Origin of the sequence: Streptomyces sp. NPDC045431, from assembly GCF_040646655.1 — a bacterium.
Taxonomy (GTDB): Bacteria; Actinomycetota; Actinomycetes; order Streptomycetales; family Streptomycetaceae; genus Streptomyces.
On the sequence record NZ_JBEZAQ010000010.1, the window covers coordinates 1 to 56022 of the forward strand.

Annotated in this window: 53 protein-coding genes, 9 tRNA genes and 1 other RNA gene (1 of these 63 only partly in view); 37 read left to right on the forward strand and 26 right to left on the reverse strand. The window is 71.7% G+C overall.

Annotation, left to right across the window (positions count from 1 at the left end; translation table 11 throughout):
• Positions 1-76: 76 nt before the first annotated feature.
• Complete coding sequence (locus AB0A69_RS20840) at positions 77-481, reverse strand: hypothetical protein (protein WP_361423811.1); 405 nt, start codon at positions 479-481, stop codon at positions 77-79.
• Between the two features lie 118 nt (positions 482-599).
• Entirely contained in the window at positions 600-950 is a 351-nt protein-coding gene (locus tag AB0A69_RS20845) for a metallopeptidase family protein (RefSeq protein ID WP_064072095.1), read from the reverse strand.
• An 84-nt stretch (positions 951-1034) separates the two neighbouring features.
• On the opposite strand from AB0A69_RS20845, the gene AB0A69_RS20850 reads away from it, so the two are divergent.
• From AB0A69_RS20850 to AB0A69_RS20870, 5 genes are all read left to right on the forward strand, one after another.
• Positions 1035-2618 carry a metallophosphoesterase gene (locus tag AB0A69_RS20850; RefSeq protein ID WP_361423814.1) on the forward strand — a complete coding sequence of 528 codons (1584 nt, stop codon included), beginning with the start codon at positions 1035-1037 and terminating at the stop codon, positions 2616-2618.
• A gap of 81 nt (positions 2619-2699) precedes the next feature.
• Positions 2700-2772: transfer RNA gene (locus AB0A69_RS20855), tRNA-Glu, on the forward strand.
• 39 nt (positions 2773-2811) lie between these two features.
• A tRNA-Asp gene (locus AB0A69_RS20860) sits at positions 2812-2886 on the forward strand.
• Positions 2887-2908: 22 nt separating this feature from the next.
• Positions 2909-2982 (forward strand) — tRNA-Phe (locus tag AB0A69_RS20865).
• Positions 2983-3060: 78 nt separating this feature from the next.
• On the forward strand, positions 3061-3210 hold the full coding sequence (locus AB0A69_RS20870) for a hypothetical protein (protein ID WP_361423817.1): 150 nt from the start codon (positions 3061-3063) through the stop codon (positions 3208-3210).
• 99 nt (positions 3211-3309) lie between these two features.
• Here the strand turns inward: AB0A69_RS20870 and AB0A69_RS20875 are convergent, their stop codons facing one another.
• The 3 genes from AB0A69_RS20875 to AB0A69_RS20885 all read right to left on the reverse strand — a co-directional run bounded on the left by AB0A69_RS20875 (position 3310) and on the right by AB0A69_RS20885 (position 5267).
• Positions 3310-4134, reverse strand: a complete 825-nt coding sequence (locus AB0A69_RS20875; protein ID WP_361423820.1) for a cytochrome c biogenesis CcdA family protein — start codon at positions 4132-4134, stop codon at positions 3310-3312.
• Entirely contained in the window at positions 4131-4853 is a 723-nt protein-coding gene (locus AB0A69_RS20880) for a thioredoxin domain-containing protein (RefSeq protein WP_361423823.1), read from the reverse strand. Before AB0A69_RS20880 ends, AB0A69_RS20875 begins: the two co-directional genes overlap by 4 nt.
• A gap of 66 nt (positions 4854-4919) precedes the next feature.
• Positions 4920-5267 carry a hypothetical protein gene (locus AB0A69_RS20885; RefSeq protein WP_361423826.1) on the reverse strand — a complete coding sequence of 116 codons (348 nt, stop codon included), beginning with the start codon at positions 5265-5267 and terminating at the stop codon, positions 4920-4922.
• A 112-nt stretch (positions 5268-5379) separates the two neighbouring features.
• Here AB0A69_RS20885 and hrpA point away from each other — a divergent pair, with 112 nt between their 5' ends.
• The 3 genes from hrpA (at position 5380) to AB0A69_RS20900 (ending at position 9887) form a co-directional block, all read left to right on the forward strand.
• Positions 5380-9318, forward strand: a complete 3939-nt coding sequence (gene hrpA / locus AB0A69_RS20890) for an ATP-dependent RNA helicase HrpA (RefSeq protein WP_361423829.1) — start codon at positions 5380-5382, stop codon at positions 9316-9318.
• A 98-nt stretch (positions 9319-9416) separates the two neighbouring features.
• Positions 9417-9491, forward strand: a tRNA-Asp gene (locus AB0A69_RS20895).
• Between the two features lie 186 nt (positions 9492-9677).
• Positions 9678-9887, forward strand: coding sequence for a DUF6274 family protein (locus AB0A69_RS20900; protein ID WP_361424317.1), 210 nt, complete (start codon positions 9678-9680; stop codon positions 9885-9887).
• Positions 9888-10204: 317 nt separating this feature from the next.
• On the opposite strand, the gene bldC is transcribed toward AB0A69_RS20900, so the two are convergent.
• Positions 10205-10411: a developmental transcriptional regulator BldC gene (gene bldC / locus AB0A69_RS20905; protein WP_003949541.1), complete on the reverse strand. Its 207-nt coding sequence runs from the start codon at positions 10409-10411 to the stop codon at positions 10205-10207.
• Between the two features lie 480 nt (positions 10412-10891).
• Positions 10892-11746 carry a hypothetical protein gene (locus AB0A69_RS20910; RefSeq protein ID WP_361423832.1) on the reverse strand — a complete coding sequence of 285 codons (855 nt, stop codon included), beginning with the start codon at positions 11744-11746 and terminating at the stop codon, positions 10892-10894.
• Between the two features lie 154 nt (positions 11747-11900).
• Here AB0A69_RS20910 and AB0A69_RS20915 point away from each other — a divergent pair, with 154 nt between their 5' ends.
• Positions 11901-12983 carry a Glu/Leu/Phe/Val dehydrogenase dimerization domain-containing protein gene (locus AB0A69_RS20915; protein ID WP_361423835.1) on the forward strand — a complete coding sequence of 361 codons (1083 nt, stop codon included), beginning with the start codon at positions 11901-11903 and terminating at the stop codon, positions 12981-12983.
• Between the two features lie 330 nt (positions 12984-13313).
• Complete coding sequence (locus tag AB0A69_RS20920; RefSeq protein WP_361423838.1) at positions 13314-13562, forward strand: DUF3073 domain-containing protein; 249 nt, start codon at positions 13314-13316, stop codon at positions 13560-13562.
• Between the two features lie 142 nt (positions 13563-13704).
• Here AB0A69_RS20920 and purM read toward each other — a convergent pair whose 3' ends face one another.
• The 9 genes from purM to purS form a co-directional block, all read right to left on the reverse strand.
• Positions 13705-14781, reverse strand: a complete 1077-nt coding sequence (gene purM, locus AB0A69_RS20925; protein WP_361423841.1) for a phosphoribosylformylglycinamidine cyclo-ligase — start codon at positions 14779-14781, stop codon at positions 13705-13707.
• Between the two features lie 46 nt (positions 14782-14827).
• Positions 14828-16354 (reverse strand): amidophosphoribosyltransferase, encoded by a 1527-nt coding sequence (gene purF / locus AB0A69_RS20930; protein WP_361423844.1) that lies wholly within the window; start codon positions 16352-16354, stop codon positions 14828-14830.
• Positions 16355-16513: 159 nt separating this feature from the next.
• Entirely contained in the window at positions 16514-17380 is an 867-nt protein-coding gene (locus tag AB0A69_RS20935; protein ID WP_361423847.1) for an META domain-containing protein, read from the reverse strand.
• A 48-nt stretch (positions 17381-17428) separates the two neighbouring features.
• A complete protein-coding gene (locus tag AB0A69_RS20940; RefSeq protein ID WP_361423850.1) occupies positions 17429-18235 on the reverse strand; it encodes a sterol carrier family protein in 807 nt (268 codons plus the stop codon).
• Positions 18236-18290: 55 nt separating this feature from the next.
• Complete coding sequence (locus AB0A69_RS20945; protein WP_361423853.1) at positions 18291-19136, reverse strand: M23 family metallopeptidase; 846 nt, start codon at positions 19134-19136, stop codon at positions 18291-18293.
• A 34-nt stretch (positions 19137-19170) separates the two neighbouring features.
• Positions 19171-19686, reverse strand: a complete 516-nt coding sequence (locus AB0A69_RS20950; protein WP_361423856.1) for a winged helix-turn-helix domain-containing protein — start codon at positions 19684-19686, stop codon at positions 19171-19173.
• 175 nt (positions 19687-19861) lie between these two features.
• Positions 19862-22126 (reverse strand): phosphoribosylformylglycinamidine synthase subunit PurL, encoded by a 2265-nt coding sequence (gene purL / locus AB0A69_RS20955; protein WP_361423859.1) that lies wholly within the window; start codon positions 22124-22126, stop codon positions 19862-19864.
• Positions 22123-22806 carry a phosphoribosylformylglycinamidine synthase subunit PurQ gene (gene purQ / locus AB0A69_RS20960; protein ID WP_361423862.1) on the reverse strand — a complete coding sequence of 228 codons (684 nt, stop codon included), beginning with the start codon at positions 22804-22806 and terminating at the stop codon, positions 22123-22125. The genes purL and purQ overlap by 4 nt, the downstream gene beginning before the upstream one ends.
• Positions 22803-23048, reverse strand: a complete 246-nt coding sequence (gene purS, locus AB0A69_RS20965; RefSeq protein WP_215092426.1) for a phosphoribosylformylglycinamidine synthase subunit PurS — start codon at positions 23046-23048, stop codon at positions 22803-22805. The genes purQ and purS overlap by 4 nt, the downstream gene beginning before the upstream one ends.
• A 334-nt stretch (positions 23049-23382) precedes the next feature.
• Here purS and AB0A69_RS20970 point away from each other — a divergent pair, with 334 nt between their 5' ends.
• The 8 genes from AB0A69_RS20970 (at position 23383) to AB0A69_RS21005 (ending at position 27947) form a co-directional block, all read left to right on the forward strand.
• Positions 23383-23754, forward strand: a complete 372-nt coding sequence (locus AB0A69_RS20970) for an Lsr2 family protein (protein WP_361423866.1) — start codon at positions 23383-23385, stop codon at positions 23752-23754.
• 104 nt (positions 23755-23858) lie between these two features.
• Positions 23859-23930 (forward strand) — tRNA-Gly (locus AB0A69_RS20975).
• A gap of 79 nt (positions 23931-24009) precedes the next feature.
• Positions 24010-24082, forward strand: a tRNA-Gly gene (locus tag AB0A69_RS20980).
• A 139-nt stretch (positions 24083-24221) separates the two neighbouring features.
• Complete coding sequence (locus AB0A69_RS20985) at positions 24222-25172, forward strand: ABC transporter ATP-binding protein (RefSeq protein ID WP_361423869.1); 951 nt, start codon at positions 24222-24224, stop codon at positions 25170-25172.
• Position 25173: 1 nt separating this feature from the next.
• The gene (locus AB0A69_RS20990; RefSeq protein WP_361423872.1) at positions 25174-25938 is read left to right on the forward strand and encodes an ABC transporter permease; all 765 of its coding nucleotides are present in this window, start codon (positions 25174-25176) and stop codon (positions 25936-25938) included.
• 14 nt (positions 25939-25952) lie between these two features.
• Positions 25953-27236 carry a sensor histidine kinase gene (locus AB0A69_RS20995; RefSeq protein ID WP_361423875.1) on the forward strand — a complete coding sequence of 428 codons (1284 nt, stop codon included), beginning with the start codon at positions 25953-25955 and terminating at the stop codon, positions 27234-27236.
• A gap of 2 nt (positions 27237-27238) precedes the next feature.
• Positions 27239-27850, forward strand: a complete 612-nt coding sequence (locus AB0A69_RS21000; RefSeq protein ID WP_361424320.1) for a response regulator transcription factor — start codon at positions 27239-27241, stop codon at positions 27848-27850.
• A 21-nt stretch (positions 27851-27871) separates the two neighbouring features.
• Positions 27872-27947: transfer RNA gene (locus AB0A69_RS21005), tRNA-Gly, on the forward strand.
• A 57-nt stretch (positions 27948-28004) separates the two neighbouring features.
• Here AB0A69_RS21005 and AB0A69_RS21010 read toward each other — a convergent pair.
• The 6 genes from AB0A69_RS21010 to ffs form a co-directional block, all read right to left on the reverse strand.
• Entirely contained in the window at positions 28005-28907 is a 903-nt protein-coding gene (locus AB0A69_RS21010) for a phosphoribosylaminoimidazolesuccinocarboxamide synthase (protein ID WP_361423878.1), read from the reverse strand.
• A gap of 96 nt (positions 28908-29003) precedes the next feature.
• Positions 29004-30467 carry a N,N-dimethylformamidase beta subunit family domain-containing protein gene (locus tag AB0A69_RS21015; protein ID WP_361423881.1) on the reverse strand — a complete coding sequence of 488 codons (1464 nt, stop codon included), beginning with the start codon at positions 30465-30467 and terminating at the stop codon, positions 29004-29006.
• A 210-nt stretch (positions 30468-30677) separates the two neighbouring features.
• The gene (locus AB0A69_RS21020; RefSeq protein WP_361423884.1) at positions 30678-32786 is read right to left on the reverse strand and encodes a hypothetical protein; all 2109 of its coding nucleotides are present in this window, start codon (positions 32784-32786) and stop codon (positions 30678-30680) included.
• Between the two features lie 245 nt (positions 32787-33031).
• Complete coding sequence (purD, locus tag AB0A69_RS21025) at positions 33032-34294, reverse strand: phosphoribosylamine--glycine ligase (protein WP_361423887.1); 1263 nt, start codon at positions 34292-34294, stop codon at positions 33032-33034.
• A gap of 61 nt (positions 34295-34355) precedes the next feature.
• Positions 34356-36632 (reverse strand): DNA polymerase III subunit gamma and tau, encoded by a 2277-nt coding sequence (locus tag AB0A69_RS21030; RefSeq protein WP_361423890.1) that lies wholly within the window; start codon positions 36630-36632, stop codon positions 34356-34358.
• A 72-nt stretch (positions 36633-36704) separates the two neighbouring features.
• An RNA gene (gene ffs, locus AB0A69_RS21035) (signal recognition particle sRNA small type) lies at positions 36705-36803 on the reverse strand.
• A 119-nt stretch (positions 36804-36922) separates the two neighbouring features.
• Between ffs and AB0A69_RS21040 the strand changes: the two genes are divergently transcribed.
• From AB0A69_RS21040 to AB0A69_RS21050, 3 genes are all read left to right on the forward strand, one after another.
• Positions 36923-37010, forward strand: a tRNA-Ser gene (locus tag AB0A69_RS21040).
• A gap of 299 nt (positions 37011-37309) precedes the next feature.
• The gene (locus AB0A69_RS21045; RefSeq protein ID WP_361423893.1) at positions 37310-37948 is read left to right on the forward strand and encodes a hypothetical protein; all 639 of its coding nucleotides are present in this window, start codon (positions 37310-37312) and stop codon (positions 37946-37948) included.
• 211 nt (positions 37949-38159) lie between these two features.
• On the forward strand, positions 38160-40403 hold the full coding sequence (locus AB0A69_RS21050; protein ID WP_361423896.1) for a VCBS repeat-containing protein: 2244 nt from the start codon (positions 38160-38162) through the stop codon (positions 40401-40403).
• A 185-nt stretch (positions 40404-40588) separates the two neighbouring features.
• Here AB0A69_RS21050 and AB0A69_RS21055 read toward each other — a convergent pair whose 3' ends face one another.
• Positions 40589-41926 (reverse strand): LPXTG cell wall anchor domain-containing protein, encoded by a 1338-nt coding sequence (locus AB0A69_RS21055; protein ID WP_361423899.1) that lies wholly within the window; start codon positions 41924-41926, stop codon positions 40589-40591.
• 295 nt (positions 41927-42221) lie between these two features.
• Between AB0A69_RS21055 and AB0A69_RS21060 the strand changes: the two genes are divergently transcribed.
• Positions 42222-42635, forward strand: coding sequence for a YciI family protein (locus AB0A69_RS21060; protein WP_361423902.1), 414 nt, complete (start codon positions 42222-42224; stop codon positions 42633-42635).
• 18 nt (positions 42636-42653) lie between these two features.
• Here the strand turns inward: AB0A69_RS21060 and AB0A69_RS21065 are convergent, their stop codons facing one another.
• Positions 42654-44183 (reverse strand): MFS transporter, encoded by a 1530-nt coding sequence (locus tag AB0A69_RS21065; protein ID WP_361423905.1) that lies wholly within the window; start codon positions 44181-44183, stop codon positions 42654-42656.
• An 84-nt stretch (positions 44184-44267) separates the two neighbouring features.
• On the opposite strand from AB0A69_RS21065, the gene AB0A69_RS21070 reads away from it, so the two are divergent.
• The 5 genes from AB0A69_RS21070 (at position 44268) to AB0A69_RS21090 (ending at position 48557) form a co-directional block, all read left to right on the forward strand.
• Positions 44268-44912, forward strand: a complete 645-nt coding sequence (locus AB0A69_RS21070) for a TetR/AcrR family transcriptional regulator (RefSeq protein WP_361423908.1) — start codon at positions 44268-44270, stop codon at positions 44910-44912.
• A gap of 83 nt (positions 44913-44995) precedes the next feature.
• Positions 44996-45619 (forward strand): HhH-GPD-type base excision DNA repair protein, encoded by a 624-nt coding sequence (locus AB0A69_RS21075; RefSeq protein ID WP_361423911.1) that lies wholly within the window; start codon positions 44996-44998, stop codon positions 45617-45619.
• Positions 45620-45757: 138 nt separating this feature from the next.
• Complete coding sequence (locus AB0A69_RS21080; RefSeq protein WP_361424323.1) at positions 45758-47308, forward strand: M28 family metallopeptidase; 1551 nt, start codon at positions 45758-45760, stop codon at positions 47306-47308.
• A 201-nt stretch (positions 47309-47509) separates the two neighbouring features.
• Positions 47510-47806, forward strand: a complete 297-nt coding sequence (locus tag AB0A69_RS21085) for a type II toxin-antitoxin system VapB family antitoxin (RefSeq protein WP_289921192.1) — start codon at positions 47510-47512, stop codon at positions 47804-47806.
• A 109-nt stretch (positions 47807-47915) separates the two neighbouring features.
• Entirely contained in the window at positions 47916-48557 is a 642-nt protein-coding gene (locus AB0A69_RS21090) for a LytR C-terminal domain-containing protein (protein ID WP_361423914.1), read from the forward strand.
• A gap of 42 nt (positions 48558-48599) precedes the next feature.
• On the opposite strand, the gene upp is transcribed toward AB0A69_RS21090, so the two are convergent.
• Positions 48600-49235: a uracil phosphoribosyltransferase gene (gene upp / locus AB0A69_RS21095; protein ID WP_361423917.1), complete on the reverse strand. Its 636-nt coding sequence runs from the start codon at positions 49233-49235 to the stop codon at positions 48600-48602.
• A gap of 92 nt (positions 49236-49327) precedes the next feature.
• On the opposite strand from upp, the gene AB0A69_RS21100 reads away from it, so the two are divergent.
• The 8 genes from AB0A69_RS21100 (at position 49328) to AB0A69_RS21135 (ending at position 53808) form a co-directional block, all read left to right on the forward strand.
• The gene (locus tag AB0A69_RS21100) at positions 49328-49555 is read left to right on the forward strand and encodes a hypothetical protein (protein WP_361423920.1); all 228 of its coding nucleotides are present in this window, start codon (positions 49328-49330) and stop codon (positions 49553-49555) included.
• Between the two features lie 160 nt (positions 49556-49715).
• Positions 49716-50249 (forward strand): hypothetical protein, encoded by a 534-nt coding sequence (locus AB0A69_RS21105; protein ID WP_361423923.1) that lies wholly within the window; start codon positions 49716-49718, stop codon positions 50247-50249.
• A 29-nt stretch (positions 50250-50278) separates the two neighbouring features.
• The gene (tadA, locus tag AB0A69_RS21110; RefSeq protein ID WP_361423926.1) at positions 50279-50800 is read left to right on the forward strand and encodes a tRNA adenosine(34) deaminase TadA; all 522 of its coding nucleotides are present in this window, start codon (positions 50279-50281) and stop codon (positions 50798-50800) included.
• Between the two features lie 79 nt (positions 50801-50879).
• A tRNA-Ser gene (locus AB0A69_RS21115) sits at positions 50880-50964 on the forward strand.
• Between the two features lie 114 nt (positions 50965-51078).
• Positions 51079-51243, forward strand: a complete 165-nt coding sequence (locus AB0A69_RS21120; protein ID WP_356644878.1) for a hypothetical protein — start codon at positions 51079-51081, stop codon at positions 51241-51243.
• A gap of 9 nt (positions 51244-51252) precedes the next feature.
• Entirely contained in the window at positions 51253-51546 is a 294-nt protein-coding gene (locus AB0A69_RS21125; protein ID WP_361423929.1) for a Dabb family protein, read from the forward strand.
• A gap of 234 nt (positions 51547-51780) precedes the next feature.
• Positions 51781-52596: an RNA polymerase sigma factor SigF gene (locus AB0A69_RS21130; RefSeq protein WP_361424326.1), complete on the forward strand. Its 816-nt coding sequence runs from the start codon at positions 51781-51783 to the stop codon at positions 52594-52596.
• Between the two features lie 234 nt (positions 52597-52830).
• Positions 52831-53808 (forward strand): RNA polymerase sigma factor SigF, encoded by a 978-nt coding sequence (locus AB0A69_RS21135; RefSeq protein ID WP_361423932.1) that lies wholly within the window; start codon positions 52831-52833, stop codon positions 53806-53808.
• Between the two features lie 86 nt (positions 53809-53894).
• Here AB0A69_RS21135 and AB0A69_RS21140 read toward each other — a convergent pair whose 3' ends face one another.
• Positions 53895-54107 carry a hypothetical protein gene (locus AB0A69_RS21140; RefSeq protein WP_361423935.1) on the reverse strand — a complete coding sequence of 71 codons (213 nt, stop codon included), beginning with the start codon at positions 54105-54107 and terminating at the stop codon, positions 53895-53897.
• A 207-nt stretch (positions 54108-54314) separates the two neighbouring features.
• Between AB0A69_RS21140 and AB0A69_RS21145 the strand changes: the two genes are divergently transcribed.
• Both AB0A69_RS21145 and AB0A69_RS21150 read left to right on the forward strand, forming a co-directional pair.
• Complete coding sequence (locus tag AB0A69_RS21145; protein ID WP_361423938.1) at positions 54315-54770, forward strand: MarR family transcriptional regulator; 456 nt, start codon at positions 54315-54317, stop codon at positions 54768-54770.
• 8 nt (positions 54771-54778) lie between these two features.
• Positions 54779-56022 carry the 5' portion of an MFS transporter gene (locus AB0A69_RS21150; RefSeq protein ID WP_361423941.1) on the forward strand. The gene runs 1237 nt beyond the window's last position, so 1244 of the gene's 2481 nt are visible here — the first part of the coding sequence; its start codon is at positions 54779-54781; the stop codon falls past the right edge of the window.

Consider the following 56022-nt stretch of genomic DNA (forward strand, 5'->3'; position numbering starts at 1 on the left):
GACGGGTGCCGTCGGCAGATCCAGCACCGCGCGGGCGAACTCCCGCGCGTGCGCCGCGTCGTCGAAGGCCAGCAGTTCACTGCCCGCCGCCCTGGCCGCCACCGGGACCGCCGGCCGGGGGCGTGGGGTCCTGCGGCCGTCCCGGCCTGCCGCCGTCGCCGGCGCCGCCCGCGGACGGCTTGGCCGACGGCGCCGCCGAAGCGCTCGGCTCCGCGGAGGCGCCGGCCTCGCCGGCCTCCTCCGCCGCGCCGGGCCTCCCGTCCACGCCGAGGCCCTCGGCGCGCGCCCCCGGCCGGACTCCCGGCCCGGCGGCGCCACCGTCCACGTCGGCCGCCGCCGCGCCGGAGGGGCCGACCGAACCGGACGGCACGGGCTTGGCGCTCTCGTCGGACACGCTCATGCAGCCGCTGAGCGAGCCTGCGGACGCCGCGACCGCCAGTGCGGTCACGGCCCATCGGACGGGGGCGGGCAACTGGCGCACGCGGGCACCTCCACAGGCACGGGTCAGGATTTCCCTGCCCAACTCCCCACGCCCGTCAAGGACACGCCCGAAAGCGGGGGCCGTGGCCACCGGCGCCGCCCGTACGGGCCGCCACCCGTCAGCCGTAGCCCAGCTCGTGCAGCCGCTCGTCGTCGATCCCGAAGTGATGGGCGATCTCGTGCACCACCGTGACCTCGGTCTCCGCGACCACGTCCTCGCGCGAGTCACACATCCGCAGCGTCGGCCCCCGGTAGATCGTGATCCGGTCCGGCAGCACGCCCGCGTACCACTCGCCCCGGTCGGTCAGCGGCGTCCCCTCGTACAGCCCCAGCAGATCGGGGTCGTCCGGGGACGGCTCGTCCTCCACGAACACCGCGACGTTGTCCATCAGCCGCGTCAGCTCCGGCGGGATCCTGTCCAGCGCCTCGGCGACCAGTTCCTCGAACTCCTCGCGCGTCATCTCCAGCACCCGGCCATTGTCCCGGATGACCCGGACGTACGGGCACCGCCGCCCGCGCGCATAGCGGCCCGCGCGCCCGGGCATACGGCGGCCATGGTCGCCCCAGCCGTTCTCCGCACCGCGTACGACCGCCTCCGCCGCCACTACCGCTCGCGCCGCACCGGCCCCACGCCCGCCCTCGTCCACGCCCCGCACCCGTACGCACGCGCCCTCGGGCTGATCACCGTCGTCCTGTTCGGCGCCTGGCTGGGCCTCCTGGCCGTCGGCAGCATCCGTACGCCGGTCGGCCCGATGGACACGAGCATGACCCTGCGCCCGTCCCTCTCCGGCGGCACGAAGATCAACGTCTCACCGCTCGGCGCGCTCACGCTCGACTCGCACCACGCGCCCATCCGCCTCGACGTGGACGTCGAGCAGCTCGACCCCGTACGCGCCCAGGCCCTGGTCAAGCACCCCGAGCGGCTCTCCGGGCTCCAGGACGAGATCACCCGGGACGTCGCGGACGGCACCCGCGAGCTGGCGCTGCGCTCGTGCGTCGCCGTCGTCACCGGCGCCACCGCCCTCGGCCTCGCCGTCTACCGCCGCCCGCGCCGCGCGCTCGCCGCCGGCGGCCTGGCGCTGGCCCTGCTCGCCGCCTCGGGCACCTCCGCCTTCGCCACCTGGAACCCGAAGTCCGTCCTCGAGCCCAAGTTCTCCGGACTCCTCTCCTCCGCGCCCTCCGTGGTCGGAAACGCCCGCTCGATCGTCAGCGAATTCGACGTCTACCAGAAGGAGTTGGCGCGGCTCGTCACCAACGTGACCAAGCTGTACGAGGCGACCTCCACGCTCCCGACGTACCAGCCCGACCCGGCGACCATGCGGGTGCTGCACGTCTCGGACATCCACCTCAACCCGGCGGCGTGGGAGATCATCCGCTCGCTCGTCGAGCAGTACAAGATCGACGTGATCATCGACTCCGGCGACACCATGGACCACGGCACCGCCGCCGAGAACGGCTTCCTCGACCCCATCAGCGACCTCGGCGCGCCGTACGTCTGGGTACGCGGCAACCACGACTCCGCGGCCACCCAGCGCTACCTGGAGAACCTCGACAACGTCCACGTCCTCGACCAGGGGCGCGCCGTCACGGTCGCGGGCCTGCGGGTGGCCGGCACGGGAGACCCCCAGTTCACGCCCGACCGCTCCGTCGCCCCGGCGGGCGACGACGCCGAGCGCGTGGCGGGGGCACGGCTGGCGGACGCGCTGCGGCAGCAGCGGCTCGCGGGCACGCCCGTCGACATCGCGGTCGCCCACAACCCCGTGGCCGCGCAGGAGACCGACGGCGAGGTCCCCCTCGTCCTGGCGGGCCACGTCCACCGCCGCGTGACCAAGGTCCTCCCGGACGGCACCCGCCTCAAGATCGAGGGCTCCACGGGCGGCGGCGGCCTGCGCGCCCTGGAGCGGGACGAGCCCGAGAAGGTCCATGCCTCCGTGCTCTACCTCGACCGGGACACCCGCCACCTCCAGGCCTGGGACGAGATCACCCTGGGCGGCCTGGGCCTGACGACAGCCGAGGTCAGCCGCCACCTGCCGGACGAGAACCGCCCCGGCGCCCCCTCCCCCAGCCCGTCCCCCAGCCCGTCCCCCAGCCGGCCCTCCACCGCGGCCACCAGCCCCTCGCCGACCGCCTCCCGATAAAGCGTTTTGGCGAACCGTCCCCGCATCCCATATGCTTCTCACGTCCCCGACGCGCTGACGAAGCGCCCAGGCGGGCCATCAGCCCTCATCGTCTAGTGGCCCAGGACGCCGCCCTTTCAAGGCGGTAGCACGGGTTCGAATCCCGTTGGGGGCACGCATTACCGTGTGCGAGACTGGTTCTCGCACAGTGCTTGGTCCTGTGGAGCAGTTTGGAGTGCTCGCCACCCTGTCAAGGTGGAGGCCGCGGGTTCAAATCCCGTCAGGACCGCTGCGGCTCGCAAGAGCCGCGTGGCTGGGTAGCTCAGTTGGTACGAGCGTCCGCCTGAAAAGCGGAAGGTCGCCGGTTCGACCCCGGCCCCAGCCACCGCAGCCCTATCAGGGCACACACCCCCTCCGGGATCTTCTGGAGGGGGTGTTCTCGTGTCGGGCTATCGTCGCGGCCATGGGGGAAGGGCAGACGCGGGTGAAGCAGTGCAAGCAGTGCCACCGGCCGCTCGACGAGCGGCGGTGGGGGCGTCCGAAGCGGTTCTGCAACCGGCGGCACCGGGTGCGGTACTGGCTGGAGGAGCTGGCGGAGCTCCTGTTCGGCTAGCCGGTCGCGCCGCTCTCCCCCACCCCGCCCCTTCCGGGATCCGAAGGCTGACGCCCCGGACCCCGGACCCCGGACGGCGGGGGCAGCCCGGGCCGGACCTCACGTCCCCCGCCGGTGGCGCCACCCCCGCGCCCCCAGGACCACCGCCGCCACCGCCACCGCGCCCAGCAGCAGCGCCCAGTCGGGTACCGCGCGGCCCAGCGCGGCGACGCGGGTTTCGAGCGCGTACGAGTCGTCCACGGGCAGCAGGCCCGGCAGGGCGGTCGTGCCGTCGAAGGCGAGGAACAGCACGCCCAGGGCGACGAAGAAGAGGCCCGACAGCACCGACGTGCTGTGCAGGGTGAAGCGGCCCACCCGCAGCGCCCGGCCCCGGAGCCAGGTGCGGCGCCCCAGGTCCCAGCGCTCCCAGAACACGGCCAGGAGGAACAGCGGTACGGCCATCCCGAGCGCGTACACCGCCAGCAGCAGGCCCCCGTAGACCGGGTTGCCGCCGAGGGCCGCGACCGTCAGGACGCTGCCCAGGATCGGCCCCGCGCAGAAACCCGCCAGGCCGTACACCAGGCCCAGCGCGTACACCGACACCGCCGAGACCGGCCGGATCCGGCCACTGGCCTCGGCGAGGCGTCGGGAGGCGAAGCCCAGGCCCACCACCTGGGCCACGCCCAGCGCGATGATCAGCCAACCGCCCACCGCCACCAGCAGGTCCCGGTGGCCGTAGAAGAGCCGGCCCGCGACGGAGCCGGCGGCGCCCAGCGGGACGAGGGTGGTGGCGAGGCCCGCGTAGAAGATCCCGGTACGGGCCAGCAGCCGGCCCGGGCTGTCGACCGAGTACGCGAAGAACGCCGGGAGCAGCAGCGCGCTGCACGGGCTGAGCAGCGCGAGCAGGCCGCCCAGCAGGGCCGCGAGGTAGCCGATACCCGTCACTTCGCCGCCCCGCGGCGAGCGGACGCGTGCGCGGATTCGATTGCGCTCGCGAACGTCTCCATCGGCTGTGCACCCGCGATCGGCCGCCCGTTCACCAGGAAGGACGGCGTCGAGGTCGCCCCCAGCGACCAGCCCTGCTCCTGGTCGGCCGTCACGGCGGCCCGCGCCCCCGCGCTGTCGAGGTCCCGCCCGAACCGGTCCAGGTCCGGCACGCCCGCCTCCCGCGCCAGCGCGAGCAGCCGGTCCTTCGCGAAGCCCCGCTCCTTCGCGCCCTCGGCGTACGCGGCCTTGTGGAACTGCCAGAACCGGCTCTGCCGCCCGGCCGCCCACGAGGCCCGCGCCGCGCGTTCCGACTCCTCGCCGAAGATCGGGAAGTTGCGCCACTCGATGCGCAGCACCCCGGCCTCGACGTACTTCTCGATCAGCGCGGGCTCGATGTCGCGGGCGAACTTCCCGCAGTACCCGCACGCGAAGTCGGCGTACTCGAGCATGACGACGGGTGCGTCGGCGCGTCCCACGGCGAGCGGGTCGGCGGCGTCGCGCCGGGCGTACTTCTCCAGCTCCGGGTAGGCGGCGACCTGCTGCTCGACGACCGCGGGCGGGCCGGGCTTGGTCGCGGCGTAGGAGGCGAGGCCGGCCAGCGTGGCGACGACGGCGACCCCCGCGCCGATCAGGTACGGCGCGGTCTTGGACTTCATGGACTTCTTGGACACGGACATGGGGGAGCGACTCCTGGGCGAACACGGGGAAGGGGGAGACCAGCGGTACGACGTACGCACCGGCGGCTATACGCGCAGGATCGACAGCTCCACGGGCGACGGCCCCGACGACCACGGCGGCGCCCGCTCCGGCCGGACGCCCGACACCACCGGCTCGGCCTGCCACAGGGGCACCCGCGTGTCGGTGTGCGGAGCGGACGGCAGACAGTCCGCCGTCAGGGCGCGCGGCGGAACGCCCGGCTCCAGTCCGCCCTCCCCGTCGAACGGATCGCAGGAGGAGCCCTGGCCGGCCGCGGCCACCACGTCGTGCGGGACACCGGTCCCGGACCCGTGGACCAGCAGCGCGCCGACCACCAGCACCAGTACGGCGGCCACCACACGGCACCACCGCCACCGGCCGCCGGTGCACCGCATGCGGACCGCCCCTCCATGACGCAAGATCGTCGACGGCTCGTCGACTCGCCGGAAATGGTACGGGGAAATCGGTTCGCCACTCCGTTGCCGCGAGTGAGATCCTGGAGCAGGTATGTCTACTTCCCTCGCCGACCTCCAGACCCTGCTGGCCGAGGTATCGCTGCGCGACGCGCACCGGCTCGGCCGCCGTCTCGAAGGCACCCGCCGCATCCGCAAGCCCGAGGCCCGTCAGGCCGTACTGGACGAGATCGCCGCCGAGGCCACGAAGGCCGCCGCCCGCACGGCCGAGCGGGCGGCGCGCAGGCCGGAGGTCACGTACCCCGAGCAACTGCCGGTCAGCCAGAAGAAGGACCAGATCCTGGAGGCGATACGCGACCACCAGGTCGTGATCGTCGCCGGTGAGACGGGTTCCGGCAAGACGACCCAGATCCCCAAGATCTGCCTGGAGCTGGGGCGCGGCGTACGCGGCATGATCGGCCATACGCAGCCGAGGAGGATCGCCGCCCGCACGGTCGCCGAGCGCGTCGCGGACGAGCTGAAGACCCCGCTGGGCGAGGCGGTCGGCTGGAAGGTCCGCTTCACCGACCAGGTCAACCCGGACGCGACCTTCGTCAAGCTGATGACGGACGGCATCCTGCTCGCCGAGATCCAGACGGACCGCGAGCTGCGCGCGTACGACACGATCATCATCGACGAGGCCCACGAGCGCAGCCTCAACATCGACTTCCTGCTCGGGTACCTCGCCCAGCTGCTCCCCAAGCGCCCCGACCTCAAGGTCGTGATCACCTCCGCGACCATCGACCCGGAGCGCTTCTCCCGCCACTTCGGCGACGCGCCGATCGTCGAGGTCTCCGGCCGTACGTACCCGGTCGAGGTCCGCTACCGCCCCCTCCTCGAAGAGGACTCCGAGGACTCCGACCGCGACCAGATCACCGCGATCTGCGACGCGGTCGACGAACTCCAGGCGGAAGGCCCGGGCGACATCCTGGTCTTCCTCTCCGGCGAGCGCGAGATCCGCGACACGGCGGACGCGCTGGAGAAGAAGAGGCTGCGCAACACCGAGGTCCTCCCCCTCTACGCGCGCCTCTCGCACGCCGAGCAGCACCGCGTCTTCCAGGCGCACCCGGGCCGCCGGATCGTCCTCGCCACGAACGTCGCCGAGACGTCGCTGACCGTCCCCGGCATCAAGTACGTCATCGACCCCGGCACCGCCCGCATCTCCCGCTACAGCCACCGCACGAAGGTGCAGCGCCTGCCGATCGAGCCGGTCAGCCAGGCCAGCGCCAACCAGCGCAAGGGCCGCTGCGGCCGTACGTCCGACGGCATCTGCATCCGGCTGTACTCGGAGGACGACTTCCTCGCCCGCCCCGAGTTCACGGACGCCGAGATCCTCCGTACGAACCTGGCGTCGGTCATCCTCCAGATGACGGCGGCGGGCCTCGGCGACATCGAGAAGTTCCCGTTCATCGACCCGCCGGACCACCGCAACATCCGCGACGGCGTGCAGCTCCTGCAGGAGCTCGGCGCGATCGACCCGACGCAGAAGGACCCGAAGAAGCGCCTCACGGAGCAGGGCCGCAAGCTGGCCCAGCTGCCGGTGGACCCGCGCCTGGCCCGCATGGTCCTGGAGGCGGACAAGAACGGCTGCGTGCGCGAGGTCATGGTCATCGCGGCGGCCCTCTCCATCCAGGACCCGCGCGAGCGGCCGGCGGAGAAGCAGGCGCAGGCCGACCAGCAGCACGCCCGCTTCAAGGACGAGACCTCCGACTTCCTCGCCTTCCTCAACCTCTGGCGCTACATCCGCGAGCAGCAGAAGGCGCTGTCGTCGTCGGCGTTCCGCCGGATGTGCAAGTCCGAGTACCTGAACTACCTGCGCATTCGCGAATGGCAGGACATCTATACGCAGTTGCGTACGGTCGCGAAGCAGATGGGCATCCACCTCAACGACGAGGACGCCCCCGACGACCGCGTCCACGTCTCGCTGCTCGCCGGCCTGCTCTCCCACATCGGGATGAAGGACATCAAGGAGGGCGCGAAGAACGAGTACCTGGGCGCCCGCAGCGCCAAGTTCGCGATCTTCCCCGGCTCGGCGCTCTTCAAGAAGCCGCCGCGCTTCGTGATGTCCGCCGAGCTGGTGGAGACCTCCCGCCTGTGGGCGCGGGTCAACGCGAAGATCGAGCCCGAGTGGATCGAGCCGCTCGCGGAGCACCTGCTCAAGCGCACGTACTCCGAGCCGCACTGGGAGAAGGACCAGGCGGCGGTCGTGGCGTACGAGAAGGTCACGCTGTACGGCGTGCCGATCGTGGCCCAGCGAAAGGTCAACTACGGCCGCATCGACCCGGAGACCAGCCGCGAGCTGTTCATCCGGCACGCGCTGGTGGAGGGCGACTGGCGCACCCACCACAAGTTCTTCGCGGACAACCGCAAGCTGCTGACCGAGGTCGAGGAGCTGGAGCACCGCGCCCGGCGCCGCGACATCCTCGTGGACGACGAGACGCTCTTCGACTTCTACGACCAGCGGGTCCCCGAGCACGTGGTGTCGGGCGCGCACTTCGACTCGTGGTGGAAGCACAAGCGGCGCGAGGCGCCGGACCTGCTCGACTTCGAGCGCGAGATGCTCATCAACGAGAAGGCGGGCGCGGTCACCAAGGCCGACTACCCCGACTCGTGGCGGCAGGGCGCGCTGAAGTTCCGCGTGACGTACCAGTTCGAGCCGGGCGCGGACGCCGACGGCGTGACCGTGCACATCCCGCTCCAGGTGCTGAACCAGGTGACGGACGACGGCTTCGACTGGCAGATCCCGGGATTGCGCGAGGAGGTCGTCACGGAGCTGATCCGCTCCCTGCCGAAGCCGATCCGCCGCAACTACGTGCCCGCGCCGAACTTCGCGAAGCGGTTCCTGGACACGGCGGTCCCGCTGCAGGAGCCGCTGGACGTGACGCTCGCCCGTGAGCTCCAGCGGATGGTCGGCGTCCCGGTCGCCGCCGACGACTTCGACTGGTCGCGGGTACCGGACCACCTGAAGATCACCTTCCGGATCGTCGACGAGCGGCGCCGCAAGCTCGCCGAGGACAAGGACCTGGAGACCCTGAAGCTCCAGCTGCGCCCGAAGGCCCGCCAGGCCCTCTCCCAGGCCGCCGCGGCCGCCACGGCCGGCCCCTCGGGCTCCGGGCAGTCCCTGGAGCGCACGGGCCTGACGGACTGGACGATCGGCACGCTGGTGAAGGTCTTCGAGACCCGCCGCGCCGGCCAGCCGGTCAAGGCGTACCCGGCCCTGGTCGACGCGGGCGACACCGTCTCCGTACGGCTCTTCGACACGGAGGCCGAGCAGGAGCAGGCGATGTGGCGCGGCACGCGCAAGCTCATCATGCTGAACATCCCGGTGAACCCGGCGAAGTTCGCGGCCGACAAGCTGACGAACCAGCAGAAGCTGGCGCTGTCGCGCAATCCGCACGGCTCGGTGCAGGCGCTCTTCGAGGACTGCGCCACCGCGGCGGCCGACCGGCTGATCGCCGAGCACGGCGGACCGGCGTGGGACGAGGAGTCCTTCCGCAAGCTGTACGACAAAGTCCGTGCCGACCTCGTCGAGCTGACCATCCGCACGGTCGGCCAGGTGCAGCAGATCCTGGCCGCCTGGCAGTCCTGCGAGCGGCGCCTGAAGGCCACGAACAGCCTGGTCCTGGTGCGCAACGTCCAGGACGTACGGGAGCAGCTGGCGGCCCTCGTGCCGGCCGGCTTCGTGACGAAGACGGGCCTGCGGCGCCTGCCGGACCTGATGCGCTACCTGGTGGCGGTGGACCGCCGGCTCCAGCAGATGCCGACGTCCGTCCAGCGCGACACCACGCGCATGGAGAAGGTCCACGAGATGCAGGACGAGTACGCCTGGCTGCTGGAGCAGCTGCCCAAGGGCCGCCCGGTGCCGCAGGAGGTCCTGGACATCCGCTGGATGATCGAGGAGCTGCGGGTCAGCTACTTCGCCCACGCCCTGGGCACCGCCCACCCGGTCTCCGACAAGCGCATCCTGAAGGCGATCGACGCGGCCGCGCCGTAGTCCGCGCCGCTCGCCACGGCGCGAGTTCGACCGGACCCTCCGACCTGCTGTACAGTCTCTCTCGCAGCCAAACGCAGAACTCACCGGCTGCGAAACCTGGTCCTGTGGAGCAGTTTGGAGTGCTCGCCACCCTGTCAAGGTGGAGGCCGCGGGTTCAAATCCCGTCAGGACCGCAGTAAGCAGTGACGAAAAGGCCCGGATCTCAGATCCGGGCCTTTTCGTCGTATTGACGTCGGCATCCGCCAGGGGTACCCAAGCAACAAGGGGTACGGGGTCCTTCGGCGGAGGTGACGCGGATGCCCAGCACACCGGTCCGGTCGGCCTCAGCGGCCCAGCCGGTCGCAGCGGCCCGGCCGGACGTGTCCGTAAGGTCGGAGCGGCCGGTCAGGCACGCGACCCGCGCGCTGCTCCGTGCCCATCTGTCGGCCGCTTCCGGCTATCGCCACGCCACACCCCGCTGCGTCGTCTGCCGGCACCTCCAGCGGCTCGCCATGGAGGCCCAGGACGACAGCGGAAACGACCCTGCCGAAGGCGCCGAAGACCCCCGCCCGGAGCCCTCCGCCGTGTGACGCGAGTCACGAAATCGGTTTTGAAAACTGCTCAACTTACGACCCGCCTACAACGGCCCCATTTAATATGTGCAATTGCACCAGCCGACAGGGGTCCGGGAGCCGGTTCCCACCGCCCCTCCGCGCGGGCGGACGCGGGCGAAGACCGGCAGCCAGGCGCTCGCCGCGGGCACAAAAAGATCGCGCTGGACCCGGCGGAGTCCAGCGCGATCGATGACGAAGACCCGTTGGGGCGGGCACCCGTCGGTGGAGCTATGGGTGGGCGGACCGGGTTGGGGGATCCGGATGTGCCCGGTTCAGCGGGGTGTTCAGGGTGTTCAGGCCTCGCTGCGCTGCTGCGGAATGCCCGCCAGCAGTGCGCGGACCTCTGCCTCGCGGTACCGACGGTGTCCACCCAGGGTGCGGATGGACGTGAGCTTGCCCGCCTTAGCCCAGCGGGTCACCGTCTTCGGGTCCACGCGGAACATCGTGGCAACCTCAGCGGGGGTCAGCAGCGGCTCGGCATCAGGGGTGCGAGCGGTCATGAGCGGCCTCCTCGGGAGAACCGAACCTTCTCGGTTCTTTCCTCTAAATTCTGCACCTTGACCCGCGTTGCCCGAAATGGCGGACGCGAGCCGAGTCGGTTATAGGACGAACGGCTTGTCCTCGGCACTACAACTACACCATCTGTCCAGCCACGTTCGGCCAAACCGACGGAATTGCCCTCTCAGGTGTTCATCAGCGACGGAAGCCGATGGACCATGCCATAGCGGACAGTCACGTCACAGTGACGATCAGTCACAGAGCGATCAGGAGCCACCAGACCCCCCATAGCGTGCAATGCTTAGCCTTCCGCCCACACTTGGACGGAAGGAGCCCCTCCCGGACTCCTTGTCCTATTTTGGCATGAGGTTGGGCGATGGGCGCAAGAGCCCGGTTAGTGCTGTCCGTCACGCTTGACACAAAGGCCCGGATCGGGACCTAGGGCCCGGCCCTCCCGCGCGGACCGCGAGAGCGAGATCATCTCAGTTGGCGAACTGCCGGTCCCGCACGGACCGCCACCTCTCCATCAGCCGCTCGTACGCCGCACCCGCGCCCGCGGCGTCCCCCGCCCGCAGCGCCGCGATCCCCTCGGCCACATCAGCCGCCGACCGGTCCGCGGCGAGCTGCTCGGCGGAGAGGGCGTACACCAGCCCGCCGTAGTCGAGCTCCACCAGCGCACGCGGGTGGAACTCCTCCAGCCACCGCCCCACGTCCACCAGGCCCTCGATCAGCGGGCCCTCGTCGGTCGACTCCCGCAGGGTCTTCAGCGCCCGCGCCACCCGCCGCCGCGCCTGCACCATCGGTGTCCGGTAGCGCAGCACCGGCGCCTTGTCGGGGTCGGCGGCCTCCACGTACTCCCGCTCCTCGTCGGAGAAGAGCGCGAACCAGCGCACCGGCACCTGCCACACCGAGGTGCGGATCCACGGGCGCGCGTCCGGGTTCTCCTCGCGCCACCGCTCGTGGTCCGCCTCCGCCTGCCCGCGCACCACCGGCGGCAGCGCCGCGTCCAGGACCACCGCCGGCAGCAGACCCGGCAGCTCCTCCAGCGCCAGCCACCCGCGCATCCGCGTGCGCCACGGGCAGACGCACACCACGCCGTCCACCTCCACCACGAAGGCGTCGGCGCTCTCGTGCACCGGGACCGGGACCGGCGGCGTCCCCACGAGCCCGGCCAGCGAGCGGCGCAGCTCGTCCTGCGCCGTCGGGGCGGCCCCGTCGGCGACACGGCGCGCGTAGCGGGCCCAGTGGCCCCGCTCGGGCTCCGGGAAGGCCGCCAACGGCTCGTACACGCGCAGGTAGGAGGCGTACGGGACGAGGACCGAAGTGACCGCTGGCATGCCGCAAATCCTTCCACGCCGGTACTCCGAGAGGGGGTGATCCTCGGCACTGGGTCCCCTCTACGCGCAGGTAGGACTTACTCTCTTGCCGTCAAGGCCCTCCCCCACCCGCCGGGGGGCCTCCTTCGCCGCTTCGTACTTGGGAGTCACCACCGTGACCGATGTGACCGACGGCGTCCTGCACACCCTGTTCCACTCGGAGCAGGGGGGCCACGAACAAGTCGTGCTCTGCCAGGACCGTGCCACCGGCCTCAAGGCCGTCATCGCCCTCCACTCGACCGCCCTGGGCCCGGCCCTCGGCGGTACCCGTTTCTACCCGTACGCCTCCGAGGCCGAGGCCGTCGCCGACGCGCTAAACCTCTCCCGGGGGATGTCGTACAAGAACGCCATGGCCGGTCTGGAGCACGGCGGCGGCAAGGCCGTGATCATCGGCGACCCGGACAAGATCAAGACCGAGGAGCTGCTGCTGGCCTACGGCCGGTTCGTCGCCTCGCTCGGCGGCCGGTACGTCACGGCCTGCGACGTCGGCACCTACGTGGCCGACATGGACGTCGTCGCCCGGGAGTGCCGCTGGACCACCGGCCGCTCCCCCGAGAACGGCGGCGCCGGCGACTCCTCCGTCCTCACCGCCTTCGGTGTCTTCCAGGGCATGCGCGCCTCCGCCCAGCACCTGTGGGGCGACCCGACCCTGCGCGGCCGCAAGGTCGGCGTCGCGGGCGTCGGCAAGGTCGGCCACTACCTGGTCGAGCACCTGCTGGAGGACGGCGCCGAGGTCGTCATCACGGACGTGCGCGAGGAGTCGCTGCGGCGCGTGACCGACAAGTTCCCGCAGGTCGCCGTGGTCGCGGACACGGACGCGCTGATCCGTACCGAGGGCCTGGACATCTACGCGCCCTGTGCGCTCGGCGGTGCGCTCAACGACGACACCGTGCCCGTCCTGACGGCGAAGGTGGTGTGCGGCGCGGCCAACAACCAGCTGGCGCACCCGGGTGTCGAGAAGGACCTCGCCGACCGCGGGATCCTCTACGCGCCCGACTACGTCGTCAACGCCGGCGGCGTGATCCAGGTCGCCGACGAGCTGCACGGCTTCGACTTCGACCGGTGCAAGGCGAAGGCCACGAAGATCTTCGACACCACGCTGGCAATATTCGCACGTGCGAAGGAAGACGGGATTCCGCCGGCCGCGGCGGCCGACCGGATCGCCGAGCAGCGGATGGCCGAGGCTCGACGCCGGTAATCCCGGAATCCGGGCGTTCAGGTGAGTTGACAGGGATGCCCGCCGACGGGGCGTGAGCCTCTCCTCCAGAGATCCGGAGAGAGACAAGACTCACGCCGGTCGGCGGGTCGCCCGCCGGGAAGAGGTTAAAATCGCAGCTGACCAGCGAGGACAGGGCACCTCGTCGGTCCGGCTCCGAGGCGCCTCGTGCGGGCGACGTACCGTATGGCGGCGGAAGCAGGTACCGTTGAAGCCCTACGGGCCGGTCTCTCCACGGAGAGCCCGTTCCGAATCATGAACGCGTGTCAAGACTCTGGGGCCGTCGAGCCCCGTCACCGAGGGGGTCGAGCCATGGGGCGCGGCCGGGCCAAGGCCAAGCAGACGAAGGTCGCCCGCCAGCTGAAGTACAACAGCGGTGGGACGGACCTCGCACGCCTGGCCAGCGAGCTGGGCGCATCTTCGAGTCAGCCACCGAACGGCGAGCCGTTCGAGGACGACGACGAGGAAGACGACCCGTACGCCCGCTACGCGGAGTTGTACAACGACGACGAGGACGAGGACGAGGAGTCCGGTCCGTCGTCCCAGCGTCGCGGCGCTTGACGCCTGCACTCTTTTCACCCGGTCCGGGGCCCTGCCCCGGACCGGGTTCTGTGCTGTCCGCGGTCTGAGACGCCTTGGCTGACCGGCGGCTCCGGGCACGGGGTGCGGGAGCCGCCGTTCGCGTCCGCCGGGGCGGCGGCCGCTAGGCCGTGGCGTACTCCCCGACCAGCTCGGCACCGGTCGTGTGGTCACCGCGCTCGGTGATCTCGCCGGCGACCCAGGCGTCGACGCCCCGGTCCGCCAGGGTGGTCAGCGCCACATCGACGGAGTCGGCGGGGACGACGGCCATCATGCCGACGCCCATGTTCAGGGTCTTCTCCAGCTCCAGCCGCTCCACCTGCCCGGCCTTGCCGACCAGGTCGAAGATCGCGTCCGGCGTCCAGGTCGAACGGTCGACCGTGGCGCGCAGCGCGTCCGGGATCACCCGGGCCAGGTTGGCGGCGAGACCGCCACCGGTGATGTGGCTGAAGGCGTGCACCTCGGTCGTCCGGGTGAGCGCCAGACAGTCCAGCGAGTAGATCTTGGTGGGCTCCAGCAGCTCCTCGCCGAGCGTCCGGCCGATCTCCTCGACCCGCTGGTCCAGGCTCATGCCCGCGCGGTCGAAGAGCACATGGCGCACGAGCGAGTACCCGTTGGAGTGAAGGCCGGAGGACGCCATGGCGATGACGGCGTCACCCGTACGGATGCGATCGGGGCCGAGCAGCCGGTCCGCCTCGACCACGCCCGTACCGGCGCCGGCGACGTCGAAGTCGTCCGGGCCCAGCAGGCCGGGGTGCTCGGCGGTCTCGCCGCCGACCAGGGCGCAGCCGGCGAGGACGCAGCCTTCGGCGATGCCCTTGACGATGGCGGCGACCCGCTCGGGGTGGACCTTGCCGACGCAGATGTAGTCGGTCATGAACAGCGGCTCGGCGCCGCAGACGACGATGTCGTCCATGACCATCGCGACCAGGTCGTGGCCGATCGTGTCGTACACGCCCATCTGGCGGGCGATGTCGACCTTGGTACCGACGCCGTCGGTGGCGGAGGCGAGGAGCGGACGCTCGTAGCGCTTGAGGGCGGATGCGTCGAAGAGGCCGGCGAAGCCGCCGAGGCCGCCGAGTACCTCGGGGCGCTGCGTCTTCTTCACCCACTCCTTCATCAGCTCGACGGCGCGGTCGCCCGCTTCGATGTCGACGCCCGCGGCTGCGTAGCTGGCACCGGTGGTCTCAGTCTCAGACATGACTGTGAGAGCTTTCGTGTCGTACTGCAGGGATTGCGGGGTGCTGTTACGGGCGGCGGAGCGCATCGGCCGCGGCCGTGGCGGCGGGGCCGGCGGCCAGCTCGGTCTCCAGCAGCTGCTTGCCGAGCAGCTCGGGATCGGGCAGCTCCATCGGGTACTCACCGTCGAAGCAGGCGCGGCAGAGCTTCTGCTTCGGGATGGTGGTGGCCTCGATCATGGCGTCGATGGAGATGTACGAGAGGGAGTCGGCCCCCAGCGACGTGCCGATCTCCTCGACCGACATGCCGTTGGCGATCAGCTCCGCGCGGGTGGCGAAGTCGATGCCGAAGAAGCAGGGCCACTTCACCGGCGGCGACGAGATCCGGATGTGGACCTCGGCGGCGCCCGCCTCGCGGAGCATCCGGACGAGTGCGCGCTGGGTGTTGCCGCGGACGATCGAGTCGTCGACGACCACGAGGCGCTTGCCCTTGATGACTTCCTTCAGGGGGTTCAGCTTCAGGCGGATGCCCAGCTGGCGGATGGTCTGGGAGGGCTGGATGAAGGTCCGGCCGACGTACGCGTTCTTGACCAGGCCCGCGCCGAAGGGAATGCCGCTGGCCTCCGCGTACCCGATGGCGGCGGGGGTGCCGGACTCCGGGGTCGCTATGACCAGGTCGGCGTCGACCGGGGCTTCCTTGGCGAGACGCCGGCCCATCTCCACGCGGGAGAGGTAGACGTTCCGGCCGGCGATGTCGGTGTCGGGGCGCGCCAGGTAGACGTACTCGAAGACACAGCCCTTGGGCTTCGCTTCTGCGAATCGCGAGGTGCGGATGCCGTTCTCGTCGATGGCGATCATCTCGCCCGGCTCGACCTCGCGGACGTACGCGGCGCCGCAGATGTCGAGGGCGGCGGACTCGGAGGCGACGACCCAGCCGCGCTCCAGGCGGCCGAGGACCAGCGGACGGATGCCCTGCGGGTCACGGGCGGCGTAGAGGGTGCCCTCGTCCATGAAGACGAGCGAGAAGGCTCCCCGGACCTGGGGAAGCACCTTGGCGGCGGCTTCCTCGACGGTCAGCGGCTTGCCGTCGTCGTCGACCTGGCCCGCGAGGAGCGCGGTGACGAGGTCGGTGTCGTTGGTGGCGGCCACCTGCGTGGCGCGGCCGTCCATCTTGGGGAGGTCGGCGACCATCTCGGCGAGCTGCGCCGTGTTCACCAGGTTGCCGTTGTGGCCGAGCGCGATGGAGCCGTGGGCGGTGGCCCGGAAGGTCGGCTGCGCGTTCTCCCACACGGAGGCGCCGGTGGTCGAGTAGCGGGCGTGTCCGACCGCGATGTGGCCCTGGAGGGAGCCGAGGGAGGTCTCGTCGAAGACCTGGGAGACCAGGCCCATGTCCTTGAAGACGAGGATCTGGGAGCCGTTGCTGACCGCGATTCCCGCGGATTCCTGGCCCCGATGCTGGAGGGCGTAGAGCCCGAAGTACGTGAGCTTTGCGACCTCTTCACCCGGAGCCCAGACACCGAAGACGCCACAAGCGTCCTGGGGGCCTTTTTCGCCGGGAAGCAGATCGTGATTGAGTCGACCGTCACCACGTGGCACGCCACCGAGTGTAGGCGAGATCGACCACTGGTCCGAATTGGGGAACGGGCCGCCGAGCCGAAGCGGAGCCCGTGCTTTCACCGGCCACCGCGCTGACCAGCGGGCTTTGCCGGATGGCGCGGTGCAGGGGGTGTGACGGACCTCGCAGTGGCCTCGGAGCTACTTCTCGCTCGCCCGGGCGGCGAAGCCGGTGCCGTCGGGGCCGGTGAGGGTCAGGGTGCGGTGGTCGATCGTGTAGGTGGCCGTCCCCTCCAGCACCTTGAGCAGGGCGCGCTCAACGTCCATCGCGGGTCCGGGGCACAGCTTCCGGGTGGAGGTCACGCGGCCGAAAGTGATCGCCGAGCCCTCGGTGGTGACGGTGGCGCTGAAGCTGTTGCAGCCCAGGTTGCCCCGGATGGAACCCTCCTTGCCGCGCACCTTGCCCTGGCTCGCGCCGCCGTCCTTCCCGCCGTCCTCGGCGAGCACGAAACGGGCCTTGCCCTCGGCGCCGGCGGGCAGCGAGGTGGCCGTCCCGTCCGAGGTGAGCGACTCGACGGTCCAGGTGGTGCCGGTGAGCGGCGCCGGGCGCTGTTCGCTGAGCAGGACGGAGTCGCCCTGGGCGGTGGTGAGGGTCAGCCGGCCGCCGTCCAGCGTGGCCTTGAGCCTGCCGTCGAGCGCGGCCCGCAGGGCGTCCTCGAAGCGCTGGACGTCGCCGGAGCAGGCCATCTCCGTCATGCCCGCATCGCTGATGGTGATGTGGTCGCCGTCGATGTCGGCCTTGGCGTTGAAGTGGTTGCAGCCGTAGTTGCCCGTGACCTTGCCCTTGGCGTCGACCTGGACGTGCGCCCGGGCCGGGGCGGTGTGCTTGCGGCCGTCGACGGTGACGCTGTCGACGGCCCAGGTCACGCCGGTGACCGGCACGTCCGGACGCTTGGAGCCGCCGCCGTCGCCCGCGCCGGACCCCGGTTCGGTGCCGCAGGCGGTGAGGGCGAGGAGCGCGACGAGCGCGGCTGTCGCGGTGAGGTGGTGCTTGTGCGTGGTCGGCATGCCTCTGGGACGGTCCAGGCCGCCGACCGGTTCCGCCGCGGCTCCCGATCAGCCGAGGATCGGCAGCAGGGCCGCCAGGTCCGCGCGCTCGCCGCTGGCCCGCACCTGGGCGGCGGAGAGGGCCTCCTGCCAGCTCGTACGGCCCGTGGCCAGGCGGATCCAGGTCAGCGGGTCGGTCTCCACGACGTTCGGCGGGGTGCCCCGCGTGTGCCGGGGGCCCTCGACGCACTGCACCACCGCGTACGGGGGCACCCGCACCTCCACCGAACCGCCCGGGGCCTTCACCGCGAGCGCGTCGGCGAGCAGCCGGGTGCAGGCGGCCAGGGCCTGGCGGTCGAACGGGACGGTGAGTCCGGTGGCGTCGTTGAGGTCGTCGGTGTGGACCACCAGCTCGACGGTGCGGGTCACCAGGAAGTCCCCGAGGCGCACCCCGCCGAACCGCGTCTCGATCAGCCGCTCGTCCGAGGCCGCCGCCAGCGCGTCCGCGAACTGCCGCCCGGCCTCGTCGTACAGCGCGGCGAGCCCGGCCGGGTCGACCGCCGCCGTGCCGGCGATCTCGCGCGCGGCCGCGTCGACGTCCTCGGCGTACTTCCGGGTGGCCGGCGCCCACTCCATCAGCTCCAGGTCCCGGCTCGCCGGCTCCGGCGCCGCCACGCCCCGGATGATGGAGCCGAGCCCCATGCTGATGTGCGCGGCGAGCTCCCGCACCGTCCACTCCCCGAGCCGGGTCGGCTGGGCGAGCTGCTCGGGCGTGAGGGTGAGGACCGCGTCCCGTACGTGACCGAACTGCGCGAGTACGGCCGCGCGGGTCTTGGCGGAGTCGTAACCACGGGTGCGCTTCTTGGCAGTTGGCATGGGCCGAGGTTAGTTCAGGGCGTGTGTTCGGGGGTGGGTGTTCACGGGTGGGTGTTCAGGGCTGTGACCGCAGGGCCGGGACGTCGGCGGTGACGGTGAAGACCTCGCCGTTCTTCGGCACGCCCACGCCCCGCCAGGTGAACGGCACACCGCGCGCGGTGTGCGCGACGGGACCGTCCGTGAGCTGGAAGTGGAGGTGCGGCTCGGTGGAGTTGCCGGAGTTCCCGCACTGGGCGATGACCTGCCCCGCGGTGACCCGGTCGCCCGCGCGGACCGCGAGTGAGCCGCGCCGCAGGTGTGCGTAGGTCGCGTACGTACCGTCACCGAGGTCCAGCAGCAGGTGGTTGCCCAGGATCCGGCGGGGTCCGCCCAGCCAGCGGAACAGGCCCTCGATCACCATGAAGTAGAGGAACCCGGGCAGGGAGTTGCGGCTCAGGTGGTCGCGCTGGCCGTCCTCCGCGTACACCACCGTCCCGTCGGCCACCGCGAGGAGCGGCGCCCCGAAGGCCGGGAAGTCACCGCTGGGCCGGGCTATCGGCCACAGCCAGGCGAACCCCGGGCGGGGGCGCTGCTCCGACTCGGCGACGATGTCGATGGCGTGCGACTGGCCGAGGTGGTGGGTGCCGTGGCTGGGAACCCGGTCGGCGGGGCTGTTCAGTGCCCTCCAGGTGCCGGTCACGGGCGGCTCGACGGCGACCGCCTCCCGGCCCTCGGTCGCGATACGGCGGCTCTCCGCGCGGTGCAGCGCGACCTGGAGGGCGATGGCCGCGACGGCCGGCAGCCAGCCCAGCCGGGCGTCGTACGGAGGCTGCACCCAGACCGAGACGACGGCCTGGACGATGAAGACGAACCACAGCAGGCGCGCGAGCAGCACACCCCGCCTGCGGGTGGGTGCGGACATTGGTTGTTCCCCCGATGGTCGATGGGTCGGTCGCTTACGGTCGCGCCGCGGCGAGCGCCACCAGCAGCGGCACCACGCGGCCCGCCGGGACCTCGTAACGGCCGCGTCCGGCGGTGTGCAGCCAGCCGGCGCCCGTGAGTTGGCGCAGGTGGTGGTAGATCTGGCCGGTCGTGCCGATCTCCTCCAAAAGGGCCAGCTCGGCGGCGGTGCGCCGGCCCCCGACGATCTCGCGCAGCAGCCGGAGCCGTATCGGATGGCCGAGCGCCGCGAAGGACTCCGCCACCTCCGTCCAGTCCTCCTCCATCTGGCGCTCGGTCAGGGCGCCGTCCTGCCACTCGTACTGCTCCCCCGTCGGCAGCCGTATGGCACCGGTGAACAGCACCCCGCCATCGGGCGCGTCCGCCTCCGCGAGCTGCGCCTTGAGCCCCTCCAGGGCCCAGAAGTCGCTCTCGTGCGGCGGTCGTGGTGACGGCGGGTCGATGTGCGGGTCGATCTGCTCGAGGGCGGCGAGCCGCCGTTCGAGCGCGGTGAGGCGTTCCTCCAGCTCCATGCCGTCCATTCTTACGTAATTACGTAATGCCGTGCAAGTGTGTTGGCGAGTGAACGCCACCGGCGGCCCGCGGAAGCCCGCGGCAGTCCCCGGAAGCCCGCGGAACCCGGGTGAACGACGAAGCCCCCGCCGAACCCTTCTCGGGTCCGGCGGGGGCTCCCGTCGCAGACGAACGTCAGGCCAGCAGGCCCGGGATCGTCGCCTCGTGCGCCGTGCGCAGCTCGCTCAGCGGGATGCTGAACTCGCCCTGGACGTCGACCTCGTCGCCGTCCACCACACCGATGCGGGTCGCGGGCAGGCCACGCGCGCCGCACATGTCGGTGAAGCGGAGCTCCTCGCTGCGCGGGACGGCCACAACCGCACGGCCGGCCGACTCGCTGAAGAGAAATGTGAACGCGTCCAGGCCGTCCGGGACGATCAGCCGCGCCCCGGTGCCACCCCGCAGGCAGGACTCGACGACCGCCTGGATCAGACCGCCGTCGGAGAGGTCGTGCGCCGCGTCGATCATGCCGTCGCGGGAGGCCGAGATCAGGATCTCGCCCAGCAGCTTCTCCCGGTCCAGGTCCACGGCCGGCGGCAGACCGCCCAGGTGCCCGTGCACGACCTCGGACCACGCCGAGCCGCCGAACTCCTCACGCGTGTCGCCCAGCAGGTAGAGGAGCTGGCCCTCCTCCGCGAAGGCGATCGGCGTGCGCCGCGTGACGTCGTCGATCACGCCGAGCACCGCGACCACGGGGGTCGGGTGGATGGCCACGTCACCGGTCTGGTTGTAGAGGGAGACGTTGCCGCCGGTCACCGGCGTACCGAGCTGCAGGCAGCCGTCCGCCAGACCGCGCGTGGCCTCGGCGAACTGCCACATGACGCCCGGGTCCTCCGGCGAACCGAAGTTCAGGCAGTCGGAGATGGCGAGCGGCTTGGCACCGGAGGCCGCGACGTTCCGGTACGCCTCCGCCAGCGCCAGCTGGGCGCCCGTGTACGGGTCGAGCTTGGCGTACCGGCCGTTGCCGTCCGTGGCGATCGCGACGCCGAGGTTGGTCTCCTCGTCGATGCGGATCATGCCGGAGTCCTCCGGCTGCGCGAGGACGGTGTTGCCCTGCACGAAGCGGTCGTACTGGTCGGTGACCCACGCCTTGGAGGCCTGGTTCGGGTGCGCGACCAGCTTGAGGACCTGCTCGCGCAGTTCCTCGGCGGAGGACGGCCGGGGCAGCTTGTTCGCGTCGTCGGCCTGGAGCGCGTCCTGCCACTCCGGGCGGGCGTACGGCCGGTGGTAGACCGGGCCCTCGTGCGCGACCGTGCGCGGCGGCACGTCGACGATCTGCTCGCCGTGCCAGAAGATCTCCAGCCGCTCGCCGTCCGTCACCTCACCGATGACGGTGGCGATGACGTCCCACTTCTCGCAGATCTCCATGAACCGGTCGACGTGCTGCGGCTCGACGATCGCGCACATCCGCTCCTGCGACTCGCTCATCAGGATCTCCTCGGGGGAGAGCGAGGAGTCGCGCAGCGGCACGGTGTCCAGCTCGACGCGCATGCCGCCGGTGCCGGCGGAGGCGAGCTCGCTGGTCGCACAGGACAGACCCGCGCCACCGAGGTCCTGGATGCCCGCGACGAGCTTCTCCTTGAAGATCTCAAGGGTGCACTCGATCAGGAGCTTCTCCTGGAACGGGTCGCCGACCTGGACCGCCGGCCGCTTCGTCGGCTTCGTGTCGTCGAAGGTCTCCGAGGCCAGCACGGACACGCCGCCGATGCCGTCGCCGCCGGTCCGGGCGCCGTACAGGATGACCTTGTTGCCCGGGCCGGACGCCTTCGCGAGGTGGATGTCCTCGTGCTTCATCACGCCGATGCAGCCGGCGTTGACCAGCGGGTTGCCCTGGTAGCAGGAGTCGAAGACGACCTCGCCGCCGATGTTCGGCAGGCCCAGGCAGTTGCCGTAGCCGCCGATGCCCGCGACGACGCCCGGCAGGACGCGCTTGGTGTCGGGGTGGTCGGCCGCGCCGAACCGCAGCGGGTCGACGACCGCGACCGGGCGGGCGCCCATGGCGAGGATGTCGCGGACGATGCCGCCGACGCCGGTGGCCGCGCCCTGGTAGGGCTCGATGTACGAGGGGTGGTTGTGCGACTCGACCTTGAAGGTCACGGCGTAGCCCTGGCCGACGTCCACGACGCCGGCGTTCTCGCCGATGCCGACGAGCAGGGCGCCCCCTCCCGGTGTATCAGCCTCGGGGGCCTTCTCGCCGAACTGCTTCAGGTGCACCTTGCTGCTCTTGTACGAGCAGTGCTCGGACCACATGACGGAGTACATGGCGAGCTCGGCGCCGGTCGGCCGCCGCCCGAGGATCTCGCGGATGCGCTCGTACTCGTCCTGCTTCAGGCCGAGCTCGGCCCACGGCTGCTCGACGTCCGGGGTCTCACCGGCGTGCTTGACGGTGTCGAGGGTCATGAGGCGCTGACCAACTTCTTGAGGATCGAGGTGAAGAAACCGAGGCCGTCGGTACGGCCCGTACCGACCAGCGGCTCGACGGCGTGCTCGGGGTGCGGCATGAGGCCCACGACGTTCCCGGCGGCGTTGGTGATGCCGGCGATGTCGCGCAGCGAGCCGTTGGGGTTGCCGTCCAGGTAGCGGAAGGCGACCCGGCCCTCCGCCTCCAGCTCGTCCAGCACACGCTCGTCGGCGACGTACCGGCCGTCGATGTTCTTGAGGGGTACGGAGATCTCCTGGCCCTCGGTGTAGTCGCTGGTCCAGGCCGTCCCGGCGTTCTCCACCCGCAGCTTCTGGTCGCGGCAGATGAAGTGCAGGTGGTTGTTGCGCAGCATCGCGCCCGGCAGCAGATGCGACTCGGTGAGGATCTGGAAGCCGTTGCAGATTCCCAGGACCGGCATACCGGCCTTCGCCTGCTCGATGATCGTCTCCATCACCGGCGAGAACCGCGAGATGGCACCGGCGCGCAGATAGTCGCCGTAACTGAAGCCGCCCGCGAGAACGACCGCGTCGACCTGCTTGAGGTCCTTGTCGCGGTGCCAGAGCGAAACGGGCTCGGCGCCCGCGAGCCGGGCGGCGCGCAGCGCGTCCCGGTCGTCGAGCGTGCCGGGGAACGTGACGACTCCAATACGAGTGGTCACGACTCCACCTTTACGACGAAGTCCTCGATGACGGTGTTGGCGAGGAAGGTTTCGGCCATCTCGTGGATGCGGGCGAGGGCGGCGTCGTCGACCGGCCCCTCCACTTCGAGCTCGAAGCGCTTTCCCTGGCGGACGTCGGCGATCCCGTCGAATCCGAGGCGGGGCAGTGCACGCTGCACCGCCTGTCCCTGCGGGTCGAGGATCTCCGGCTTGAGCATGACGTCGACTACGACGCGTGCCACTGGCACTCCCGGTGGTGTGTTGCGTGGGCGGTTCCCTCAGCGTACCTGTCTCCAAATTCTACGCGGGTAGAAGTCTGGAGGACCCTACAAGCGCGCCACTCCGGCACACCCCGCACCACCCTCACAACGCCGACACATCAGCGCGGAAAAATCCCGGAAAAGAAACGCCCACGGCATTGCGGCCAACACGCTGATGCAATTGGCTGGGCTTCACAATGTGACGACTTTCGCTGTACAAAGGAAACCAGAGGAAAGCGGCATTGCCTCTCAACAGCCGTAAAGTCGGTATCTCCGCACGTCAGGGCGGCGATACCGCAGGAAAGGACCGATATCCGTGGCTCAACGCGTAGTGGTCACGCTCTTCGACGACATCGACGGAGGCGAAGCGGCGGAAACGGTCATGTTCGGCCTCGACGGTAAGACGTACGAGATCGACCTCAATGCAGCCAACGCAAAGAAACTGCGCAAGGCACTCGCCCCGTACGTGGCGGCCGGCCGCAAGCGCTCGGGCGGAGGCGGGGCCGGTGCGGGCGGGGGCTCGGGCGCGGGCAAGGCGCGGACCGCACGCGCGGCCTCGTACACGCACACCTCCCTCGAGCCCGACCCGGCGGCGGTACGCGCCTGGGCGCAGGCCCACAAGATGGACGTGCCGGCCCGGGGCCGCATCCCCAAGCGGGTGTACGAGGCCTTCCGCGAGGCGAGCTGAGACCGCCCGACGATCTTCGACTTGCGCGACACCCCGGGTGATCCGCTAGAGTCTGGATCACGCCGAGGGGCGAGGCCGGAAAAAGGCCCCACCTCACGGAGCGTGCGGGTGTAGTTCAGTAGTAGAACATCCCCCTTCCAGGGGGAAGGCGCAGTGTGCGATTCCTGTCACCCGCTCTACATCGCTTACCAACCACTTCGGTGGATCAGGTACAGTGGTGTTCGCACCGCCCGGTGAAAGCCGGTCGGGAGCACTGCGGACGTGGCTCAGTTGGTAGAGCATCACCTTGCCAAGGTGAGGGTCGCGAGTTCGAATCTCGTCGTCCGCTCAGAGTACGAAGGCCCCGGTCATCACGACCGGGGCCTTCGGCGTGTATCGGCCCAAGGGGCGGCCCGATGACATTTGTCATCGAGGACCGGTGACAGCGCGGCCTGACCGCGCGCGCTTGGCGGCGACAGCCTTGAGGCATGACCACCCACGTGATTGAGGCGGCGGACCTCCAACGCCGGTACGCCGGCGGCTTCGAGGCGGTGAAGGGGATCACCTTCTCCGTGGCGCGCGGCGAGATCTTCGCCCTGCTCGGAACGAACGGCGCCGGCAAGACCTCCACCGTCGAGCTGCTGGAGGGCCTCGCCGCCCCGAGCGGCGGCCGGGTGCGGGTCCTCGGCCACGACCCGTACCGCGAACGGCCCGCCGTACGGCCCCGGATCGGCATGATGCTCCAGGAAGGCGGCTTCCCCTCCGACCTGACGGTCGCCGAGACCGTACGGATGTGGTCGGGCTGCACCAGTGGGGCCCGGCCGGCCGGGGAGGCGCTGGAGATGGTGGGCCTGTCCGCCCGCTCCCGCGTACGCGTCAAGCAGCTGTCGGGCGGTGAGCGGCGGCGGCTCGACCTGGCGCTGGCGCTGCTCGGGCGGCCCGAGGTGCTGTTCCTGGACGAGCCGACGACCGGGCTCGACGCCGAAGGGCGCCGCGACACCTGGGAGTTGGTGCGGGCGCTGCGCGAGGACGGCACGACCGTGCTGCTGACCACGCACTACCTGGAGGAGGCGGAGACGCTGGCGGACCGGCTGGCGATCCTGCACCAGGGGCGGATCGTGACGGCCGGCACCCCGGCGGAGGTCACCGCCTCCCGCCCGGCCCGCATCCGCTTCGTCCTGCCCCACGGCGTGCCCGCCGGGCGGCTGCCGCTGTCCCTGCTCGCGGCCGCCGACGGGCGCCGCGTCGAGATCCGGACGCATGCCTTGCAGGACGCGCTCGGCGAACTGCTGCTGTGGGCGCGGGAGCACGACGTACGGCTGGAGGGATTGGACGCCCGGTCGGCCTCGCTCGAAGAGGCCTTCCTCGAGATCGCTTCCCAGAACGCCACGCAGGACGCCTCCCACGGCGTCGCTTCCGCGGAAAAGGTAGGTGCGTGACATGACCACGATGACCGATCGCATGGGCGCGCTGGGCCGCGCCGAGCTGACCCTCCTCGTACGCAACCGGTACGCCCTCTTCGTCGCGCTCGGCATGCCGCTGCTCATGGTCGGCTTCATGCGCAGCTCGCTCGACCAGGTCGGCCTGGAGAAGACCGGCATGAGCGCGCTCGAAGCCTCGCTGAGCGGTGGCATCGTGATGGCGCTGCTGCTCGTCGTGTATCTGAACCTCGTCTCGGCGTACGTGGCGCGGCGCGAGGAACTGGTGCTCAAGCGGCTGCGTACGGGCGAGGCGTCGGACCGGGAGATCCTGGCCGGGACCGCGCTGCCGGCGGCGGTGCTCGCGGTGGCGCAGTGCGCGCTGATGGTGGCGGCCGGGGCGGCGTTCCTCGACGTACGGGCCCCGCAGCGGCCCGATCTGCTGGTGCTCGGCACGGTGTTGGGGGTGGTGCTGCTGACGGGGCTGGCGGCGGCGACGGCCGGGTTCACCAGGACCGTGGAGAGCGCGCAGATCACGACGATGCCGCTGTTCGTGGTGACGTCGATCGGGTCCGGGCTCTTCCTGCCGCTGGAGGTCTTCCCGGAGAACGTGGCCTCGGTGTGCGAACTGCTGCCGCTGACCGGCGTGATGACGCTCGTACGCGCCGGGTGGCTGGGCGGCGGCGACGCGGGCGAGCTGACCGGTGCGGCCGCCACCGCGCTGGTCTGGATCGCCGTCTCGGTGTTTGCTGTGCGGCGGTGGTTCCGCTGGGAGCCGCGTCGCTGAGGGGGCGAGAAGACATGAAGCTGACGGGGTGGTGGAGTCGGCGCAGCAATCCGGAGAAGGTCGAGCTCTACACCCGTTGGTCGTACCACACCTTCGCGGTGATCGAGGTGTTCTCGATCGGGCTGGGGGTGCTGGGCGGGGCGCCGCAGCCGCTGGGCGGGTGGCTGTTCCTGCTGGTGTGCGGGCATTCCGCACTGGGCGGGGTGCTCGCCTCGCGGGCCTTCGACTGGACCGTGGGGCGGCGGGCGCGCCCGTACCGGCTGATGGTGGCGCACGGGGTGGCGTCGTGCCTGCTCGCCGCGGGTGGGTTGGCGCTGCGGCGGTTCGGCGCGCTGGACGACATGGGGGCCGCCGCCTATCTGGTGGTGGGGATGCTGGGCTTCGGCATCGGCGGCGTGGTGCTGGGGCTGACGAAGGTCCGGAACATGCTGTACCTGGTGCTGGCGGCCGCCGTCGGCGCCGGACTCGTCGCGTACGCGCTCGGGATGCCGCTCCCGGACGTCGTCGGCTTCTCGGTCGGGAGCGCGATCGGGGGGCTGCTGCTGGCCTTCACCAGCGGCTTCTCGGGGTGGCTGCTGCGCGCGGTGTGGGAGCTCGACGCGGCGCGTGAGCTCCAGGCCCGGCTGGCGGTGGCGGAGGAGCGGGTGCGCTTCGGGCGGGACCTGCACGACGTGATGGGGCGCAACCTGGCGGTGATCGCGCTCAAGAGCGAGCTGGCGGTGCAGTTGGCGCGGCGGGGCGTGACCGAGCACGCGGTGGAGCAGATGGCGGAGGTCCAGCGGATCGCGCAGGACTCCCAGCGCGAGGTGCGGGACGTGGTGCGCGGTTACCGCGAGGCGGACCTGCACACCGAACTGGACGGCGCGCGGAGCGTGTTGGTGGCGGCCGGCATCGTGTGCCGGGTCGAAGCGGCGGAGACGGCGCTTCCGGTACTTCCGGCGCGGGCGCAGTCGGCGCTGGCGTGGGTCGTACGGGAGGCCACGACGAACGTGCTGCGGCACGGGGACGCGCGCCACTGCACGGTGGTGGTGCGCGCGGAGGAGGGGTGCGCGGTGCTGGTGGTCGAGAACGACGGGGCGGGGACGGGGCCGGGGGCCATTCCGGGTGCCGGCCCGGCGGCCGGCTCGGGCCTGGCGGGGCTCCGGGAGCGGCTCGCGGCACTGGACGGCACGCTGGACGCCGGCTGGGTGCGGGACGGCCGGTTCCGGGTGACGGCCCGGGTGCCTGCGGTCGCGGACGCGGGGGACGCGGGCGCCGGTGCGGCGGCGGGGGTCGCCGCCGGGAAGGAGGGACGGTGACCGTGACGCCCGTGCGCGTGCTGCTCGCCGATGACGAGCACCTGATACGCGGCGCGCTGGCCGCGCTGCTCGGCCTGGAGGACGATCTCGTGGTGGTCGCCGAGGCGGCGTCCGGCCCCGAGGCGCTCGCCATGGCGCTGGCCCACCGGCCCGACGTGGCGGTGCTGGACCTCCAGATGCCGGGCGCCGACGGTGTGAAGGTCGCCACATCGCTGCGCACCGAGCTCCCGGCCTGCCGGACCATGATCGTGACGAGCCACGGCCGCCCGGGGCACCTGAAGCGGGCGCTCGCGGCGGGCGTACGCGGCTTCGTGCCGAAGACCGTCAGCGCCCAGCGGCTCGCCGAGATCATCCGTACCGTCCACGCCGGGAACCGGTACGTGGACCCGGAGTTGGCGGCCGACGCGATCTCCGCCGGGGACTCGCCGCTGACCGCGCGCGAGGCCGAGGTACTGGAGCTCGCGGCGGACGGGGCGCCGGTCGCGGAGATCGCGGAGCGGGCGTCGCTGTCACCGGGGACCGTACGGAACTACCTCTCCTCCGCCGCCTCGAAGCTGGGGGCCGAGAACCGTCATACGGCGGTGCGTCTCGCACGCGAGCGAGGTTGGGTATAGTGGTTCCGCGCGACAGCGCATGCGGACGTAGCTCAGTTGGTAGAGCGCAACCTTGCCAAGGTTGAGGTCGCGAGTTCGAGCCTCGTCGTCCGCTCCAGAACGAAAGCCCCCGGCCGGTCGGCCGGGGGCTTTCGCGTACGCACGCCCGGCGCGCTCACGCCCAGGTGGTGCCGGTCAGCCGCTCGTACGCCTCGATGTACTTGCCGCGCGTCGCCGCCACGACCTCTCCCGGGAGGGCGGGGGGCGGGCGCTCGCTCGTGCGGTCCCAGCCGGAGGCCGGGGAGGTCAGCCAGTCCCGTACGTACTGCTTGTCGTACGAGGGCTGGGCGTGACCCGGCTCCCAGGAGTCGGCGGGCCAGAAGCGGGAGGAGTCCGGGGTCAGGACCTCGTCGGCGAGGACCAGGCCGCCGTTCCCGTCGTGGCCGAACTCGAACTTGGTGTCGGCGAGGATGATGCCCCGGTCGCGGGCGATGTCGCGGGCGCGGGAGTAGACGGCGAGCGTCGTCTGGCGCAGCTGGGCGGCCGTCTCCGCGCCGACCTGCCGGGCGACCTCCTCGTACGACACGTTCTCGTCGTGGTCGCCGACGGCCGCCTTGGTGGCGGGCGTGAAGATCGGCGCGGGGAGTTCGGAGCCGTCGGTGAGGCCCTCGGGGAGCGCGAGGCCGCAGACCGTGCGGCTCTCGACGTACTCGGTGAGGCCCGAGCCGGTGAGGTAGCCGCGGGCCACGCACTCGACGGGGATCATGCGCAGGGACGTGCAGACGAGGGTGCGGCCCGCCCAGTCGGCGGGGGCGCCGGCCGGGAGCTCGGTCGACAGCACATGGTTCGGGATCAGGTCGGCGAGCTGGTCGAACCACCACAGCGACAGCTGGGTGAGGACGCGGCCCTTGTCCGGGATCTCGGTGGGGAGTACCCAGTCGTACGCGGAGATGCGGTCGCTGGCGACCATGACGAGGTCGCCCGCCTCGTTCTGGTACAGGTCGCGCACCTTGCCGGTGTGCAGATGTACCAGGCCCGGGACCTCGACTGGTTCGGGCTTTTCGACGAATCCGGACACGGTTCCTCCCCGTGGTTCTGTCCCAACGCTCCGATTGTCCCGCATGCGGAGGCGCCGGCCTCGGCCAGGGGGTTCAAGGGGCTTTCAGGGGGCTGTTTAGTCCCGTTTGCAGATCCGGTCCAGGAGGTTGGCCGTGGCGCGCTGGATGCGGAGGTCGACATGACCCGGGCGGTCCAGGGCCGGTGACCAGGCGAAGGTGCCCGAGGCGAAGACGAGGGCGCCGGAGGGGGCGCGGTAGAGGGAGGTCTCCTGGTGGCGCAGGGAGCCCTCGCGGTCCCGGTACGGGGAGTGGGCGAGCAGGATGCGGCGCTGGTGCTCGGGGAGGGCGGTGCGCGGGAAGTAGCGGTCGGCCTCGCCGGCGACCAGGCCCGGCAGCTCGTCGCCCTCGCCCGCGCCGGTGGCCTCCCAGAGCCAGTGGTCGGCGTTGCGCACGACCATGGGGTGGGGCTCGGGCACGTGGCCCGCGTACTGGATGCCGAGGAGCTGCTGCTCGGGGCGGTCCACCTCGCGCCAGAGGGCCGGTTTGCCCGGGCCGCGGCGTTTTCGGCAGGCGAGGAGGCGGTCGGGGACGCCTGAGGGCGAGGGGCCGAGCTCGACCTGCCAGTACATGGTGTTGGCGGAGAGGAAGACGAGCGAGGTGCCGTGGTCGCGCGCGGACTCGACGGTACGGCGCATGGGGACCGACCAGTACTCGTCGTGGCCCGGGAAGACCAGGCCCCGGTAGCGGGTCGGGTCGACGCGGCCGGCGTGCAGGTCGCGGGCGTCGGCGTAGGCGAGGTCGTAGCCGTACCGCTCGGCCCAGCGGATGAAGTCGTAGGCGTGGCCGACGTGGAGCGGGAGGCCGGCCCCGGCGTACGGGCGGTCGAAGGAGACGGTCGTCGCCGCGTCCTCCTCGCCGAGCAGGCGGCCGTCCTCGTCCCAGGCGTGGTAGAGGCTGGCGCCCGTGCGGCCGTCCTCGGGGTAGAGGTTGTACGCCTGCCAGGTGATGTCGGGGAGGAGCAGGAGCAGGTCGGCGGGGTGCTGGTCGCGGACCGTGAAGGGGATGTGGGAGCGGTAGCGGCCGTCGACGGTGGTCAGGACGGCGACGTACGCGCCGATCGACCAGTACGACGGCACCTGGAGGCGCCAGGAGAGCCACCAGTGGTGGCAGGAGACCGTGCGGTCGGCGGTGAGCGGATCGGGCTGGACGATGCCGGGCAGGCGCGGGCTGGTGGCGATCTTCGAGGCGCCGTCCCCGGCGTAGTGACCGATGCGATAGATGTCGACCGAGAACGGCTGGGGCGGATCCACGGTGATGTGGAAGTCGATCGCCTCGCCGGGTGCGACGGCGCCGGTGGAGGCGAAGCCCTTGATCTGGCGGTGTACGTCGTCGGCGGAGCGCGGTCCGCCGTGGCCGCCGCGCGCGAGGGCGGGGTCGGCGTACCAGGGGACGACCTGGCCGGTGTCTCCGATGTACTGCTCGCTGCCGCGGAGCCAGGGCAGCGGGCCCTGACCGAACGGATCGGTCACGGCGTGGGCGGCCGCTCCCGATTCCCACCGCCGGATCTGTTCCGCCCCCATGGTGCGCCCCTCCCTTGAGTCCCCCGCGGTCCGATGATCGATTCGTGCACCGCTCGTGCGGTGACTGTCAGTGCCGGTCCCCAGCACATCACATAACGCACGCAGTCCGTCACCGTTCGTCGTTAATTGGCGGGAACGGAGCGCGGCATTCCGGTCTTACGGGGGTGATCCGGGCGCCGCTGTGAGGCGGTGAGAGCGGGGTGGAAGCCGTCAGGCGAGGCGGACGGGCTTCTCCGGGCGTACGCCCACGGCGGCGAGCCAGGCGCGCAGGGGCTCGGGGTCGGCGTCCTCCACGAGCGTGAGGACCGGCCCGGCGAGGTCGGCGCGCCGCTTGCCGTCGACGAGCAGGGCGGGGCCGTCCAGCCAGTCGAGACCGGGCGCGGCACCCGCCGTGTCGACGGCGGCGCAGCAGACCATGGCCGTGACGTGATCGACGAGCAGCTCCCGCCCGCTGCGGGGCGGCTGGAGCGGGAGCAGCGGCAGCTGTTCGCCGTCGGCCGTCGGCCAGCCGAGCACGAGCTCGGCGGAGGCCGAGGCGGAGGCCGAGGCGGAGGCCGAGGCGGAGGCCGAGGCGGAGGCCGAGGCGGAGGCCGAGGCGGAGGCCGAGGCGGAGGCCGAGGCGGAGGCGGGCGGTGCGGATCCCGGAGGGGGCGCGGGGGAGGCCGCGGGCGCGGGCGCGTCCGATGCCTCGGGACCGCGCGGGGTCGGAGCCTCGGGGTCGGCGTCCGCCGCGGCACCGGACGACCCGGCGGCGCCTGTGGTACCTGCAGCACCGGCGGCACCGGCAGCACCGGCAGCACCGGCAGCACCTGCAGCACCTGCAGCACCGGCGGGATCCGGCCAGGCAGCCACGGCCTCGGGAGCGGGGCCCTCGGGAGCGGGGCCCTCGGGATCGGCCACCGGGGAAGGGGCCGGTGGATCCACGCCGGCAACACCGGCGGCATCCGGCCACGCGGCCGCAGCGGCAGGCGCGGGCGCGGGCGCGGGCTCAGCCACAGGCGCGGCCTCAGTCGCGGGCCCGGGTGGCCGGGGGGCGGCCTCCTCGGCGGCGAGGGCCGCGGTGATGGCCTCCGCCAGGGGGTCGGCGGCCTGCGGGGCCGTGAGGTGGTCGAGGACGCGCTCCAGCGAGGGCTCGGTGGCCCCGCGGCGGACGCCCAGGCCGTCCAGGGCGCGGTGCAGGCGGGCCGCCTCGGTGCGCCACTTGCGGTCGACGACCTCGTCCGGGTACTGCTGCCAGTCCACCGGGGCCCAGTCGGGGCCCGCCATCGCGGGACCGCCGTGGAAGAGGCGGGCGGCGAGCAGCGAGGCGGCCTCGTCGACGAGCCCCGGCTCCTCCAGCAGGTCGCACGCGGGCCGCTCGCCCAGCCGGGAGGCGAACCCCTCGGCGAGCCGGTCGCGCCGCGACAGCTCGGTGAGCGCGGAGACCACGCCCGCGTCCAGCCGGCACGGCCAGCGGCCCATGCGCCACGCGGGCAGCGCGACCCGCGTCAGCAGCCGGTCCCAGCCCGCGTAGGCGAGCCCGACCTGCTCCTGGGCGACGATCCGCAGACCGTAGTCCACCGCCTGTGCACGCTCGGACGCGGCGGACGCGACACCCCGCTCCATCTCCACGACATGCGCCTGGCACCCCCGCAGCAGCAGCCGGGCGACCGCCCCGACGAACCGCGCCCCCGCCCTCCGTACCGGATCGAGCCCCGGCCGGCCCGCGACCGCGACGGCCGCGTCCAGGCCGCGCACGAAACGGCGCGCCGCGGCTATGTCGGGGTGCGCGGACGGTCCCGTACCGGCCACCACCGGCGCCAGCACCGCCCGCAGCTCGGCCACGCGCATCCACCACAGGAAGGGCGAGCCGATGACGAGGACGGGCGCCGTGCCCTGACGGTGGGCGCCGGGTATGCCGTGCGCCCGGTGCGTACGGTCCTCGAGCCAGCTGTCGCAGTCGGGGGTCAGCGCTATCGCGGAGGGCACGGGCACCTCCAGCCGCCCGGCCAGGTCCTCGACGAGCCGGTACAGATCGGGCGCCGACTCCTCCGCGATCTCCACCGTCGGACTCAGCGCGGGCCGGGCCCGGGTGATCACGGCGCCGACGGCCACGGCCGCGAGCAGCACGACCACGGCGACGGCCGTCACGACCCAGCGCACCGCGTCCCAGCCGCCGGCGGCCAGGTGTCCGGTGGCGCTCCCGGCCCACAGGACGACCGCGAGGGCCGCGGGCAGCAGCGCGACGGCCACGGCGCGACCGCGGAGGCGCAGCACGGCGAGGGCACGGGCGCGCGCGGCCCGCGCACCCCGCTCCTCACCCATTCCGGCATCGGACATGGACATGGCCGTACGTCACCCCCTCCTGCCCTGCGGCGGACTGCCCTGCGGTGGCGTTGCTCACTCCCCCACTGTGGCACCCCCCACTGACATCGCAATGTCGGTGGGCCAAGTGCCGGAACGCCTGCGCGGCACCCTAGTTGGGGTGTCGGCAGGCGTCATCCGGATGGCTCAGCCGTCACTCGATGGAATGGCTTTGGGCAAAGGTGTGGACGGTTCAGGCCGTCACGGGGTTCACTGCCCGGTTACTCTCCGGCCGCGCCCTCGGCGGCCTTGCGTGCGATGTCCGTACGGTGCTGCGAGCCCTCCAGACGGATGCGCCCGACCGCCGCGTACGCCCGCTCGCGCGCCTGCGCGAGGTCCTTGCCGGTCGCGGTGACCGACAGCACGCGGCCACCGGCGCTCACGACGGCGTCCCCGTCCCGCTTGGTCCCGGCGTGCAGGACGTACGCGTGCGGCGCGTCCTCGGCCGCGACCTCGTCCAGGCCCTCGATCACGTCGCCGGTACGCGGCGTGCCCGGGTAGTTGTGCGCGGCGACGACCACGGTGACGGCCGCGTCGTCGCGCCAGTTCAGCGGCGGCTCGGCGTCGAGGGTGCCCTGGGCGGCGTTCAGCAGGACGCCCGCCAGCGGCGTCTTGAGGCGGGCCAGCACGACCTGCGTCTCGGGGTCGCCGAAGCGGGCGTTGAACTCGATGACCCGGACGCCGCGCGAGGTCATGGCGAGGCCCGCGTACAGCAGCCCGGTGAAGGGCGTGCCGCGGCGGCGCAGCTCGTCGACGGTGGGCTGGAGGACGGTCGCCATGACGTCGTCGACCAGCTTGGGGTCGGCCCAGGGCAGCGGCGAGTACGCGCCCATGCCGCCGGTGTTAGGGCCCTCGTCGCCGTCGAGGGCGCGCTTGAAGTCCTGCGCGGGGGTGAGCGGCAGGACGGTGCGGCCGTCGGTGATCGCGAAGAGGGAGACCTCGGGGCCGTCGAGGTACTCCTCGATGACGACGCGGTCGCAGGAGAGCGCGTGCGCGCGGGCCTGCTCGATGTCGGTCGTGACGACGACGCCCTTGCCGGCCGCGAGGCCGTCGTCCTTGACGACGTACGGAGCGCCGAAGGCGTCGAGCGCCGCGTCGATCTCGTCGGGCGTGGTGCAGACGTACGAACGGGCCGTGGGCACACCGGCGGCGGCCATCACGTCCTTGGCGAACGCCTTGGAGCCCTCCAGCCGGGCGGCCTCCTTGGAGGGGCCGAAGCAGGGGATGCCGGCCGCCCGTACGGCGTCGGCGACACCGGCGACGAGCGGCGCCTCCGGGCCGACGACGACCAGGTCGGCCTCCAGGCCGGTGGCGAGGCGGGCCACGGCGGCGCCGTCGAGGGCGTCCACCTGATGGAGCTCGGCGACCTCCGCGATTCCGGCGTTGCCGGGCGCGCAGTGCAGAGCGGTGACGTCGGGATCGAGGGAGAGGGAGCGGCACAGGGCGTGTTCGCGGGCGCCGCCGCCGATGACGAGGACCTTCACGCCAGCCAGGGTAGCCCGCGGGGGCGGGTGCCCCTTGTGCGGGATGCCGAGGCCACCCCTCCTACTCGTTCGTATATTCCTCCACCACGGTGGCGCCGAGTTCGCGGACGATCAGCTCGTGGCCGGAGAGGGCCGAGTCGACGAGGTCGGGATCGTCGTCCTCCGGCATGTCGTCCTCGGGCGCGACCTGCCGCGGCGCGGACGGGGACTCGGCGGCCCGCTGGGGCTGGGCCGAGGGCGTCTGCGACCGGGAAGCCGAGGCGGCCGGCCCCTGCGACGACTGCTGTGCGGGGCGGGGGGCGGGCGCCTGCGGGGCGGGCGCGGCGGGGCCGGGCGCCTGGGGCGGGCGGCTGCCGTAGCCGCCGCCTCCGCCTACGCCGCCACCGCCCGTGCCGCTGCCACCGCCGTACGCCGGCGGGGGCGCGGCGCCGCCCGACGGGTCGATGATCGCCTCGATCTTCCACTGGACGTGGAACTGCTCGGCGAGCGCCTGCTTGAGCACGTCCTCGCTGCCGCTGCTCGCGAAGTTGTCCCGGGCGCCGGCGTTGAGGAAGCCGAGCTGGAGGGTGGTGCCGTCGAACCCGGCGACCTGGGCGTTCTGGCTCAGGAGGATCCAGGTGAAGCGGCGGCGGTTCTTGACCGCCTCCAGGATGTCGGGCCACATGTTCCGCACCTGGGCGGCGCCCTGGGCCGAGCCTCCGGGCGCGGCCGCGGGTGCGGGGGCCGGGGCGGGCGCGGGGGCCGGAGCCGCCGGGGCGGCGGCCTCGGGCTGCGGCGAGGCCGCCTGAGCCGTGGGCCAGCCGCCGGGGCGCCGGGCCTCGCCCTGCGAACCGGGCGCGGAGGCGGTCGGCCAGGCGCCGGGCCGCGAGCCGGACTCCCGGGAGCCGGGGGCCGCGGCGGAGGGCCAGGCACCGGGACGGGCCTCGGCGGGGGGCTGCGGGGCGGGGGCAGGCGTGGGCGCGGGGGCGGGCGCGGCCTCCGCCGCCACAGGGGCGGGAGGAGCGGCGGGCGCGTCCCCGCGCACCGCCGCGCGCGCGGCGGCGGGCCCGCCACCCGGGGGCACCGGGGCGAGCGGAGCGGCCGGGATCACCGGGGCGGCCTGGGCATGGGCCTCGGGGCCGGGCACGTACCCCATGGCGGGCCCGGGTCCGCTCGGCTGGAAGGCGGTGGGGGGCACGACGGAGCCCCGCTCGAGCCGGTCGAGCCGGGCCATCATCGAGCGCTCGTCGCTGAACGCGGCCGGCAGCAGCACCCGCGCGCAGATCAGCTCCAGCTGCAGCCGCGGCGAGGTGGCGCCGCGCATCTCGGTCAGCCCGGTGTTGACGATGTCCGCCGCGCGGCTGAGCTCGGCGGCCCCGAACACGGAGGCCTGCGCCTGCATGCGCTCGACCACATCGGCCGGCCCGTCGATGAGCCCCTTCTCCGCGGCATCCGGCACGGCGGCCAGGATCACCAGGTCGCGCAGACGCTCCAGCAGATCGGCGACGAACCGCCGCGGGTCGTTGCCGCCCTCGATGACCCGGTCCACGATCTCGAACGCCGCGGCGCCGTCCCCGGACGCAAAGGCGTCCACGACCGCGTCGAGGAGCGAGGCGTCGGTGTAACCGAGGAGGGCCGTCGCCATGGCATAGGTCACACCCTCCTCCGTGGCACCGGCCAGCAGCTGGTCCATGACGGACATCGAGTCACGTACGGACCCGGCCCCCGCCCGTACGACCAGCGGCAGGACGCCGTCGTCGACGGGGATCTGCTCCTTGCCGCACACCTCGGCGAGGTAGTCCCGCAGGGTCCCGGGCGGTACGAGCCGGAACGGGTAGTGGTGCGTCCGCGAACGGATCGTCCCGATGACCTTCTCGGGCTCGGTCGTCGCGAAGATGAACTTGAGGTGCTCCGGAGGCTCCTCGACCACCTTCAGCAGGGCGTTGAAGCCCGCCGGGGTGACCATGTGGGCCTCGTCGATGATGTAGATCTTGTACCGGCTGCTCGCCGGCCCGAAGAAGGCCTTTTCCCGCAGGTCACGGGCGTCGTCCACGCCACCGTGCGAGGCGGCGTCGATCTCGATGACGTCGATCGACCCCGGCCCGTTCCGCGCGAGGTCCCGGCAGGACTGGCACTCCCCGCAGGGCGTGGGCGTGGGCCCCTGCTCGCAGTTCAGGCAGCGGGCGAGGATGCGCGCACTGGTCGTCTTGCCACATCCCCGCGGCCCGCTGAACAGGTACGCGTGGTTGACCCGGTTGTTCCGCAGGGCCTGCTGCAGCGGGTCGGTGACATGCTCCTGCCCGATGACCTCGGCGAAGGTCTCGGGACGATAGCGGCGGTACAGCGCAAGGGACGACACCCTTACGACGATATCGGGCCCCACCGACAACCGGCCCGCCCCGCGAAGCCCGGGACAAGGCCGGGACCCGCACACGCAAGCGCCCCCCACGCACCCGCCAGAGCCGACCTACCCTTGCTGCCTTCCGGCCCTGGGGGAGTTCAGTCAGATAGCGCCACGTGAGGGGCTGCGCCCAGCCTACCCGATCCCACGGGCCTGCGGGCCACCCCCGGGGTGCCTCCGGGCGGGCCGCGCGAGGGTTCCGGGATCGGGTTCGCGAGCACTCCTCAACGTCTTGTATTGTTTGCGGCGGAGGATTCGCCTAGAGGCCTAGGGCGCACGCTTGGAAAGCGTGTTGGGGGCAACCCCTCACGAGTTCGAATCTCGTATCCTCCGCCAGTGCCTCACCGGGCACGATGTCGAAGGGCTCCACCGCTTGCGGTGGGGCCCTTCGACGTTGTCCGTCCCGGTGCGGCCGGTATGGCCCCCACTGACCGATCGCGCTAGATCTACGGAACAGAAGGCGCAGGGCCGGCGACTCGTACTCGTCGGCCCTGCGCCATACTCGTGGCGTGCCCCTCCCCCAGGAGACAGTCGAGCCGATAGACCCCGCAGAGGTGCTGTCCAGAACAGCGTGGAGCACTCTGGAGCATGCCTACGGAACGGCTCAGGACGTACCGCAGATGCTGCGAGGTCTCATGGACACCGATCTGCGCGTGAGGTCGGAGTCATTGAGCCGTCTGCATCATGTGGTGCACCACCAGAACACCCTGTACACCGCCACGGCGCCGGCTGCCCTGTACGTGGCGGGCATCCTCGGCGATGCCCGAACCCTCGAAGCCGTCGAGAAGGGGCCCAACGGCTTCTCTGGACCGCTGCGCGCCGAGTTGCTGGGGTGGCTTGACTCCGTCGCCGATGCAGCAGACGACGAGGCCGCGGCCACCAGTCGGCGTTTCGGGTTCCCGCCCGAGGAGTATCCGCCGTTCGTCGCGATCTGCCGGATTCGGCCGCAGCTCTTCCACGCCGTCTCCGCGTTCCTCGATGATCCCGACACTGACGTACGCGCAGCGGCCATCTCCGCCTGTATCCCGCTGCTCGACGACCCTCTTCTCCTTCACCTGCGAGACGCCCTGGCCCCCATGCTGCGCGACGTCTTGGCTACGAGTGAGGCATGGCGGTACCAGGAGAGGGCGATCGATGCGCTGACAAGCTGGGGCCATGACACCGCCGGGTTGGAGGTCCTGCAGGAGCGATACGCCTTCTGTGACGCCGAACCCCAGCCTCAGCCTTGGGATGTCAAGTCGCAGGACGGCTGCGACACCGCTCCCCCCTTCTGAAGGCTTCCCGGCCGCCACCACTTCCGCTGATGCCTCACCAGGCACGATGTCGAAGGGCCCCACCGCTTGCGGTGGGGCCCTTCGACGTTGTCCGTCCCGGTCTCGGTTTCCTTCTCGGTTTCCGCCTCGGTTCTCGTACAACCACTCGACCCCCTCCTGTGTCTGATCATGCACGGCAGTTCCGTTTCCAGCCTTCTCATGGGGGTTCACCTTGCAGGTCCGCTCCACCGGCGCCCGTCTCGCCGCGGCCGTCACGGCCGTCCTCGCCGTCACGGCCCTCGGCGCCGGCACGCTGGCCACCGCCCCGGTCGCCTTCGCCGCCGCTCCGGGCTCCGTCCCCGGCGCCTTCTCCGGCTCCGGGTCGGCCGAGGCGGCCGACGCCCTTCCCGTCTACCCGGAGGGCACCGACCTCGGAGGTGTGGGCACCTCCGGTTTCCTCACCTACTCGTTCGCGCAGGACGGCGACCGTGAGCTGCTCTGGACGCCGTTCGACGGCGGTGCCCCGACCCCGCTGCAGGAGCCCGAGGGCGGCGGTTGGACCATCGGCGCCGACGACGTGGTCGTCCTCGGTGACGCCAGCTGGTCCGCCCGGATGCGTACGCTCACCCTGCGCGACATGGCCACCCCCTCCGCCCCGGGCGTCGGCATCGACCTCGGCGCGCTGAACGGCAACTACGTGGCCGTGCTGAGCCCGACGAGCGTCCTCGCGCAGCTGACGAAGGACGACGGCACGGCGGAGCTGCACGTCGTGACCAAGGACGGCGCCTCGACGACCACCCGCAAGGTGGCCGGGCTGCCCGCGGACGCCACCGACTTCTTCGGTTCGAGGGTCCGGGACGGTTCCGTCCTGGTCGGGTACGAGACGGGTCCGGCGGACGCGCGGACCGGCGGACGGGCCATGGTCGACGTGGCCGCCGGGACGGTGACCGCGACCTACGCGGCTGCGGAGTCCGGGATCGGCTACGGCGGCCTGGAGTTCTCCGCTTCGCACGTGACCTGGTACGAGTACGAGGCCGGCACCGGCGGGCTCATCCGGTCCGTCGACCGCACGACGGGCGAGGTGAAGCGGACCGTCCTGGGCGCCCACACCGCCGAGTGGTACACCTCGCTCGTGGGCGACTGGCTCGTCTACGGCAACCCCACGACGCCGGTCAAGGCCGTCTCCCTGAGCACCGGCGAGACCCGCGACCTGCTGGACTCCGGCTCCGCGTCGATGACCACGGGCGACGGCAGCGCCGTGGTGCACGGCGGGCGAGCCGCCGACGGCGAAGGGCTGTTCCGGATCGCGGCCGGAGCGGACGGCGCCCCGACGGTCACCAAGGTGGCGACGACCGGCACCCCCGTCGCCGCCGGTGTGAAGATCGAGCAGATCCACATCCCCGAGGTGGCGTACCTCGACAAGACCGGCGGAAAGGTGACGCTGGCCTGGACGCTGTCGCGCCGCGACGCCTACCTGGACGTCACGCTCACGCACACCGTCACGGGCAAGGAGTTCCGGCAGCGTGTGAACGCCCCGGCCACCGGCACCCTCTTCAGCTACACCTGGGACGGCATCATCGGCGGAGTGGACGCGCCGAACGGCACGTACGCGGTGGAGGCCGAGGCGACGCCGCTCGACGGCGTCGGGGAGTCCGCCTACGAGGGCTTCCTCATGGCGGTCGCCCGGACGGCCAACCCCCACGACTACACCAACAACGGCTCCACGGACGTCCTCGCCCGGGACTCCGCCGGCGTGCTGTGGCGCGACGACCTGCTGGACCGGCCGGTCAACGGCCAGGTCAAGCCCGCCCAGCGCACGCGGATCGGCGCGGGCTGGCAGACGTACAAGCAGATCGAGGCCGTCGGCAACATCGCCGGCAACGAGGTCGGCGACCTGGTCGCCCTCGACGGCTCCGGTGTGCTCTGGCACTACCTCGGCAAGGGCGACGGCACCTTCACGAGCCGCGCCCGCGTCGGCGGCGGCTGGGGCGTCTACAACAAGCTCACCGGCGGCTCGGACCTGAACGGCGACGGCCGCGCCGACCTCCTCGCCACGGACACCGCCGGCGTGCTGTGGTTCTACAAGGGCACGGGCTCCGCCACCGCCCCCTTCGCCGCCCGCGTGCGCGTCGGCGGCGGCTGGGGCGTCTACAACCAGCTCACCGCCGTCGGGAACATCGCCGGTACGGCCGCCGGTGACCTGGTCGCCCGCGACACGGCCGGAGTCCTCTGGCTGTACCAGGGCAACGGCAGCGGCGGCTTCTCCACCCGCGTGCGCGTCGGCAGCGGCTGGGGTGCCTTCACCCAGCTCGTCGGCGCCGGTGACGTCGACAGCGACGGGCGCCCGGACCTGATCGCGTACGGGGCGGGCGGCACGTACGTCTACCGCTCGACGGGCTCCACCACCGCGGTCTTCAGCCGTCAGGCGACGTCGCTGTACGCGGGCGAGGGCTCCAAGTTCAACAACATCGCATAGCCGTTCGGTTTCCTCCGCCGGCATAGAGGGCCGGACCGCTCCTGCGGTCCGGCCCTCTGACGTGCGCCCGACGGCAAAAGACCGGCGGCAAAAGACCGGCGGCAAAAGACCGGCGGTTACAACACCGGTGGGGGGCCGGAGAGGTCCGGCCCCCCACCGGGGGTTCAGCTGGGTACGCGCGCGGCTCAGCCGTTCGCGTCGGCCTTGCGGCGGCGGACGACGATCATCGCGCCGGCGCCCAGAGCCACCGCGACGCCGCCCGCGAGGGCGATCTGCGGCATGGCCGAGGAGGAGCCCGTCTTGGCGAGGCTGCCCGTGGTGGTGGACACCGGCTGGGTGGACGTCACGCCCTGCGGCGTCGCGGCCGGAGTGCGCGGGGTGTTCCCGCTGGGCTTGGCGTCGTCGACCTTGCCCGGCTTGGTGCCCGCGGCGGCGATCGTGAAGGGGTACTCATCGAGGTCCGGGGTACCGCCGCACGTGTCGTCGTCGTTGTAGTAGTCACCCGCCGCCAGGGCGATGCCCTCACCCGCCGGGGCCTTGGGGTCGACGGTCAGGCGCAGCTTGATGTCGGCGTGGGTGCCGGCCTTCAGCGGGCTGATGGTGTCGATGTCGCCGAAGCCCTCGACGTCGTGCCACGTGGGGGAGGCGGTCGAGGACCACTGCAGGCGCAGCAGGTCGTCGATCGACTCCTCACCGGACGTATCCATGGCGTGGACGCCGACGAACGGGTACACCTCGTCCATCGTCTCGTCGGTGCCGTTGGTGACACGCAGGGTGAAGTTCACCGTCGTACCGGCGACGACCTTGGACGGCAGGCCGGTCACCACGGTGGTGAGTTCCGGCTCGGGGACGCAGTACCCCGAGTCGTCGTCATCCTCGTCGCCCTCGTCGCCCTCGTCGCCCTCATCGCCCTCGTCGCCCTCCTCCGCCTTGGCGTCGGCGAGCGCCTTGTCGGCGGCCTCCTTCGCCTTCAGGGCGTCGGCGGTGGCCTTCTGAGCCTGGCCGTAGGCGCGGACCGCGGCGACACGGGCGTCGTCCGCCGCCTCGTCGGCAGCCGCGGCCTTGGCGTCGGCGGCGGTCTTGGCCTCAGCGGCGGCCTTGGCCGCGGACTCGGCGTCGTCGACGGCCTTCTGGGCGGCGGCCTTCTCCTCGTCCGTGGCCTCGGCGGGCAGCGCCTGCTGCTTGGCCTTGGCGTCGGTGAGGGCCTGGTCGGCGGCGGTCTTCGCGGCGGCGGCGGCCTCCGCATCCTTCGCGGCGGCCTGGGCGGCGACGGCGTGCGGAGCGGTGTCCGACAGCGCCGCCTCCACGGCGGCGTAGGCGGCTTTCTCCGCGGCGACAGCGGCGTCGTACGCCTTCTGCGCCTCGGCGGCGGCCTTCTCCAGCTCCTCGATGGAGGCCTTGGCAGGCTTGGACTGCGACGCCGTCGGCTTGCTGTCGGCGTACGCGGGGGTGACGGACAGCATCACGACGGGCGTCGTCACGGCAGCGGCGACAGCCGTTGCGAGAATGCGTCGGATCTTCACTAGAGCCCTTTTCTGGGTCCGAAAGAGTGGGAGCGGCCACGGCGGGGTGGAGCTCACGCAGCGCGGCCGGCGATGGGGGTGATCGTATGACCGCGATAAAGGGGCGGACAGCTCAATTCCCTGGGGATTTCCGGCCGGACACGGCCCCGGCGGCAGACATAGAAGGGCAACGGGGGCAGTTGCCCACGTTTCCGTGATTTCTCTGTGACTCATGTCACCAAGCGGGCTGGCCGGAGTCGGGATCCCCTGTGAGAGTGACCCTGAGGGGGCGGCACCGCATCCGAGGAGCGACGACATGAAGTACCTGGTCATGGTGCAGGGCTCGCAGGCGGACTACGAGGCGATGAACGGCGATGCCTCCGAGCGGTATCCCGCCTGGACCGAGGACGACGTCCAGACGATGTTCGCCTTCATGGAGAAGCTCAACGAGGCCCTCGTCCGCTCGGGCGAGATGCTGGACGGGCAGGGCCTGGCCGAGCCCGCCCGCACCCGCTTCGTCACGGCGGGCGCAGACGGGCGGCCGGTGGTCAGCGACGCTCCGTACGACCGGACCGAGACGCTGATCGCCGGCTACTGGGTGCTCGACTGCGACAGCCTCGACCGCGTCACCGAGATCGCCGCGCGCATCGCCCAGTGCCCCGTGCCCGAGGGCTCGCCCGACTATCCGGTCGTCATCCGGCCCATCCTGGAGAGCGGCCGCGACATCTGAGCCCCTCCTTCCCGGCCGTCAGTGCGCGTGCACGCCCGTCATGTGCGGCTTCGCCCGGGGTACGAGCACGAGGGCGACGACCGCGCTCACCGCGCCCACCGCCGCGCAGACGGCGAACGCGGTGGCGAAGCCACCCGCCGTGCCGCCCTCGATGCCCGCCGCGGCGACGGTCGACAGCACCGCGACCCCGACCGAACCGCCCACCTCGTGGAAGGTGTTGACGACACCCGACGCCAGCCCGGCCTCATGGTGGCCCGTCAGCGCGAGCGCCGTGGCCGTGGCGGTGACGAAGACGGCCCCGATGCCGAACGACGCGACGACCAGCCCCGGCAGCAGCCCCGCGTACACGCTCGGACGGTCACCGAGCCAGGTCAGCGGTACGCACCCGGCGGCGGCGATCAGCAGCCCCGCGACGGCCGTCGGCCTGCTGCCGAGCCGCCCCACCAGCCGCGACCCGAGGTGCGCGCCCAGTCCGGTGGCGAGGGCGACCGGCAGGAAGACGAGCCCGGTGCGCAGGGCGCTGAACCCCCGCACGTGCTGGAGGTAGACCGAGCCGAGGAAGAAGAAACCGATCAGCAGCGCGGTCGCGACCAGCATCAGGAACGCCCCCGCGACCACCGGCCGCCGCGCGAACATCCGCAGGTCCATCAGCGGCGCCCGGCCGGCCCGCTCGACGGCGGCGAACGCCCCGTACAAAGCGACCGACCCGAGCAGCGGCACCAGCGTGGCGGCCGCGCCCCAGCCGGAGTCGCCGGCCTCGACCAGGCCGTAGATCAGGGCGCCGGTACCGGCGGTGACGAGCAGCGCGCCCGGCAGGTCCACCCGCGCGGCCCGGGACGACCGGGACGGGCGGGACGGGCGCGGCGGTACGACGGCGGGCAGCGCCACCAGCAGGGCCAGGCCGACCGGGACGTTGACGTAGAAGACCCACGGCCAGCCCGGCCCGTCCGTCAGGGCGCCGCCGAGCAGCACCCCGGCGGCGGACCCGGTGCCGCCGATCGCCGCCCACACGCCGAGCGCCTTGTTCCGCTCGGCGCCGTGGAAGGTGGTGGTCACGAGGGCCAGCGCGGCGGGCGAGAGCACGGCCGCACCGACGCCCTGCGCGACGCGCCCGCCGATCAGCGCCACGGCGCTCTCCGCGAGCCCGGTGGCCAGGGACGCGGCGGTGAAGAGCGCCAGCCCGGCGAGGAGCGTGCGGCGGGCGCCGAGGGCGTCGGCGAGCCGGCCGCCGAGCAGCATGAGGCCGCCGAAGCACAGCGTGTACGCGGTGACGACCCAGGTCAGGGTCGCCCGGTCCAGGCTCAGATCGGCGGCCATGTCGGGCAGCGCGACGTTCACGACGGTGACGTCGAGGATCAGCATGAACTGCGCCAGGCAGATCAGCGCCAGGGCGGCCCAGCGACGCGGGTGCGGCGCCCCGCCCGGCACCTCGTGCGCGGCCCCGTGCGGCGCCCCGCCCGGCACCTCGTGCGGCGCCCCGTGCAGCACGTCGTGGGCGGCCCGGCCCGACGGCGGGTCGGCGTGCGAAGGAGAAGAGGTATGCGTCATGAAGTGAACTGTACGGTTCGGTTCACATGAACTCAACAGTTCACTTGAACTCGTCCGTACACTTCCCGGTGCTAGCCTCACCGCATGCCAGCCGACGCCAAGCAGCCCCCCACCGGCCCGCGCGCCGCCCGCAAGCGGCAGGCCATCGTCGAGGCAGCCCGCGCGCTCTTCCTGCGCGAGGGCTTCGGCGTCGGCATGGACGCCATCGCCGCCGAGGCGGGCGTGTCCAAGGTGACCGTCTACAACCACTTCGGCAGCAAGGAAGCGCTCTTCACCGCCGTCATCGCGGGCGCGCTCGACGAGACCCTCGACGACGACTCCTCCGCCGCCCTCGCCCGGCTGGCCGACACCGAGGACGCCGGTGACCTGCGCACCGCCTTCCTCGACGCCGCGCGCGCCTGGGTCCACGCCGTCCGCGCCAACCAGGACGTCGCCGCCCTGCGCACCCTCGTCGCCACCGAGCTCCACCGCTTCCCGCAGCTCGGCGAGGCCTGGCGCACCCACGGCCCGGCCGGCCACCACCCCGCCGTCGCCGACGCACTGCGCACGCTGGCCGACCGGGGCCGGCTCGCCGTCCCGGACCTGGAGGCGGCGGTGGTCCAGCTGTACGCGCTGCTGGTCTTCCCGCACATGGTGTTCGGCCAGTACGGCGCCGACCTCGACGACGACCTGACGGAGCGGCTCCTCACGAGCGGCGTCGACATGTTCCTGGCGTACTACGGCACCTGACGGGACCGGCCCCCGCCCGTACTCCGTACGCCGTAAGCCACACCCGCCGTGCGGCCGCCACGCCCGGGCGGGATCATCGGGCCATGACGATCACCATCCGCCTCGCCCAGCAGCCGGAGGCCGACGAACTGCTGGCCCGCAGCCCCCTCGCCGCGCTCGTCGGGATGCTGCTCGACCAGCAAGTGCCCATGGAGTGGGCGTTCTCCGGCCCGTACACGATCGCCCGACGGCTGGGCGCCGAGGACCTCGACGCGCACGAGATCGCCGTGTACGACCCGGAGGAGTTCGTCGCGCTGCTGTCCGCGAAGCCGGCCGTGCACCGCTACCCCGGCTCGATGGCCAAGCGCGTGCAGCAGCTGTGCCAGTACCTGGTGGACGAGTACGACGGTGACGCGAGCGCCGTCTGGTCGGACGCCGCCACCGGCCGGGAACTGCTCGACCGGCTCCTCGCACTGCCCGGTTTCGGCAAGCAGAAGGCGCAGATCTTCCTGGCCCTGCTCGGCAAGCAGTACGGCGTACGGCCCGAGGGGTGGCGGGAGGCGGCGGGGGCTTACGGCGAGGAGGGCTCGTACCGTTCGGCGGCCGACATCACCGGGCCGGAGTCGCTCGCCAAGGTGCGCGCGTACAAGCAGGAGGCCAAGCGCGCGGCCAAGACCGCCAAGACCGCCAAGACCGCCAAGGCGGCCGGAACTTCGGAGGCGGAGTGACATGTTCCGCAGCGAATCGTACGGAATAACCAGTGAGTTGCGGCACATCTGTTCACAGATAGGGCGGAGATCGCTAGCTTCCCTTCAACCTCGTTCGTACCGGGAAGGACCTCTGTGAACGCAACCCCTCGCAGAGCCGTGGCCACCCTGGCCGCAGCCGCACTCGCGACCCCGCTCCTGCTGGCCTCCGCCTCCCCCGCTTCCGCCGGCCGCCCCACGCCCGACGCCGCCGCCGCCAAGGACGCCGCCAAGCTGTCCAAGAAGCTGGTCAGGGAGGCGTCCGCCAAGGACGCCTACAAGCACCTGCAGATGTTCCAGCGCATAGCCGACTCGGCCGGGGGCCACCGCGCCGCCGGCTCGCTCGGGCACGACGCCTCCGCGGCGTACGTGTACCAGCAGCTGAAGAAGGCCGGATACCAGGTCGAGTACCAGAAGTTCGACTTCGTCTACACCGAGACGCAGGCCGAGAAGCTCGCGGTCGTCTCGCCCTCGCCCCGCACCGTCGACATCAAGGCGATGACGTACACCGCCTCGACGCCCGTCGGCGGCATCAAGGCGGCCGTGGCCGCCGTCCCGGCCCCGGCGAGCGACACGACGCCCGGCTGTGAGCCCACCGACTACGCGACCGGCACCTTCACCGGCAAGATCGCCCTGATCAAGCGCGGCGGCTGCACCTTCGCCGACAAGCAGACCCAGGCCGCCGCGGCGGGCGCGGTCGGCGCGATCATCTACAACAACACCGAGGGCGCCATGTCCGGCACCCTGGGCGACCCGGCCGTCGGCAAGATCCCGACCGGCGGCATCACCAAGGCGGACGGCGAGAAGCTCGCCGCCGACGCCGCCGCCGGGCCGGTAGAGGTGAACTTCGAGATCCGCCAGCTCCGCGAGACGCGCTCCACCAACAACGTCATCGCCGAGACGCAGCGCGGCAACGCCGCCAACACCGTGATGCTCGGCGCCCACCTCGACTCGGTGACCGCCGGTCCCGGCATCAACGACAACGGCTCCGGCTCCGCCGGTCTGCTCGACGTCGCCCTGAAGTTCGCCAAGTCCAAGGAGAAGGACCGCACCACCAACAAGGTGCGCTTCGCCTGGTGGTCGGCGGAGGAGAACGGCCTGCTCGGCTCCGAGCACTACGTCGAGCAGCTCAGCGAGCTCGACCGCAAGGAGATCAAGCTCTACCTGAACTTCGACATGATCGCCTCGCCCAACTACGGCCTGTTCGTGTACGACGGCGACAACTCCGACGGCGTCGGCGCGCCCGCCGGCCCGACCGGTTCCGCGCAGATCGAGCGCGACATCAACGAGTTCATGGACAAGCAGGGCCTCCCCCACGAGGGCACCGACTTCACCGGCCGCTCCGACTACGGCCCGTTCATCGCGATCGGCATCCCCTCCGGCGGTACGTTCACGGGCGCCGAGGGCACCAAGACGGCCAAGCAGGCGGAGAAGTTCGGCGGCACGGCGGGGGTCGCGTACGACGCCTGCTACCACGCCGCGTGCGACGACATCGACAACGTCAACATGACGGCGTTCGACGCCAACATCGACGTCATCGCCCACAGCGTGGGTACGTACGCCCACGACCTCAGCTCGCTGCGCAAGCCGGTCGAGTTCGTCCCGACCGACGGTGACGCGGGCAGCGGCGGCGGCCTGCACGAGGACCACGACCACGAGGTGACGGAGTAACCCTTCGGCTGAGGCACCACACCGAAGCACCGCCCTGAGGCACAGCACCGAAGCACGACACTGAGGCACCGCACCGGGCCCCGGGCCCTCCGCGTCCGCGCGGGGGCTCGGGGCCCAGGTTTGTGCCGGCAGCGGTTTTTTCGGCACCACATCGGCCCCACGTGGCTGCGCCCGGCACCGCTCGCCCGGTAGGCTTTCCGTGTGATCTTCAAGCGCATCGGTAACGGGCGGCCGTACCCCGACCACGGCCGGGAATCCACCCGCGCGTGGGCGGACGTCGCGCCGCGCCCGGTCCGCCTCGACCAGCTGGTGACCACCAAGGGACAGCTGGATCTGGAGACGCTCCTCGCCGAGGACTCGACGTTCTACGGCGACCTCTTCGCGCACGTCGTGAAGTGGCAGGGCGACCTCTACCTCGAGGACGGACTGCACCGCGCCGTACGCGCGGCCCTCCAGCAGCGTCAGGTCCTGCACGCGCGCGTGCTGGAGCTCGACTGAGCCTTCCGCCCCCCTGGGCCCTCAGTCTTTCGGGGGTATTCCCACCCATCCGGCCGCATCGGTTGATCGTTTAGTAGGCATAGTCACCGGGTCGCATTACGCTGCGCCCATGAGCATGCTCACTCCCCCGGGTATGGGCGGAAAGTACCGCATCACGGGTAACACCTACCCGCACATGCGCCGCCCCCGTCGCCGCCGCCGGATCGTGCTCGCGGCGGTCGCCGCGGTGGTCACCCTCGGCCTGGCCGGCTGGGGAACGCTCCAGCTCATCGACGTCTTCGGTGGCGGTGGCCCCGGCGCCGGCGGCACGAAACGCACCACGGCGGCCGGCGCCGCCTGCAAGCCGCAGAAGAGCCCCGCCGCGGTGGTGCGGGTCCCGCTCCAGCCGGCCCAGATCACGGTGAACGTCTACAACGCGACCCCGCGCGCGGGCCTCGCCAAGTCGACCGCCGACGAACTGAAGAAGCGGGGCTTCGCCATCGGCAAGGTGGGCAACGCACCGACGGCGTACGACAAGAAGGTGCCGGGCGCGGGCCTCCTGCTGGGCGCCGCGGACGCCACCAAGGGCGCCTTCCCGGTCCTCGCCACGCAGCTGAAGGGCGCGGCACTGCGGACGGACACCCGCCAGACGGCGGATGTCGACCTGATCATCGGTACGGCGTTCACGGCGCTGACGCCCCCGCAGGACGCCACCGCCGCGCTCACCGCCCTGTCCCGCCCCGCCCCGGCCCCCTCCGGCTGCCCGGCGTAGGGCCGGGGACGAGCCCGGGCCTCGGTCGTCAGTCGGCGGTCGTCAGTCGGCGGTGCCGTACATCCGGTCACCGGCGTCGCCGAGGCCCGGCACGATGTAGCCGTGCTCGTTGAGCCGCTCGTCGACCGAGGCGGTGACGACGGTGACCGGCGTGCCCGCCAGCTCGCGCTCCATCACCTCGACGCCCTCCGGCGCCGCCAGCAGCACGACCGCCGTCACATCGTCGGCGCCGCGCTTGATCAGCTCCTGGATCGCGGCGACCAGCGTGCCGCCGGTGGCCAGCATCGGGTCGAGGACGTACACCTGGCGGCCGGAGAGGTCCTCCGGCATCCGGGTCGCGTACGTCGACGCCTCCAGCGTCTCCTCGTTGCGGATCATGCCGAGGAAGCCGACCTCGGCGGTGGGCAGCAGCCGCACCATGCCGTCGAGCATGCCCAGACCGGCCCGGAGGATCGGCACGACCAGCGGCTTCGGGCTGGACAGCTTCACGCCGGCCGTCCGGGTCACCGGGGTCTCGATGTCGACCTGCTCCGTGCGCACGTCCCGGGTGGCCTCGTACGCGAGCAGGGTGACCAGCTCGTCGGCGAGCCGCCGGAAGGTCGGGGAGTCGGTGCGCTTGTCGCGCAGCGTGGTGAGTTTGTGCGCCACCAGCGGGTGGTCGACGACGTGGATCCGCATGGACTCCACAGTAGCCCGCACTGGCATCAACCCCGTCCGTGGAGGGAAGGTGGGGAGGTCAGGACGTCAGACACCTGGGGGTGGTGGTCGCGATGCCGGACCCGGTAGAGCCGGAAGGACCGGAACAGCCCGACGCCCCGGACGACGGCGACGACGCGCGCGGGAAGAGGGGCGAGACCGACGCCGAGCGACGCCGTCGCCGCGCCCAGTTCCTCCGCGAGCTGAACGAGGCCAAGGCCCTGCGCGACCGCGTCCAGCCGCGCCGTGCGAGGGCCGCCAGGATGCGCCAGGCGATGCGGATGCGGACCTTCCGCTGGTGATGCCTGGTGACACGGACCGGCGATCGGGCTCAGACTGGTGCACGACGCAAGAGCGGAACACCTCTCCTGAAGCCCTCGTATCTGCCACGATGCCGAGTGGGCGGGGCATTCAGGAGCGTGCCGCCCGATCGTCACACCTCTGATCAGTGGGAGAGTCACGGTGTACTTCGCCGCACTGCTCGCGCGCACCGAAGACGGGTGGGAAGCGAGCGACACAGAGCTCGACGATGTGGAGACCTTGTCGGATCTGACCGAGCTTGCCCGCGAGGCCTCGGTGGACGACGACACAGTGCTCGTCTTCATCGAGCAGGAGGACGCATGGTTCGGCATCGTCCGCGTGGAGGGTGAGGACGACCCTCGCATTTTCGTCTCGGACGGCGCGGCCGCCGCCCGCTCCTCGTACGGGGAGATCCTCACCAAGGAACTGCTCGGCGACGAACTGGACGACGACACCCCCGACCTGGACGCGCTGGACCTCGACGGCACCGAGGACGGCGAACCGGCCGAGGACGAGGACGAGGAGGAGGAAACGGAGCTCGCGGGCGAGACCGTGCCGGCCGAGCCGCTCGGCGACCTGATGATCCTGGACGATCTGGGCATGTCCGAGAAGTACCTGCTGAAGCTCGGCACCGACGCGCTGTCCGACATCGCGGACGCGCTCGGCGCCGCCGAGGTCCTGGAGGCGGTCCGCTAGTGCGGCCCCCGCACCACCCGGCGCTGACCATGACGACCGTTCCCGACCACGGCTCCGGCCCCGACCACGGCTCCGGCCCCGGCCCCGATCCGGATCCCGTACGGGAGCCCTGGCGGAGCGCCATGCGCCGGGCGCTGGAGGAGGCCGAGCGCGCCGCGCTGGCCGGCGATGTACCGGTCGGCGCGGTCGTGCTGTCCCCGGACGGCACGGAGCTCGCCGCCGGCCACAACGAGCGTGAGCTGACCGGTGATCCGACGGCGCACGCCGAGGTGGTGGCGCTGCGCCGGGCGGCCGCGCGGCTCGGGGAGTGGCGGCTGCCCGGGTGCACGCTCGTCGTCACGCTGGAGCCCTGCGTGATGTGCGCCGGCGCGCTGGTGCAGTCGCGCGTGGAGCGGGTGGTGTTCGGGGCGCTGGACGAGAAGGCCGGCGCGGTCGGCTCGCTCTGGGACCTCGTACGCGACCGACGGCTCAACCACCGGCCCGAAGTGGTCCACGGGGTGCTGGCGGACGAGTGCGCGGCGCTGCTGACGCGCTTCTTCCGCGACCGCTGAGGAGTCGTCGGCGCACCGCCGACGACGGTCCCGGCTATCGATTTCAGCGAACCGGCACCCTTGGGCTAAGCTCTCTCTCGGTAGCGTGTCCGAGCGGCCGAAGGAGCTCGCCTCGAAAGCGAGTGTGGCGCAAGTCACCGAGGGTTCAAATCCCTCCGCTACCGCTCTCTTGTGAAGGGCCCCGTGCGCAGGACGCGCCGGGGCCCTTCCTCATGCGCTCGGTTAGACTCACCCGACCACCGGGACGATCACAGGGGAAGACGGGGGACACCGGGCCGATGGCGCAAGCGAAGAAGGTTACGCTCTACATCCTCGTCGTCTTCGTCCTGTACTCGATCATCAACTCCCCCGAGCGCTCCGGCGAACTCGTGAAGGTAGGGTTCGAAGGCATTTCGAGCGCCGCCCAGGGTGTCGGCGACTTCATGACCGAGCTCATCAAGTAGGAGTCCGCTGTGATCCGCCACCTGGTCCTGTTCAAGCTCAACGACGGCGTGCAGCGCGACGAACCGCGTGTGGTCGAGGGCGTGAAGGCGTTCGAGGAGCTCGGCGGACTCATCCCCGAGCTGAAGGTCTGGGAGTGCGCCTGGAACATCACCGACCGGCCGATCGCGTACGACTACGCCATCAACTCGGCGGTCGAGGACACGGACGCGCTGAAGCGGTACATCGAGCACCCGGCCCACCAGGCGGCCGCCGGTCAGTGGCGTGAGTTCGCCACCTGGGTGATCGCCGACTACGAGTTCTGAGTCCGCCGCAGCCCCGCGCCTTCGCGGCACCGCGCTTTCCGAGCCCCGCACCGGTCACTTCCGGTGCGGGGCTTGCCGTATGCCCCCACGCCGCCCTCACAACACGGCGTTATCAGGTGCTTGCACACAGTGGACATGTCTTGTGATGCTATGACCGCTTTTGACGGATCGGTTGACCGTACTTGATCGCAAAGGGGTGGCGTGAACGTGCCGGCCAGTACGACGCCTCACCAGGTGCCGCCCCAGAACGAGTCGAACGAGTCCGAGCCCCGCCCCCGCCCGTCGGGGCGGGCCGCCGACACCCGCGCACTCACCCAGGTGCTCTTCGCCCAGCTGAAGGAGCTGGAGCCGGGCACACCGGAGCACAACCGGGTGCGCGGGGCGCTCATCGAGGCGAACCTCCCTCTGGTGCGGTACGCCGCCGCCCGCTTCCGGTCCCGCAACGAGCCGATGGAGGACGTCGTCCAGGTCGGCACGATCGGGCTGATCAACGCGATCGACCGCTTCGACCCGGACCGGGGCGTGCAGTTCCCGACGTTCGCGATGCCGACCGTCGTCGGCGAGATCAAGCGGTACTTCCGCGACAACGTACGCACCGTCCACGTGCCGCGCCGGCTGCACGAGCTGTGGGTGCAGGTGAACGGCGCGACCGAGGACCTGACGACCGCTCACGGGCGCTCCCCGACGACCGCCGAGATCGCCGAGCGGCTGAAGATCTCCGAGGAGGAGGTCCTCTCCTGCATCGAGGCCGGGCGCTCCTACCACGCCACCTCGCTGGAGGCCGCCCAGGAGGGCGACGGACTGCCGGGGCTGCTGGACCGGCTCGGGTACGAGGACCCCGCGCTGGCGGGCGTCGAGCACCGCGATCTCGTACGCCACCTCCTCGTACAGCTGCCCGAGCGCGAGCAGCGGATCCTGATGCTCCGCTACTACAGCAATCTGACGCAGTCCCAGATCAGCCAGGAGCTCGGCGTCTCGCAGATGCACGTGTCAAGGCTCCTCGCACGGAGCTTCGCCCGATTGAGATCCGCAAACAGGATCGAGGCGTAGCTGGAACGGGTAGACCCTTTCAGCCCCACTTCAGGCGGTGGAAAAGCCGCACACCCCCTGTTTCCTGCGCAGATTTGCTCCCATGTTGTCGACAAGTCACTACAGCGTGTTGCCGACATGTGACATTCTGCTGGAACCGCGTTTGCCGCAGTCTCGGCTCCGGTATTCAGGTGGAGGCTGCGTTCCTCCGATGGTCGCGGCCCACGCGACCGTCCGCGACCTCAAGGGGGTGGCATGTCCGCAGAACAGGGCAGCTCGAAGGTGCTCACGCTCACGCCCGTGCCGGAGCTCATGTCCGCGCCCGGGCTCGCGTCGGTACCGGTACCGGCACAGGTCGGGATCGCCGAGGTCCCGGACACCGTGGAGGCCATGGCGGCCATGGACGCCCCGCAGCCGGTCGGCGAGGTCGCCGAGGTCGCCGTCGTCCCGCACGCCGCGAGCGCGCCGGAGGCCATCGACACCCGCACGCTGTCCCGCTCCCTGTTCCAGCGGCTCGCCGTCCTCGGCCAGGACAGCCCCGAGCGCACGTACGTCCGGGACACGCTCATCGAGCTGAACCTGCCGCTCGTGCGGTACGCCGCCGCCCGCTTCCGGTCCCGCAACGAGCCGATGGAGGACATCGTCCAGGTCGGCACGATCGGCCTGATCAAGGCGATCGACCGGTTCGACTGCGAACGCGGCGTGGAGTTCCCGACCTTCGCGATGCCGACCGTCGTCGGCGAGATCAAGCGCTTCTTCCGCGACACCTCGTGGTCCGTGCGCGTGCCGCGCCGGCTCCAGGAGCTGCGCCTGGCGCTGACGAAGGCGAGCGACGAGCTGGCGCAGAAGCTCGACCGCTCGCCGACCGTCCCCGAACTGGCCGCCGTGCTCGGCGTCTCCGAGGAGGACGTGGTCGACGGTCTCGCGGTCGGCAACGCCTACACGGCCTCCTCGCTGGACTCCCCGTCCCCGGAGGACGACGGCGGCGAGGGCTCGCTCGCGGACCGCCTCGGGTACGAGGACAGCGCCCTGGAGGGCGTCGAGTACCGCGAGTCGCTCAAGCCGCTCCTCGCCAAACTCCCGCCCCGCGAGCGGCAGATCATCATGCTGCGCTTCTTCGCCAACATGACCCAGTCACAGATCGGCGAGGAGGTCGGCATCTCGCAGATGCACGTCTCGCGGTTGCTGACGCGGACGCTGGCGCAGCTGCGCGAGGGGCTCATCTCCGACTGAGGCGCCGCCCCTCCCGACGTCGAAGGGGGCTCACCGGTGCGGTCCGCACCGGTGAGCCCCCTTCGTCATGCGCGCGTGTACGGGGATCAGGCCAGTGCCAGCCAGGCCACCGCCGCGACGATCACCACGACCGCCACGACGCCGGCGATCAGGCCGACCCGGGGGCCGGACGAGGTCGTCGCCGCCGGCTGCTGCCGCTGCGGCGTGCCCTCGTCGACGAAGGCGCGGAACATCTGGGTGCTGCCCGCGGGGTCGTAGTTGCCGTCGGAGCCCTGCGGGGCGTGGGGGTTGTGTGCCATGGGGCAGGACCCTAGCGAACCGGCGTGCCGTGCCCCAACCTCCGTCCGCGCTCCACCCGAACTCCGCGCGAAGTCCGCCCACCGCCCGCTCCTCACGGCTCTCTTTTGCCAGGACTTTAGACGCCTTCGCCCCTTTTTAGTTTGCCTGTAGCAACCAACATCTTCTATGGTTGCCCTAAGCAACAAGATGTTCGGGGGTGCCTGCCCATGGCCGAGCGGAGTCAGTACGAGGAACTGGCCCGGCAGCTGAGCGCCATCGGCGCCGTCAAGCGCGGACTCTCGCGGCTCCTGCCCGCCGAGTGCCCCGCCGGCTCCGCCGCCGTCCTGGCGCTGCTCGACCGCTACGGAGAGATGCGGATGAGCCGCCTGGCCGAGCTGCTCGCCGTCGACATGTCGGTGACCAGCCGCCATGTGGCCCACGTCGCCGACCGCGGCTGGATCGAGCGGCTGCCCGACCCGGGCGACCGGCGCTCCCGCATCCTGCGGCTGACGGGCCCGGGCAAGGAGCTGCTCGACGACCTCGGGCGGCGGTCGGCGGACCTGTTCGCCCACCACCTCCAGGACTGGTCCGACGACGAGGTCGGACAGCTGAACGCGATGCTGGCCCGCCTCCGGAGCTCCTTCGGAGACTGCCGGCCCCACGCCACACGTACACAAGCGTAAGGAAGTTCATGGCTACGACCACACCACCCGGTGTGCGGGGCGGCCACCACGCCAAGACCCGAGACGGTGGCGGCGACGGCACGCCCATGACGCACCGGCAGATCATGGAGGCGCTGTCCGGGCTGCTGCTCGGCATGTTCGTCGCCATCCTGTCCTCGACGATCGTCTCCAACGCCCTGCCGGAGATCATCTCCGACCTCGGCGGCGGCCAGAGCGCGTACACCTGGGTCGTCACGGCCGCCCTGCTGTCGATGACCGCCACCACCCCGCTGTGGGGCAAGCTCTCCGACCTCTTCTCCAAGAAGCTGCTGGTGCAGCTCGCCCTCGTCATCTACGTGGCGGGCTCGGTCGTCGCCGGTCTGTCCCAGAACACCGGCATGCTCATCGCCTGCCGCGTCGTCCAGGGCATCGGCGTCGGCGGTCTGACCGCCCTCGCCCAGATCATCATGGCCGCGATGATCTCCCCGCGGGAGCGCGGCCGTTACAGCGGCTACCTCGGCGCCACCTTCGCCGTCGCGACCGTCGGCGGCCCGCTGCTCGGCGGCGTGATCACCGACACCGACTGGCTCGGCTGGCGCTGGTGCTTCTACGTCGGCGTGCCCTTCGCCGTCATCGCGCTCATCGTCCTCCAGAAGACCCTGAAGCTGCCCGTGGTGAAGCGGCAGGTCAAGGTCGACTGGGCGGGCGCCCTCTTCATCAGCGCCGCGGTCTCGCTGCTGCTGGTCTGGGTCACCTTCGCCGGTGACAAGTACGACTGGCTGTCGTGGCAGACGTACACCATGGTCGCCGGCTCGGTCGTGCTCGGCGCGGTCTTCCTCTTCGTCGAGTCGCGCGCGAGCGAACCGATCATCCCGCTGCGGCTGTTCCGCAACCGCACCATCGCGCTCGCCTCGCTCGCCTCGCTCTTCGTCGGCGTCGCGATGTTCGCGGGCACGGTCTTCTTCAGCCAGTACTTCCAGCTGGCGCGCGACAAGTCGCCGACGATGTCCGGCGTCATGACCATCCCGATGATCGCCGGCCTGTTCGTCTCGTCGACCGTCTCCGGCTGGATCATCACGCGCACCGGCCGCTGGAAGGCGTGGCTGGTCGCCGGCGGTGTGCTGGTGACGGCGGGCCTCGGCCTGCTGGGCTCCATCCGGTACGACACCGAGTACTGGCACATCGGGGTCTTCATGGCCGTCCTGGGCCTCGGCCTCGGCATGATGATGCAGAACCTCGTCCTGTGCACCCAGAACCAGGTCGCCCCCGCCGA

What these genes read in the sequence shown, in the direction of transcription:
- bldC (WP_003949541.1), bottom strand. Translation starts at nt 10,411, where the DNA reads ATGACCGCTCGCACCCCTGATGCCGAGCCGCTGCTGACCCCCGCTGAG.
- AB0A69_RS21135 (WP_361423932.1), top strand. Translation starts at nt 52,831, where the DNA reads ATGTCCGCAGAACAGGGCAGCTCGAAGGTGCTCACGCTCACGCCCGTG.
- AB0A69_RS20870 (WP_361423817.1), top strand. Translation starts at nt 3,061, where the DNA reads ATGGGGGAAGGGCAGACGCGGGTGAAGCAGTGCAAGCAGTGCCACCGG.
- AB0A69_RS21045 (WP_361423893.1), top strand. Translation starts at nt 37,310, where the DNA reads ATGGACACCGATCTGCGCGTGAGGTCGGAGTCATTGAGCCGTCTGCAT.
- AB0A69_RS20940 (WP_361423850.1), bottom strand. Translation starts at nt 18,235, where the DNA reads ATGCCAACTGCCAAGAAGCGCACCCGTGGTTACGACTCCGCCAAGACC.
- AB0A69_RS20985 (WP_361423869.1), top strand. Translation starts at nt 24,222, where the DNA reads ATGACCACCCACGTGATTGAGGCGGCGGACCTCCAACGCCGGTACGCC.
- purL (WP_361423859.1), bottom strand. Translation starts at nt 22,126, where the DNA reads ATGACCCTCGACACCGTCAAGCACGCCGGTGAGACCCCGGACGTCGAG.
- tadA (WP_361423926.1), top strand. Translation starts at nt 50,279, where the DNA reads ATGACGACCGTTCCCGACCACGGCTCCGGCCCCGACCACGGCTCCGGC.
- AB0A69_RS20935 (WP_361423847.1), bottom strand. Translation starts at nt 17,380, where the DNA reads ATGCCGACCACGCACAAGCACCACCTCACCGCGACAGCCGCGCTCGTC.
- hrpA (WP_361423829.1), top strand. Translation starts at nt 5,380, where the DNA reads ATGTCTACTTCCCTCGCCGACCTCCAGACCCTGCTGGCCGAGGTATCG.
- AB0A69_RS21100 (WP_361423920.1), top strand. Translation starts at nt 49,328, where the DNA reads ATGCCGGACCCGGTAGAGCCGGAAGGACCGGAACAGCCCGACGCCCCG.
- AB0A69_RS20850 (WP_361423814.1), top strand. Translation starts at nt 1,035, where the DNA reads ATGGTCGCCCCAGCCGTTCTCCGCACCGCGTACGACCGCCTCCGCCGC.
- AB0A69_RS20880 (WP_361423823.1), bottom strand. Translation starts at nt 4,853, where the DNA reads ATGTCCGTGTCCAAGAAGTCCATGAAGTCCAAGACCGCGCCGTACCTG.
- purM (WP_361423841.1), bottom strand. Translation starts at nt 14,781, where the DNA reads ATGTCTGAGACTGAGACCACCGGTGCCAGCTACGCAGCCGCGGGCGTC.
- AB0A69_RS21070 (WP_361423908.1), top strand. Translation starts at nt 44,268, where the DNA reads ATGCCAGCCGACGCCAAGCAGCCCCCCACCGGCCCGCGCGCCGCCCGC.
- AB0A69_RS20995 (WP_361423875.1), top strand. Translation starts at nt 25,953, where the DNA reads ATGAAGCTGACGGGGTGGTGGAGTCGGCGCAGCAATCCGGAGAAGGTC.
- AB0A69_RS21140 (WP_361423935.1), bottom strand. Translation starts at nt 54,107, where the DNA reads ATGGCACACAACCCCCACGCCCCGCAGGGCTCCGACGGCAACTACGAC.
- AB0A69_RS20910 (WP_361423832.1), bottom strand. Translation starts at nt 11,746, where the DNA reads ATGCCAGCGGTCACTTCGGTCCTCGTCCCGTACGCCTCCTACCTGCGC.
- AB0A69_RS21120 (WP_356644878.1), top strand. Translation starts at nt 51,079, where the DNA reads ATGGCGCAAGCGAAGAAGGTTACGCTCTACATCCTCGTCGTCTTCGTC.
- AB0A69_RS20950 (WP_361423856.1), bottom strand. Translation starts at nt 19,686, where the DNA reads ATGGAGCTGGAGGAACGCCTCACCGCGCTCGAACGGCGGCTCGCCGCC.
- AB0A69_RS20990 (WP_361423872.1), top strand. Translation starts at nt 25,174, where the DNA reads ATGACCACGATGACCGATCGCATGGGCGCGCTGGGCCGCGCCGAGCTG.
- AB0A69_RS20885 (WP_361423826.1), bottom strand. Translation starts at nt 5,267, where the DNA reads ATGCGGTGCACCGGCGGCCGGTGGCGGTGGTGCCGTGTGGTGGCCGCC.
- AB0A69_RS21060 (WP_361423902.1), top strand. Translation starts at nt 42,222, where the DNA reads ATGAAGTACCTGGTCATGGTGCAGGGCTCGCAGGCGGACTACGAGGCG.
- upp (WP_361423917.1), bottom strand. Translation starts at nt 49,235, where the DNA reads ATGCGGATCCACGTCGTCGACCACCCGCTGGTGGCGCACAAACTCACC.
- AB0A69_RS20945 (WP_361423853.1), bottom strand. Translation starts at nt 19,136, where the DNA reads ATGTCCGCACCCACCCGCAGGCGGGGTGTGCTGCTCGCGCGCCTGCTG.
- AB0A69_RS20920 (WP_361423838.1), top strand. Translation starts at nt 13,314, where the DNA reads ATGGGGCGCGGCCGGGCCAAGGCCAAGCAGACGAAGGTCGCCCGCCAG.
- AB0A69_RS21065 (WP_361423905.1), bottom strand. Translation starts at nt 44,183, where the DNA reads ATGACGCATACCTCTTCTCCTTCGCACGCCGACCCGCCGTCGGGCCGG.
- AB0A69_RS21090 (WP_361423914.1), top strand. Translation starts at nt 47,916, where the DNA reads ATGAGCATGCTCACTCCCCCGGGTATGGGCGGAAAGTACCGCATCACG.
- AB0A69_RS21145 (WP_361423938.1), top strand. Translation starts at nt 54,315, where the DNA reads ATGGCCGAGCGGAGTCAGTACGAGGAACTGGCCCGGCAGCTGAGCGCC.
- AB0A69_RS21015 (WP_361423881.1), bottom strand. Translation starts at nt 30,467, where the DNA reads ATGGGGGCGGAACAGATCCGGCGGTGGGAATCGGGAGCGGCCGCCCAC.
- AB0A69_RS21020 (WP_361423884.1), bottom strand. Translation starts at nt 32,786, where the DNA reads ATGTCCGATGCCGGAATGGGTGAGGAGCGGGGTGCGCGGGCCGCGCGC.
- AB0A69_RS21075 (WP_361423911.1), top strand. Translation starts at nt 44,996, where the DNA reads ATGACGATCACCATCCGCCTCGCCCAGCAGCCGGAGGCCGACGAACTG.